Consider the following 57,671-nt stretch of genomic DNA (forward strand, 5'->3'; position numbering starts at 1 on the left):
GGTGTTGGGCCGGGGGGGGGGGGGGGGGGGGGGGGGGGGGGGGGGGTGGGGGGGGGGGGGGGCCGGGGGGGGGGGGGGGGGGGGGTTGGGGGTGGGGGGTGTTGTTCTTGTAGTCGAGGTCGGGGGTGTTGCGCAGGTTGGGGTTGGGCGTGGGCTTGAAGTCGAGGTCGGGCCCGTTCTTGAGGTAGTTGTTGTCGTAGCTCTTGACGATCTTCTTCGCGAAGTCGTCGAAGATGCTGGTGAGGAAACCGGCGGCGGCGCCGAACGCGGCGGACTTCAGGATGTCGTCCCAGTCGAAACCGTCGGGGCGGCGGCCGTCCGGGGCGAAGTTCATCATCGCGAGGCGCACCGCGAAGGTGGTGAACGCCTCGGCGAACGCCTCGGTCAGCGAGGGCGCGATGTGCAGCCGCTGGAGCAGATGGGTGAGCGTGGTGAGGATGACGAACCGGCTGCGCAGCTTGGCCATCATGATCTGGCTGGCCGAGGCACCGCCGGTGAAGAAGGACATCGCCAGGTAGAGAGCGATCTCGATGAGCAGCCGGATGACCTCGGCGATGACCTGCCACTTGGACTCCATGATGTCCATGGAGGTCTTGCGCCTGCCCTCGGCGATCTTGTCGAGCTGCTCGGCGAAGTCGCGCAGGTAGTTCTTGCCGCCGTCGTCGATGAGCATGCCCATCGCCTTGGCGTACGACTTGGACAGGTCGTCCGGCATGACCTCGGCGATGTCGTGGATCGACTTGTCGATCAGTGCGGACATCTTGTCCAGCTTGCGTCCCAGTCCGGAGTAGGGCCGGCGGCTCTCGTAGGCGAGGTCCTCGTCGGCGTCGATGAGCTTCTCTCCGGTGAGGATGAAGATCATCGCGTTGACCTCGGGCGATGCCTTGATGCTCATCGGGAGCCGTCCTGGGGGCCGTGCGGGCAGGAAACGGCCGCTCCCGGCGTGGTGCGGGAGCGGCCGGCGGTGCGGAGATCAGCGGCGGCCATGCCCGCCCGTGTCGCCGTCCAACCCGTTGGTCTCGATGAAGCTGTTGGCCCGCTCGACGTCCTCGATGTTGCGGTCGCGGGTGCCCTTCATCATGCGGACCTGGCTGCCCGTGGCGTCGGTGATGCCCACGACCGCGTCGCGGATGGACATCATCGTCTCCTTGGTCGTCTGCCGCTCCTTCTGCTCCTGTGGCCTGGCCTTCTCGGCGAACTCGCCCTCCGTGCCGGGCCAGGAGACGGTGGGCGCCAGCTCGTCGAGGAACTCCTCGGTGATGCCCTTGGCCAGGGTGCCGATCTCCTCCAGTTGCCTGGCCAGGGCCTCGATGCGGTTCGGGTCGACGTAGTAGCGCTGTCCCATGGTCAGTCCTCCCCGTCCTCGCCGAGCGCGTCCCGCCAGGCCGGGGTGGCCTGGCCGTCCCGCGTCGTGTGCGCGGTGTCTTCGGCATCGTCGCGCAGCACCTCGGGGCCGAAGATCCGCTCCCAGTCCAGCTCGAAGCCCTTCAGCTCGGGCACGTTGCTGCTGGGCTCGGCGAAGGGTGCCATCGCCTTCATCACATGCCGGTTCATCTTCAGGCGCGCCGCGTTCGCCGCCTCCAGGACACTGGCGGCCAGCTCCTGGGGCGACATGTCGCGGTACTTGTTCTCCAGGAACTCGATCCCGGACAGCTCGCCCTGCGGGCCCACGGTGGCGCGGACGGCACGGTCGGAGGAGAGCACCGCGAACGACGCCTGCCGCAGCTCGCGCTCGGTGCGCGCGACCGCCTCCTGGGCGGCCTGGAGTTCGGCCATGGCCTTCTCAAGGCGCTTCTCCAGCGGTTCCGTCACGCCCGCTCCTGCCTTCCGGATCGGTCTCGCTACGCCCGGCTGTGGTGGCCGGTCCTCAACTGTCCTGCTGATCTTGCCTGGTGAGGCCCCCGCTGCGGAAGCCGGGGGCGCGTGGTGTTCATCTCCGCGTGCACGTCCCACCGAGGCCAATACGGTGCTCACCGTCCGATGACGGCCGGCGTACCGCCCTCTTCGGTGCCCCACACGTCCGCGTCCTCCTCCAGGTAGTCGGCGGAGCTGCTGGTGGCCCTGCGGCCCGGCTCCGTCTCCTCCTCGGGGGATTCGCCGCCGGTGGTCGCCACCCGCGAGGCCGGCGCCAGGAAGGTGTCGTCGTCCTCCTGGCGGTTCCAGGGGCTGCGCCGCCGTCGGTTGCGGCGCTCGCTCTCCTCGGCCGCGTCGACCAGCACGGCACGCACCCGCTCGCCGTTGCCCTTGTCACCGCCCGCGCCCATGCCGCCCGCGCCGCCGCCCATCGGCATACCGGGGCTGCCGGGCGTGCCGGGTGCGCCGGGGGTACCGGCCGTGGCGGCGGGAGCGAGCGGGGTGCCCAGGTCGGAGGCGGCACCGTCCGAAAGGGGCTCGGCACCGAGTCCGCCTCCGCCGGAGAGGTCGGTCGAGAGGGAACCGTCCCCGGTCAGGCCGCCGCCGGAGGCCCCGCCGCCGAGGCCCAGGTCGGACAGCGACATGTCCCGGGTGGTGGTGCCGTCACCGCCACCGCCGCCACCGCCGATGCCGTCCAGCTTGCCGAGGTCGTCGAGGAGGCCCGAACTGTCCACGTCACCGCGCGAGTTGAGATCGTGCAGGTCGACCGTCTCGGTCCTGCCCTGCGGGTCGGTGACGGTGGCGATGCCGGTGTCCGGGTCGATGACCTGCTTGCTGCCGTCCGGGAACTCGGTGGTCAGCTGGCCGTTGTCGAGGCGGGTGACGGAGCCGTCCGGGTTGGTCACCGTCGCGCCGTGGGTGAGGTCGGTGGTCGTGGTGGTGCCGTCCGGGTTGGTGCTGGTGAGCAGCCCGCTGTCCGGGTCGAACTCGATGCTGCTGCCGTCCGGGAACTCGGTGGAGATGTCGCCGCCGGTGAGCTGGGTGCTGCCACCCGTCGGAGTCGGAAGGCCGGACCCGTCGCCGTTGAGGTTCCCGAGGTTGCCCAGGTCACCGATCGACTCGGTGGGCAGGTCGGCGTTGATGTCGCCGAGGTCTCCGAGCCTGTCCTGGCCGTTGAGGTTGCCCAGATTGCCGAGGTCCTGGGTGGTCGTGGTGCCGTCCGGGGCGGTGGTGGTGGTCTGCCCGGTGGTGGGGTCGACGGTCTGAACGGTGCCGTCGGGGAACGTGGTGGTCAGCTTGCCGTCGTCGCCGAGGGAGGTGACCGAGCCGTCCGGGTTGGTCACCCGGGTGCCGTCGCCCAGGTTCTGCGTGGTGACGCTGCCGTCCGGGTGGGTGGTGGTGAGGACCCCGCTGTCCGGGTCGAAGGAGGTGCTGCTGCCGTCCGGGAAGTCGGTGGTGAGCTTGCCGCCGTCGAGTTGGGTGGTGCTGCCGGTCGGGGACTTCAGGGAGCCACTGCCGCTGTTCAGGCCGCCGAGGCTGCCGAGGTTCTCGGTGATCGCGTCGTTGGCGGCGTTGGCGGCGTTGTTGTTCGTCCCGCCCGGTCCGCTGTTCAGCCCACCGAGGCTGCCCAGGTTCGAGGTGACCGGGGGCGGGTCGGTCGTGAAGAACTGCTGGCTCCTCGTGGGTTCGAGGTCGCCCAGGCTCTCGGTGGTCGTGGTCGGGTTCAGCAGTTGGTCGATGTTGCCGAGGTTCTGCTCGGTGACGGCGTTGGGATCGTTGAGACCGCCGAGGCTCTCCTGCACCGACTGAGCCTGCTCCTTGGCGATGCGCTGGGCCTCCTCCTGCTCACGCCGCTGCTCCTCGCGCAGCTCGTCCTGGTACTTCTTGTCCTCGTCCCGCTGCTGGTTCTGCTCGTTGCGCAGATCGTCCTGGAGATTCTTGTCCTCCTCGCGCTGGCGGTTCTGCTCCTCGCGCAGCTCGTCCTGGTACTTCTTGTCCTCCTCCCGCTGCCTTCGCTGCTCCTCGCGGAGTTCCTCCTGGTACTTGCGGTCCTCCTCGCGCTGCCGCTCCTGCTCCGCCCGCAGCTCGTCCTGGTACCTGCGGTTCTCCTCGTTCTGCCGGTTGATCTCCTCCCGCTCCTCGTCGGCCCTGCGCTCCTCGTACTCCTCCGAGGCGGTGCTGGTCGACTTGGGCTTGGGCACGTTGTCGGAGAAGTCGTCGCCCAGGTCGAGGAAGTGGTTGTTCAGGTTCGACTGCACCGTGGCGGCGGGCTTGCCCAGGAACTCGTCGACGCCCTGGTTCCAGATCTTGACGGCCTTGTCGCCGACCTTCTTCCAGTTGGCGATGTCGGTGAGGTCGCCGTACTCCGGGTGCACCTGGGTGAAGTCGCCGTGCGGGCTGTGACTGACGGTGGTCGTGTAGCGGGAGGTGTACGACTTGATGTCCGTCTTGGCGACGTTGTTCGCGTCGACCCACTGGGCGAGGTCGTCCAGCACGTAGCGCAGCACCTGGTGCGGGTCGTAGTACGGGGACTTGGCCCAGGCCAGCCACGCCTCCAGCAGCTTGGTCGCCGCGTCCTCCAGGTACTTGCGGCCCAGCGAGAGGGCCTTGGAGTACACGGTGCCGCCGGTTCCGGTCTCGTCGCCGGAGCCGGGGCTGGAGTCGAAGGTCTCGACGTAGTTGTCGTAGTTCTCGCGGATCTTCTTCAGCAGGCTGCGGAAGACCTCCGCGGCCTCGCCCTTCCAGCTGGCGTCGTCCCGGCCGAAACGGTCCTCCCAGTCCTTCAGCACCACCGCGTGGTCCCTGAAGAACTTGGCGGCGAAGTCGAAGGACTCGCCGGTGGTGTTGAAGGAGTTCAGGTCCACCACGTCGGCCCCGGGCACACCCAGGCTGCTGAACCGGGCGTCCTGGGTGTTGCCGCCCAGCAGGGCGAGGAGCGCCGCCCGCGGCCCGTTCATGTACCGGGCGAGCGGGATGGTGCTCATCTTGTCCTTGTTGTAGTCCGTGAACTCGTTGCCCTCACGGACCTGCGCGTCATGGACGTTGTCCGAGCCCGGACCGGCGAAGATGATGTTGTCGCCGTCCTTCACCCGGCCCTCGAAGACGATCCGGGCCTGCATGATGGACCGCTTCTTGCCGCTGTCGAAGAACCAGATGTCGTAGTCCTCGCCCTTGTTCGTCAGGAAGCCGGAGTCCTTGACGAGCAGGCTGAGGCTGCGCTCCTTGATGTCCATCCGGAAGAGCTTGCCGCCGTGTTCGGAACGGAGCGTGTCGAAGACGGTGTTGCGGTCCGGGACCGGATAGCCGGTGATGTGGGTGACCAGGGTGGCCCAGGTGTCGCCCGACGGATCGCCGGCGTTGTCGAACTTGTCGAGGTTCGCACCGGAGTTGGGATCGTACCGATCGGCCACCTGGCGCCCTTTCAGATTCTGTACGGCTGGTCAGGACTCGTCTTCGCCGGTGGTGCCGGCGGTCAGGGTGTCGACCTCGTCGAAGGTCTGCAGCAGTGTCTGCGCGTCGATCGCGTCGAGGTTCTTGTCCTTGGTCTTGTTGGCCTCTTCGATGGTCTCGGTGAGGGCCTCCTTCAACTCCTTGAAGAGGTCCATCTGATCGCCGAGCAGCTTGTCGATGGCCGTTGCCGCGGTGCGGATGTCCTCGATCAGCTTCGGACCCGAGACCAGGGGTTCGGTGACCATCCTGCCGATGCGCAGGAGTTGCTTGTCCTGAGCGAGGTTGTCCGGTGTGGTGTGCCCGTCGATGAGGTGGCCGAGCGGGCGGATGTGGGACCCGTCGCCCTGCTCCTTGTGCTTCTTCGCGGCGGTGTAGACGGGCTGTACCTCGTTGTCCCGGAAGTACTCCATCTGCTTGAGGTCGAAATGCTTGACGTCGGCCTTCTCACCGGCCATGGGACGCTCTCCTGCCGCTTGGTGCCGGACGGGGATAGGGGGCCCGGCGGGCGCCCGGGGGGTACGGACGACGGCCGGGCCGGCGCGCCCGCATGCCGCTGGGGCACACCGGGACGGTCCGGAGAGTGCCGTAAGTGGCGCCCGGCACGGCCTCCCCGGGACTTCTGGGGACTCTTCTGCGGCCAGGCCCTAGCGGGCCCGCACGCTCCCCCAGTTGTCGGCGCTCTTGCGCTCGTCGCGCGAGTGGTTGTCGTGGATGGTCTGGATCAGCTCGCCGTTGTCGCCGAGCAGCTTGGCCATGTTCTTGGTGGCCTGGTCCCACTCCGCCTGGACCTGGCGGTAGGTCTCCTGGTCCGAGCCCTCCCAGGAGTTGACGAGCGGCTTCAGCTCGTCCTCCAGGTTGTTGAGGGTCGTGATGATCTGCTGGGTCTGAGCCATCAGTTCCTCGATGGCGTTGCGGACCACGGGGTACTGCACGTCGATGATGCCGTCGGCCATGACGTCTCCTCTCGTACGGCCGGGCGCCTGGGCCCGGGAAGCTCAAGGGGTCCGGCCGCGCCGTGACGGGGCCGGTGCTGCGGATCGGTCAGAGCAGCGCTTCGAAGACGCCCTGGCTGGTCTTGCTGTTGAGGATCTCGGTCAGATCCTGGTTCTCCTTCGCCAGACGGTCGGCGGAGGTCACGTTCTCCTGGAGCGCGTCGACCATCTTGCTGATCTGGATGACGACCTTCTGCGCCTCGGCGTTCCAGCTGCGGAAGAGCTTCAGCAGGGCCTGGCCCTCGTCGCCGCCGACGCCCGAACGCGCCGCGATCTCACCCACGTTGTTCTGGATCTTCTCGACCTGGCTCCGGGCCGACTCCAGGGAGGAGACACCCCCCAAGCCCTTGGCATAGTCCGCTTTCCTTGCGGCACTGTCCGCCATGTCGCGCTCCCTTCCTACAGGCCTGTCTCGTCGTACGTTGCTCGCTGAGGCTAAAGAGAAGCCGGCGTTCCGCGCAACGTGATCAGGGAAGATTTGAGCTTCGGTCAGCTCACCTCAGAATTCTTGCGTGGCAAGGGAGTTGTGCCTGGGTTTCAGGGAAATGAACAAGCCTCACCGATCGGGCCGGACGTCCCGAGGTACATCGTCCACCCCGCGTCGCGATGCGGGCAGAAAGCGGGCACGCACAGTCGGAGAACGGGCATCGCGGAGCGACGGCATCCAGCATTGAGAGCGCTTCCCCCGGGATTCCGCGGGCACGGTCGGCCGAAATATCTGAGCTTTTTTTGAGGTCCTCCCCGTGCCCGACCCCAGGCGGGCGAGACAGACTTCACATATCCGGGACCGAGGTTGGCTCAATTTCCCTGCTGCCGCGCCCTTTTCCTCTTCATCGGCACCGAATGCACCCCTTGCAGCGATCAGCGCGCGCTGTCCGCCTTGTCCGGCCGGGCGCTCTCCTCGCCCTGCTCCCGGTCGTCGGCGGCATCGCACTGCGGAGCGGTCACCCTGGGCTCCGCGGCGCCCATGGCTGCGGCCGGGTCGAGGTCCGCGCCGGTCGGGAGGGCCGCGAGCAGCGGCGCCGGGACCGAGCCGATGTCCGCGGCCCCGTATCCGAGTGCGGCCAGCGAGTTCTTGCTGGAGACGCGGTACTTCACGCCGTTCTCCGCCACCAGATAGGTCGTGCCGGCGTGCGCGGCGCCGCTGGCGTGCAGGGCCCGGACCAGGACGCCCCTGCCGGGCCTGACCACCGTGGCGTCGGTGGGGACGCAGGCCTGCCGCATCGGTTGAGCGGTGCCCTCGGACACCGCCACCGGGGCGAGGCCGGCCAGCGGCGCCAGTACCGACCTGATCCGGACGCCGCCATTGTCGCCGTCCACCTGCGCGCAGAGCGCGGTGCCGCGCGGCGCGGACTGCGGGACGGGGGGCGCGTCCGGCAACTCCGCGGACGCGGTGGGGTCCTGGTCCGCGGCCCGGTGCTCGCGCAGCGCGTCGGCACCGACGGTGCGCACCTCGGGCGAGCGTCCCTCGTATGCGTCCTTCTGGGTGGCCGGGTCGCCCAGCACCAGGGCGGCGCCGAGCCGGGTCAGCGGCACCAGACCGTCCTTGGTCAGCAGGTGGTACGTGCTGTCGCCGCCGGGGACGCTGACCTTGAACAGCTGGCCGATCCGGCTGGCCTCACCGCCGAGCACGGGGCCTTCCGCACCACGCTCCGGCACCGCGGGCGGCTTCAGGACGGGACCGGGCGCCAGTGCGTCGAGGAAGGCCGCCGAGACCCGCATCGGCTGCTCGGAGCCGTAGCCGAGGGCGTTTCGGGCGTCGGATTCGCGGTCCAGCGGCAGCCTGCTGCCCCGCCACACCAGGTACTCGGTGTCGTCCGGCCCGCGCACCAGCACGGCGCGGTCGCCGTCGACACCGCGGGAGTCCAGCGGCGACCCGGCCACCACGGTCGTTGCCCCCGGCTCCTCCACGCCGGTCCTCGCCACGGCACCGGAGGTGTCCGGCAGCGCCCCGTCAGGACCGGTGACGCACATGTGCCAGGCGCCGGCGTCGAGTTGGCCGGGCTCGGGCACGGTGTCGGGGACGCCGGGGATACCGGCGGGGGCGCCCACCGGGACGTCGCGCAGGGAAGCGGTGCCGACGTCCACGGTCTCCAGGTCGGAGCCGCCGATCAGCCGCGCCGAGGCGTAGTTGCGCACGGGGTGCAGTACGCCGTCGGTGCCGGTCCACAGGTAGCGGGCGCCGGTGTCGCGGTTGACCACCAGGTGCTCACCGTCTCGCCAGGCGTCGTTGCCGCCGGGACGCAGCAGGCCGTACACGGTGGCGCCCGCGCCGATCAGGACGGTGACCAGCATGCCGAAGACCACGCCGCGTGTGGTGCGCCCGAGCGGGCTCTCGGGGGCGTCCGGGTCGGCCATCAGCAGGCCCGAACTGAGCCTGCCCATCATGAAACTGTGGGCGTGTACCTGGTCGCGTTTGGACTGCACGGCCTCTCCCTGTCGTTCTCTTTCAGCGGTGCGGGTGTGCTCAGCCGAACAGGCCGCGCAGCCAGCCGAAGAGTCCCGCCACCCACAGGCTCAGCGGCAGCAGCGCCACCGCGATGCCGGTGTGCGCGATCTCCGCGGCCCGGCCCCAGTACGGCAGCATCCGTCGGCCGGGTACCGTCCAGGCGGCGATCACCAGAACCGCCGCCGCGCCGAGCAGTACCGCGAAGACCACCAGGCGCCCGTCGCCGTCGCTGTCCACCGCCCAGGCGCGGGCGAGCAGCAGCAGCCCCCAGATGCCGGGCACCGCCAGGGTCAGCCGCTGCCCGATGTGCACCAGGCCGCGGGAGTGCAGGAGCAGCAGCAGGCTCAGCGCGACCGAGGTCACCACCTCGGGCAGGTCCGGGTGGTGGGTGAGGACGGCCAGGGCGGCCGCGGAGATGACGCCGCTGACGGCGAAGAGCGCGGTGACCCAGCGCCCGGCCAACTCGGTGCGCTCGGCGACCTCGTCGCCCGCGTAGGGCTCGATGCCCTCCTGGAGCTGGCTGGCGGAGGACGGCAGGGAGGGCATGCGCATCCCGGCCAGCTTGAAGGCGAACGGTGCCACGGTTCCGGCCGCGAGGACGATCACCGTAGCCACCAGCGCGACCGCGGCCTGCACGTCCAGGCCGGAGTACCCGATCAGGGCGCCGGCGATCGCGGTGGCCACCGAGACGACCGCGGTGGCCAGCAGGGCGGGGGCGCCGACCGCTGTGGCGGCCAGCGCGAGGACCGCCCCGCCGGCGCCCGCGGCACCCGCCGCGAGCAGGCGCGCACCGGCGACCTGCGCCGCGTCCGGGCCGGTCAGATCGCCGCCGGGCAGCACCCAGCCGGCCAGCGCCAGGCACGGCGCGACGAGCAGGCCGAGCGCGGTCGCGGAGAGACGGTCGCCGACCGCGCGGCTGGCGGTGCCCGCGCCCGCGAGCAGCAGGATGCCCGCCACGGCCGCGCAGGCGGCCTTCAAGGAGCCGGAGCCGGTGATTCCCGGCCGGAAGACCAGCACCAGGGCGGCCAGCACGGTCGCCACGGTGGTGCCGACCAGCAGCCCGCGGGCCGCCTCGGGATGCCAGGTGTGCAGCCGTCGGCCCGCGGTGTCGGCTATCCCGTCCACCAGGTCGTCGAGCCGCGCCTCGGGCAGCGCCTCGGTGTGCGCGCGCAGATAGAGCACGTCCCCGTCGGCGAGTCCGGCCCGCGCGAGGGTCGTCTCCTCGTCGAGCGGGGCGTCACCGAGCCGCTGCAGCACCCAGCCGGCATGGTCGAGTCCGGCCTCCTCGGCCTCCTCGCCGACATAGCGCAGCAGCGTGGGCAGCAGATCGGCGACCGGAACATCGGCGGGCACGGCCAGATCGACGGAGACGCTCGGCGCGCGTACTGTCAGGCGGCACAGCTCGGCCACCGCACTGTCGGTCATCAGCTGAACTCTCGTCTTCCTTGGAGGGTTTGCAGGAGGACTTCCCCCATGAGAGGGGCAGTGCGAAGAGTACGGAAGGTCCGCACGAGCCAGAACAGGGGGTTCGGACAGGGGAATTGTCTCCGCTCACCACGGCAACCACCCCTCCCGCGTGGACAGGTCGCGTTACGTGAATGCAGACTACTGCCTACGCTCGCCGGATCGTGCTGGGGACCGGACTCCTTGTCCGGTATGCAGCTGAATGGTGGGGGAGTTGAGAGTTCCCCGCTCTTGGCTCACAACATTCATCCGGCGTTCACCGCGTACCCGGGTCCCGGGAAAATGAGCGCGGTGCGGTCTTTCCCGTTACCGGGTGTGTACCGGTATTCGGCGCGGGCCGGAAAGCCCGTGAAACCGGAGGTTCTGTTCCTTGAGTGTGGTGCTGTTTCGCCGGCCGGCCCGCAGGCGCGGACCCGAGATGCCCGAAGGGCAATTGACCCTCCAGGAGCCACCGGTCCTGGCCGAGACGGTGCCCGACACCTCGGCGATCTGGACCTACCTGCCGATGGCGCTGATGTCGGTGTCGATGATGCTGATGTTCATGCGTCCGGGCGGCGGCAACGGCGTCTTCATGTACCTGGCGCTGGGCGTCATGGCGCTGTCGGCCGCCGCAATGCTGCTGGGTCAGCTGATGCGCCGCTCCAGCGAGCGCAAGCAGCGCCTGAAGGGCGAACGCCGCGACTATCTCCGCTATCTGGCGCAGACCCGCAAACGGGTCCGGGCCACCATCGTCGAGCAGCAGCGGGCGCTCGCCTGGCGCCACCCGGAGCCCTCGTCGCTGCGTTCGCTGGCCCGCACCTCACGGCTGTGGGAACGCCGCCCGGCCGACGAGGACTTCGGCGAGGTCCGGCTCGCGGTCGGCGAACAGCAGCTCGCGCTCACCCTGAACCCCGTCTCCACCCGCCCGGTGGAAGACCTCGAACCGCTCTGCGCGCATGCTCTGCGCCGCTTCGTCCGCGCCTACTCCACCATTCCCGAACAGCCCCTCGGGCTCTATCTGCGGTCCTCGGCGCGGGTCATGGTGCGGCCCGATGAGACGTCGGGCGAAGAGTCCGGCGCCACGTCGGAGGAGGGCGGCCCCGACGCCGTACGCGCCCTGGTGCGCGCCGCGCTCGGGCAGCTCGCGGTGTTCCACGCGCCCGAGGAGTTGTGGATCGCCCTGTGCGTCAGTGACGAGCGGCGGGCCGACTGGGAGTGGGTGAAGTGGCTGCCGCACGCGCTGCATCCGCACGAGGAGGACGGCGCCGGCCAGGTTCGCCGGATCACCGCCGACCTCACCGAGCTGGACGACCTGCTCGGCGCCGAGTTCGCCGAACGCCCCGGCTTCGACCCCGATGCCCGACCGGGGCGTGACGAGCCGTACACGGTCGTCGTCCTCGACGGCATCACCGTCCCCGAGGGCCACCGCTGGGAGGGCCACGGCTACCGCAACGCCGTGGTCCTGGACGTGTCCGGCGCGCTGCGCTGGCGGCCCGGCCGCAACACGCTGCGGTTGACCGTCGGACCGGACCTGGTGAACCTGGTGCGCACCGACCGCAGCCGCAAGGAGCGTTCGGTGCCGCTCGGCCGGCCGGACCGGCTCGGCCTGCTCGGCGCCGAGTCGCTGGCCCGGCTGCTCGCCTCCCGCCGGATCAGCCTGGGCAGCGACATCGCGCAGCCGCTGGACGCCGACGTGGAGCTGACCACCCTGCTCGGCATCCCCGACCTGCACCGGCACGACCCGAAGGCCCTCTTCGCCCGGAACACCGGCTCCGCGCGGCTGCGGGTGCCGATCGCGGTCGGCGTGGACGGCCGTCCGGTGGAGCTGGACATCAAGGAGTCGGCACAGGGCGGCATGGGCCCGCACGGCATGCTGATCGGAGCCACCGGCTCCGGCAAGAGCGAGCTCCTGCGCACCCTCGTCCTGGGCCTGGCGCTGACCAACTCCTCCGAGACCCTCAACTTCGTCCTGGTCGACTTCAAGGGCGGTGCCACCTTCCTCGGCCTGGAGGAGCTGCCGCACACGTCCGCCGTCATCACCAACCTCGCCGACGAGGTCGCCCTGGTGGAACGCATGCAGGACGCCCTGCACGGCGAACTCATCCGCCGCCAGGAACTGTTGCGCGCGGCCGGCAACTACACCTCCGCCCTGGAGTACGAGCGGGCCCGCGCCGGCGGGGCGGATCTCAGGCCGCTGCCCAGCCTGTTCGTGGTGGTCGACGAGTTCAGCGAACTCCTCGCGACGCACCGGGAGTTCATGGACCTGTTCGTGATGATCGGCCGCCTCGGCCGCTCCCTGGGTGTGCATCTGCTGCTGGCTTCGCAGCGCCTGGACGAGGGCCGTATGCACCAGTTGGAGAGCCACCTGTCCTACCGGGTCGGCCTGCGTACCTTCTCCGCCATGGAGAGCCGTGGCGTGCTCGGCGTGCCGGACGCCTACGAACTGCCTGCCCAGCCCGGCAGCGGCTACCTCAAGTCCGGTGTGGAGGCGCTGACCCGGTTCCGCGCCGCCTACTCCTCCGGGACGTACCGGCGCCGTACCGGCGCGGTGGTGCAGGCCCGGGTGGCCAGTCAGGTGGTGCCGTGGACCAGCGGCTGGGTCGTGCCGCGCACGCTTGAGGCCGCGCCCGAGCGGGAGCCCGAGACCGAGGAGACCGGCGACGAGGAGACCCTGCTGGACGTGGCCCTCGACCGGCTGCGCGACTCGGGTCCCGCCGCCCACCAGGTGTGGCTGCCGCCGCTGGACGAGCCGTCCCCGCTGGACGCCCTGCTGCCCGGTATCGCGCCCGACCCCGAGCGCGGCCTCACCGCCGCCGGCTGGTCCGGCAACGGCAAGCTGCGGGTTCCGGTCGGCCTGGTGGACAAGCCCTTCGAGCAGCGCCGCGACCCGCTGATCGTGGACCTCTCGGGGGCCGGCGGCCATGTCGCCATCGCGGGCGGCTCACAGAGCGGCAAGTCCACTCTCGCCCGCACCCTGATCGCCGGCCTCGCCCTCACCCACACGCCCGCCGAGATCCAGTTCTTCTGCCTCGACTTCGGCGGTGGCGGTCTCTCGCAGCTCGCCGGGCTCCCCCACGTCGGCGGTGTCGCCGCGCGCCTCAACCCCGAGCGGGTGCACCGGGCCGTCGCCGAGGTGATGACGCTCCTCGCGCGCCGCGAGCAGTTCTTCGTCGACCACACCCTCGACTCCATGCAGTCCTACCGCCGTCGCCGGGCCGCCGGGGAGTTCCCCGACGAGCCGTTCGGTGACGTCTTCATGGTGGTCGACGGCTGGTCCACGGTCCGTCAGGACTACGACGAACTGGTCCCGAAGTTCAACGAACTCGCCGCCCGCGGCCTCAACTACGGCATCCATCTGCTCATCACCACCACCCGCTGGGTGGAGCTGTCCGCGCAGGTCCGCGACCAGGCCGCGACCCGCCTGGAGTTGCGGATGGGTGACCCGATGGACTCGGAGATCGACACCCGCAAGGCCCGCTCGGTGCCGCGCAGCGGCGGCCGGGGCATCACCGCCGACAGCAAGATGCACTTCCTCGCCGGACTCCCCCGCCTGGACGGCAGCGGGTCCCTCGACGACCTCGGCGACGGTGTCGCCCACCTGGTCGGCGAAGTCTCCAAGCACTGGTCCGGGCCGGCCGCCCCGCAGGTCCGGATGCTGCCGCACCGGCTGCCGGTCGCCGAACTCCCCGCGCCCGAGCCCATCGAGGGCGGCGGCATGCGACTCCCGCTCGGTATCGACCAGGACGCCCTGGAGCCGGTGTGGCACGACTTCAGCCGCACCCCGCACCTGATCGTGGTCGGCGACACGGAGAGCGGCAAGACCAACCTGCTGCGCCGCATCACCGAGGGCATCACCGCCCGGTACGCCCCCAACGAGGCGAAGATCATCGCGGTGGACTACCGGCGCACGCTGGTGGACGCCATCCCGGAGGAGTACCGCATCGGGCATGTGATCTCCCTGGACAACCTGACGGAGACCATCGACGGCGCGGCTCGCGCGCTGAAGACCCGTGTCCCGGGTGCGGACATCGCCCCGGCCCGGATGCGCAAGTGCGACTGGTGGACGGGGCCGCGTCTGTTCATCCTGGTCGACGACTACGACATGGTCGCAGGCAACTCCTTCCAGAGCCCCTTCGAGCCGCTCTTCGAGCATCTGACCCTCGGCTACGAAATGGGCCTGCACCTGATCGTCGCCCGCAGCGCGATGGGCGCGGGCCGGGGCCTCAGCGACTCCCTCATCCGACGCATGGACGAGGCGAACAACCCTGCGATCCTGCTCTCCTGCCCGCCCACGGAAGGCCGCCTCTTCGGCAACGCCAAGCCCCTCAACCTCCCACCCGGCCGCGCCCAGCACATCGCCCGCCGCCGGTCACGGTTGATGCAGACGGCGCTGGTGGAGACGGGCCGCGGCCAGGAGGAGTGACACCACGACACGGTGAGATACGGCGGGGGCCATCTCGGGGTGGCCCCCGCCGTCGGCTTTGCGAGGGGCGGCGTGGGCGGGCAGGTGGGCAGCCGCGAATCCGGCGGCACCCGTCCCTGCCGGAGAGCCGACCGCAGGTGCATTCTGGGACCGGCCGCATGGGGCGGCTGTGCAGCCGGCGGGAGCCGCCACCGCCCGCGGGCCGACCCCGGGCACCTACCGGACCGGCGCCGCCTGACGGCCCAGCGCAGGCGCCTCCCAGACCAGCCGCACGCATCGCGTGCACAGCGGACACGAGCCGCCACTGCCCGAGGGCCGACCCCGGGCACCTACGGGACCGGCCGCATGCACCGGATGCGCAGCCGACACAAGCCCACGCCGCCCGAGGGGCTCTCTGAGACGGGTCGCCGGTGCCGAGTGCGCAGCCGTCGGCATCCGGTACAAGCGAGCCCCCGCCGGGCGCACAACCGTCAGCGCCCGCCCCCAGGCTCGGCTCAGTCCTCCTGCGTACCGCCCGCCCTCGCCGGGCGCCAGCCGCGGGCTCGGGCGCGGGGAAGGGTGAACGCGGCCCACAGGACCGTGAGTACGGCGGCGGAGCCGAGGATGACGAAGAGGGTGGCGCGGCCGGTCGCGCGGTCGGCGGCGGAGGTGTCACGGACGGACAGCGGTTCCGCGGCGCGCTCGGTGCCGGACGAGGTTCCCGAGTCGCCCAGGACCGTGGTGACGGCGGCGTAGGCGTCGAGCTGCGGGATGTCGGCGGGATAGGCCGTGGCGGTCAGACGGCCGGTGACGGCGTCGGCCGAGTCGTCCGGGTGGGCGGCGCGGACCATCGCGGCGGCCCCGGCCGCGTAGGCGGCGGCCACCGACGCGCCGGCGCCGAGGTAGTGGCCGTCGCCTCGCGGGCCGCCGGAGACCACCCCGGCGCCGGGGGCGGCCAGGTCGATGCCCGTGGTGGGCAGGGCGTTGTCCGGGCGGACGCCGCCGGGCAGCATGTCGGCGACCGAGAGTACGCCCGGTTCACCGGCCGGCCAGTACAGGCGGGACGGGATCTCGTCGGTGCCCCTTGACGGCGGGTCCGGGGTGGCTGCGGCGACCACGACGGCGCCCGCGCCGCGGGCCTCGATGACCGCCCGGGTCAGTGCCGCGTCCCGGCGTGGCAGGGCCACGGTGACGGCGATGACGTCGGCCCCTGCTTCGGTCGCCTCGCGCACTGCCTGCGCGACCAGCGAGGCGCTCGCCTCACCGCGGGTGTCGGCACCCCGCAGGGCCAGGATCCTGGCGCCCGGGGCGACTCCGGCGAGACGCGCGTTGTCCCCGCCGGTCCCGGCGATGAGCCCGGCCAGGAAGGTGCCGTGCCCGACGCAGTCGTCGGCGGCGGTACCACTGGCGGTGACCCGGCCGTCGAGGCCCGAGGCGTCAGGGTCGACGCCCGTGTCGATCAGGGCGACGGTGACCCCCTCACCGGTGCCGTGCCCGCGCAGCCGGTCCAGGTCGAGGCGCTGGCGTGACCAGTCCTGCTTCTCCGCCGTCTCCCGGGAGGCGGGGGTGCAGTCCGCGTCCGCGTCGAGCGCGGAGGGCATCGCGGGAAGCTCCTGGCCCTTTCCACCGTCGGCCGTATGGGCCGGCACCGCCGCGGGCAGCAGCAAGGCGGCGGCGAGGCCGGCGCCGGACAGCAGACGGGCGGCCCCACGGGCGTACGCGGTCACAGTCCGACCCCCTTGGGGGCCGCGGCGACGTCCTCGGGGATGAGGATGCGCAGGTCGTCCAGCGTGGGCGCGGCCAGCGAACTGAGCCGCCCCGCCTGGCGGGTGACCATCGACTCGACCACCTGCCGGGCCAGCCGCGCGTTGCCGAACGAGCGGTCCCGGGGCAGCGCGTCGAAGTACGCCTTGAGCACCGGGCCGGTGCCGGGTCCGCACTCATAGCCCATGCTCGCGGCCTGTGCGCGCACGATGGTGACCAGTTCCTCGGAGGAGTAGTCGGCGAAGGAGATCCGGCGCGGGAAGCGGGAGGACAGGCCGGGGTTGGAGGCGAGGAAGCGCTCCATCTCGTCGGTGTACCCGGCGACGATGACGACCACCTCGTCGCGGTGGTCCTCCATCAGCTTCAGCAGGGTGTCCACGGCCTCCTGGCCGAAGTCGGCACCGCTGCCCTGCGGGGTGAGCGTGTAGGCCTCGTCGATGAACAGCACACCACCTCTCGCCCGTTCGAAGACCTCGCGGGTGAGCTGGGCGGTGTGGCCGATGTAGCGGCCGACCAGGTCGGCGCGGGCCGCCTCCACCAACTGCCCCCGCTGCAGGATCCCGAGTTGCGTCAGGATCTCGCCGTAGAGGCGCGCGACGGTGGTCTTGCCGGTGCCGGGCGGACCGGTGAAGACCAGGTGGTGGCTGAGTGAGGGCACCGGCAGCCCGGCGGCGGCCCGGTGGCGGGCGGTGGTGATGAGGTTGACCAGGTCGGCGACGTCGCGCTTCACCTCGGCCAGGCCGATCATGTCGCCGAGGCGGGTCAGCGGGTCGTCGTCCGGTACGGCGGACTCGGTGGCCTTGGCTGCGGCGGTGGCGGAGACGTCCTCCGGGAGCAGCAGCTGCAGATCGTGCTCGCCGACCTGGGGCAGGGAGGCGAGACGGACCGCCTGCCGGTCCACCATCTCCTCGAACACCCCGCGCGCGGCACGGCCGTTGCCGAACCCGGCGTCCCTGGGCATCGCCTCGAAGTGCGCGGCCAGCGCCTCCGCGGTGCCCTCGCCCAGTTCGTACTGGTGCTGGGCGCACATGTTCTCCATGATGGCGACCAGTTCGGACACGGAGTAGTTCTCGAACTCGACGGTGCGGGAGAAGCGGGAGGCGAGGCCGGGGTTGGAGCCGAGGAAGGACTCCATCTCGCGGGAGTAGCCGGCCGCGACCACCACCACGTCGTCGCGGTGGTCCTCCATCAGCTTGAGCAGGGTGTCGACGGCCTCGCGGCCGAAGTCGGCGCCGCCGTGGCCGCTGTCCGCGGTGAGTGTGTACGCCTCGTCGATGAACAGCACGCCGCCGAGGGCCCGTTCGAAGGTCTCGGTGGTCTTGATCGCGGTGCCGCCGACGACCTGTGCGACCAGGTCGGCGCGGGAGACCTCGACGAGGTGCCCGCTGCGCAACGAGCCCAGTTCGGCCAGGATCGCCCCGTAGAGGCGGGCGACAGTGGTCTTACCGGTGCCGGGCGGACCGGCGAAGATCAGGTGCCGGCTCATCGGCGGGGCGGACATGCCGAGTTGCTCGCGGCGCTGGGCGAGCTGGGTCAGGTTGACCAGGGTGCGCACCTGCTGCTTGACGTTCTCCAGGCCGATCAGCGCGTTGAGCGCGCCGAGCGGGCCGTCCTCGCGGTCGGGCGGGGGCGCGTCCGCGGCGCCGGAGCCGGCCGGGTCGGTGTTCTCGGCGCTGCCGCTGCCCCAGGCGTCCCGCTTGCCGTTGCCGGTGCTCTTCAGGCCGTCCACGGCGAGCCGTTCGCCGGGCGTGGTCTGCACCAGGCCGCCGCCCTCGTTCTCCCGGGCGAGGCAGTTCACCAGCGAGACCGGCGCGGTGGACTCCACGCGGAAGCCGTCCTGGGCGCCGCCGGAGACCTCGCAGCCGCTGAGGGAGGCGAGCGCGCCCTCGCGGAGCAGGAAGCCGTGGCCCTGGGCGGCGTGCACCGTGGTGCGGTTGGCGGTCAGTTCGCCGCCCGCCTCGACCACGACGCCTTCCTCGCCGGATATCTCGATGCGGAAGTCGCGGACGGTGACGTTGCCTCCGTCGTCGACGACCAGGCCGTTGGTCGCGGTGTCGGAGACGCCGCCGCCAGCGAGGTAGAGGGTGCTGCCGGAGCCCGCGCGCACGCCCGCGCCCTTCGGCCGTACGATCTCGCAGTCCTCGGCGCGGCCGCGGGCGTCCTTGCCTGCCACGATGCCGTCGCCGCCGGGCTCCACCAGCCGGGACCGGCGCAACAGCGGGTTGGCGCCGCCGCGCACCGCGATCGCGGGCGAACCGCCGATCACCTCCAGGCGGTCCAGCTCGGGCGCCGAGTCCTCCTCCAGGAGCACTCCGGTGTGTTCGCAGTCCCGGACCGTCAGGCCGGTCAGCGCCGGGGACGCGGCCCCGGCGACCCGCAGCGCCGCGCCCTGTGCGCCGTCCACCCAGCAGTCCTCGAAGGTGCCGCGCGCCCGGTCGGTGACCAGCACGCCGTGGCCGCGGGTGCGCGAGACGCGGCAGCGGCGCAGCACCGGGTCGGTGCCCGCGGCCAGCGCGATCCCGTTGCCGGAGGCGCCCGTGACGCGGACGTCCTCCAGCGTCGTACGGCCCGAGCTGCTCAGATGCACTCCGGTGCTGGTGTCGTGCACCACGGTCCGGATCACCGTGAGGGAGCTGTTCTGCTCCAGGGCGATGGAGGGCTTGTCGGTGGAGGAGATGTCGCAGTCCTCGACACTGCCGGTGGACTCGCCGTTGGCGAGCAGGCCGTTGCCGCGGGCGGCGCGCACGGTGCAGCCGCGCAGGCGGGCCTCGCCCTGCTCGGCGAGGACCAGCCCGCTGGTGCCCAGGTGCTCAAGGGTGCAGGACTCCACGGTGGTGGGAGTGGTCGAGGTGACCACGATTCCCGCGCCCTGCGGGTTGCTCACCCGGCAGTCCCGCAGCGCGAGTGACCCGGTGCCTCCGGCCAGCATCGCGGTCCAGGCGGCGCCGACGATCTCGCAGCCGTCGAGCGCGGCCTGCCCGCGTCGCACGTCCACAGCCGGAAGCTCGGCGTCGCCCCCGCGCAGGGTCAGCTCGGAGAGCATCACGGCGTCGGCGCGCAGGGCGAGCACGCTGCCCGAACGTGGCCGGATCTCGACCGTGCCCCGGCCCTCGGCGGCGGTGAGGGTGACCCGGGTGTGGATCACCAGGTTCTCCGCGTACGTCCCTGGCCGGACGCTGATGAGCGCGCCGGTACGGGCAGCCGAGAGTGCCTCACCGATCGTCCGGTAGCGGTCCCGGTCCCCCGGACCGACCGTGAGTACCTGGCGCGACACGCACCAACCTCCTTGCTAGGGCGGCGTCTTCTGCGGGCGCCCCCGGTACGTCGGGTGCGCGTGATGTCGGCGAGCCGACGGTGCCATCATGCCCCGCTGTCGGGGCGGGCTGATGCCGGGAGTGACGGCTCTCGGCCTGAAGGCGTCCGGCGGGCGGTCAGCCGCTCCACTTCTGGTTGTCGGTGCCGGCGCAGGTCCACAGTTGCAGCCAGGCCCCGTTGTCCGTGTTGTTGTCCTTGATGTCGACGCACTTGCCTACGACGGTGTTGACCAGGTCGTGGCGCTCGTTCAGGACGAACTTCTGGGCGGCGTTGCCGCTGCACCGGGCGATCTGGATGGGGGTGCCGTCGCTGTAGTTCGCGTTGGCCACGTCCAGGCACAGGCCCTTGATGCGGATGGTGCCGTCGGAGGCGAACTGCCACTTCTGCGCCTCGCTGCCGTTGCACTCCCACACGAACAGCTTCTTGCCGTCGCCGAAGTCGGAGTACGGGACATCGATGCAGCGGCCGGAGAGATGGCTGCGCAGGGAGACCGGGGCACTGAACGTCACGCCCGAACCGGGGTTCGCGGGCTGGTCGTCGCCGCCGGACGCCTTGTCGCCCCCGGACTTCGCGGGCTGGTCCTGCTCACCCGAGTCCGCCTCGGACGTGTCCTTGCTGCCGGTGTCCTGCTTCGGCGTGTCCTTGCCCGAGCCCTGCGCCGCGCCACCCGCGGGGGCCTTCTGCACGGGCTTTTCGGGCTTGGCGGAGTTCTTCTCGCCGTCGGACGGGGCGCCGGTGTCGGGGTTGGTCACCACGAAGTCGCCCGGCGCCTCCTGCTCACCGCCGCCGAGGACGGTTCCTCCCGCCGGCGCCACTTTGGAGCTCTTGTCGTCGTCCCCGGTGAGGACGAGGAACGGCACCGACACGAGCAGCGCCCCCGCGACGGCCGCCCCGGCCAGCACCGCCTTGCCCGGCCGCCCCACATGACCGGGCTGCTGCTGGGGCCGGTCGATGGCGGTCGCGGTCATGGTCCGCACGAGTGCGGGGAGTCGGCTTTTGGCCGCCGCGGCGGCACCGGGGTCGGCTTCGGAGTCCGACTCGGACGCGGACGCGGCATCGGACGCGGACTGACTGCCGGTGGCTGGGCCGGATCCGGGACCGGTCTCGGCTTCCGGCTCGGTAGCGGTAGCGGTCCGGCCCTCCGTGACGGGTTCGGCCGTGGCGGCCGTCTCTTCGGCCCGAGCCCCGGTCTTCGCCTCGCTCGGCTCCGGCGCGGCCTCGGACTGGGGCTCCGCGACGGCGGCAGCGGTCGCGGCTGCCTCCTCGCCGCCGGAACCGGACTCCGCCTTCGGTGAGCTGGGGTTGGGCTGGACCGAACGCGTCACGGCGTCCTCCCTGTGGTGTGGGGCCAGGGTTCAGAAGAGCTGTGGGTCCGGTCCTCGGAGCGGGCAGCGGGTGCCTGCTCGGCTCCCGGCTCGCGCACGGGATCGAGGAGTCCGTCCGCCGGGACGAGCAAGGGGGCCGCGGCGCCGGCGTTGACCATCAGCAGGGTGTCCGAGCCGCGCAGTGAACGGGCCAACTCCCGTGCCGGAACGGTGTCATGCCGAAGTGCCCCGGACATGAACTCGTGTGCCGGGGAGGTGAACAACAGCACCACGGGCGCCCCGTCCAGCCCGGCAGCCGTGAGCGGCCCGCCGTCCGGTCCGCGCACCACGGTGATCTCCGCTTCGGCGAGAGCCTCGAATGCCTCGTCCACCGAGCCGTAGCCGGTGGCGGCCCGCTGCGCCGCCGCGTCCACCGGGTCAGTGGGCTCGGGCCAGCCGAGCACCCGAGCCGACGGCCGGTACGCGGGGTTGGGACGGTAGTCCCCGACCCCGCCGCTCTCGTCCGACTGCCACTCCCCCAGTACCGCCCACTCCGGCGGCGTCCGCTCCTGCGTCCACTCCGGGTCCACCACGCCGATCCAGTGGCCGGGTGCACGGCGGGCGGCGGCCCGTACGGCCTCGGGTATCTCGGGGATGTCGGTGGGCCCGGCGTCGTCGGCGCCGGATGAGTCGACGGCGGCCGGGCCGGAGCCGTCGGGCGCCGCGAGCCGGCTGTCAGGCCCGCCCTCTTGCCGTTGTCCGGGCCGCATCTCCACCTGAACTCTTCGCTCTGTACGAACACTCGGGTGTCGACGGCGTGCGCACGCGCCGACACTGATCAGATCGGGAAGCCATCAGAATGCCACAACAGTCAAGCCCGTTGCGGGCAGAGCAGGGTCCGAATCAGGTGTTCACGTGCCCGTTTGCTGACCGGGCGAGGGACTTTCCGGGCGCAGCATGGCGGGAGCGGACAAAGCGACGGGAGAGTTGGGGCGGGTGGTACGACTGATCACCCCCGGTACGGGCTAAGTTGGGCCACACGGGAAGACCACGCAGCTCGGAAGGGCGTCTGATCGGCCCGCGGCCGCCACCGCGGCGGGTCTTGTACGCCTCGACGACCGGGGCAGGGCCGTACCAGGTCCAACCCCGGCGCGGCGCTCGCCCAACGCCCGCCGGGCCTCCCGGCGTTCGTCCAGCCGGCCACTGTGCGGGTCAAGCCCGCCACCGACAGCTCCGCCACCGAGGAGGAGTACCGCATGTCCCCCCAGCACCCCACCACCGGCGCGAACGCGGAGGCGGCCGCCGCCCGCGCAGGGGAGGCCGGTTTACCGACCGATCCCTCCGCACCGGACGAAGCGGAGCCGAGCCGAACCCCGGCCCCCGAGGCGGAGTCCGGGACCACCGGTTCCACCTCCGGGTCCACTGCTTCGGCGTCCGGCGACTCCGGCTCGGACTCCGGGACCACGGAGGCGGATTCCGGCACCACCGGTGCCGAGGAGACCACGGTCACCCCGTCCCAGCCCACACCCGCAGCAGCAGCCGCAACCCCTGAGACGTCCGAGGAGCGCGTCGCCGTCGCGGCGGCCGTCGGTACGACGCCTCCGGGTGTCAGGACCGACACCGGCGTCGGCAGCGGACGACCCCGCAAGCCGATCCTGGCGGGGGCCGCGATCGCCGGCGCCGCGCTGATAGCCATACCCCTGTTCCTGGCGGGAAGCGCGAAGGACGACGGGCCTCCCGACTCAGCCAAGGGGCTGGCCGCGGAGGGCTCCGACACCGTCCTCAACCCGACCTCCGCCCCCGCCGCACTCGACGACTACGTGGCGTCGAAGCCCAGTCCGTCCCCGAAGAAGGCGAAGAAGAGCGGGCCGCCGAAGGTCACGGTCCCCGTGCCCGCGACGCCCGAGACGAAGCCCAGCCCGAGCCGCACAGCCGAGTCGAAGCCCAAGGCGAAGCCGGCACCCAAGCCCGCGGCGACCCCGAAGCCGAACTGGAGCACCGAGACCGTCTACGCGACGAGTGTCCTGGAGGTCAACCAGGCCTGGACCACCAACCGCATCCGGATGGTGATGCAGACCGACGGCAATCTCGTCGTCTACAACGAGGAGGGCAAGCCCATCTGGGCGTCCATGACATTCGGGCAGAACCACCGGGCGATCTTCCAGCAGGACGGCAACCTCGTCATCCACAACGGCGAGGACCAACCCATCTGGGCCTCCCAGACCTGGGGCCGTGAGGGCGCCCAGCTGGTCCTGCGAGCCGACGCCAAGGTGGTGATCGTGCACAACGGCGCGGTGGTCTGGTCGACCTGAGGCGCTTCGGCGGGACACATCGTCACGCCTTGTCCCTTTTCGCTTCCCTCGTCAACGCCTCCTGCAACACCGGTCATTGACACCTGACCGGTGTTGCAGGACCGGGGATTCAGCGACGGGGGAAGCACAAGAGCGGTGCAGAGCCGCCGGATTGGCCTATACCAACACCTTGACACGGCAATTCTGACGCCCCTTAAATCACGTAGTGAAATAAGCGTTCCTGTCATGCGCACGTCTAGGAGGAGCCATGTCTGACACCAACTCCCCCGCCGACACGGCCACCCCGTTGAGACACCCGTGAGACGGCTGGCCGTACGGATTCTGGCGGGGCTCGCGATCGTGCTGGGGCTCACGGCCGCCCCGGCCCCCGCCGCGCCCCGGGCGGCCGCCTTCAAGGTCGTCGCCTTCTACAGCGGCACTTGGGACGCCGCGCACATCGACTTCGCGAAGGAAGCCAACGAGTGGTTTCCGCGCACCGCCGCCCAGAACAACTTCACCTACACGGCGACGACCAACTGGGATCTGCTCGCGAACGGAGGCGTGAACGAGTACCAAGTCGTGCTCTTCCTGGACGACGCGCCGCACACCGCGGCCCAGCGGGCCGGATTCGAGCGGTTCGTGCGGGCCGGCGGCGGCTGGATGGGCTTCCACGTCTCGGCGTTCACCACCGACGCCGGATCGTGGCCCTGGTACTACAACACCTTCCTCGGCAGCGGCAACTTCCGCTCCAACACCTGGGGTCCGACGACCGCGGTCCTGCGCACCGAGGACCGCACCCACCCGTCCACCACCGGTCTGCCCGCGACGTTCACCTCGGCGGTCAGCGAGTGGTACAGCTGGTCCAACAACCTGCGCACCAACCCGAACATCAAGATCCTGGCCTCCGTCGACCCGTCGAGCTTCCCCCTGGGCACCGACCCCAACCAGTCCTGGTACAGCGGCTACTACCCGATCCTGTGGACCAACACCCAGTACCGGATGCTGTACGCGAACTTCGGCCACAACGCCATGGACTACTCCACCAACACCCGGCTGTCGTCCACGTTCGCCAGCGCCACCCAGAACCGCTTCCTCATCGAGGGTCTCAAGTGGCTCGGCGGCGCGAGCGGCCCCCCGACACCCACCGATCCGATATCGGAGACGGCCTGGTACACCCTGGCCAACACGGGGAACGGCAGCTGCGTCGACGCCAGAGCGGCGGCCACCGCCAACGGCACCGCGATCCAGCAGTACACCTGCAACCAGACCCTGGCCCAGCAGTTCCAGTTCCGCCCCACCGACAGCGGCTACGCACGCATGGCGATCCGGGGCAACCCCCAGCAGGTCGTCGATGTCACCGGCGTGTCCATCGCCGACGACGCGCCTGTGCAGCTGTGGGCCTACGGCGGTGGCGGCAACCAGCAGTGGCGGCCCGAGCGGGAGTCGTCGGGGAGCTACCGCTTCGCCGCCCGGCACAGCGGCAAGTGCCTGAGCACGACCGGCAGTTCGGCGAACAGCGTGCAGCTGGTGCAGCGCCCCTGCGACAACTCGGCCACACAGTCGTTCCGTCTGGCAGAACAGCCCTGACGGGGGCACCTGGGCATCACGCCCGGCGGCCCCTGGCATCGGGGCCGACCGCCAGGGAGAGGGCGAGGATGGCGCGGTCGTCGTCGGACTGTGTCGACCAGCGGTCCGCGTCGGCGCGCACGAACGACACGACCGTCTCCGGGTCTGGTGCGCGCTCCCCGGCGAATCGTTCGGCGAGCCGCTCCAGGACCGGGTAGAACACGCCGTCCGCGTCGCGTGCCTCGCTCACTCCGTCCGTGTGCAGGACGAGCACTTCGGAGGGTTCGAGGGGGTGGACGGTCGTGTCGTCTCCGTCCGGCGTCAGTCCGCCGAGGCCCAGGGGCAGTCCGGGTGCCGTGGCCAGGCGGCGGGCTCCGTTCGGGCCGACCGCCAGGGGCGCGGGGTGGCCGCGGTCGACGATGCGGACCTCGCCGCCGCCCGGCGGGAACTCCAGCACCAGCGCGGTCACAAACAGTTCGGGATCGCCGTCCTCGCCGGCCGGGCTGTTGCGGGCGATGCTGAGCTCGACGCCGGGCGGCCAGGGCGCTCAGGCTCTGCCACTCGTGGGCCGAGCCCCGGAAGCTGCCCAGCACCGCGGCGACCGTCTGTACCGCGCCCAAGCCCTTGCCGCGGACGTCGCCGATGATGGCCCGCACCCCGAAGGGTGTCTCGCACAGGTCGTACAGGTCCCCGCCGACGAGCGTGCCGCCTTACCCGGCCTCGTAGAACCCGGCGGCGTGCACCGGGCCGAGCCTGCTCTCGGCCCGGGACGCAGCAGGGTGCGCTGCATGGCCTCGGCCACGGAGTCGGCGCGGATGAGGTGTTGCCGGGTCCGCTCCCGCTGCGCCGCGAGCGCGACGCTGGCGATGCCGATGAGCGCGGCGGCGATGTACATGGCGATGTGGTGCTGTTCGTCGAGGTGGCCGGGGCGGCGGCCGGCCATCCACAACTGCAGCCCCAGGCACACGACCGTCGACAGCGCGGTGCCCAGCGGGCCGCGTGTCCCGGCGGCCAGTGCCGGGACCGCGACCAGCATGAAGCTGACCGGCTCGCGGCCCCTGACGATCAGTTCGGCGGCCACGTCGACGAGCACGGCGACCAGCGGCAGCCACCACACCCAACCGCGCGGAGTGGGGGCGCGTGGCTCGCCGCGGACGTTGCGGCCACCCCTCACGGCGCGCGCCCGACGTCCGGGCCCGCGGGGCCCGACCCGGAGCCTTTGGTCCCGAGGGCCGTCGTGCCGCGTGGTGGTCGTCGGATCGCCTCGGGCAGTCCGGCCTCGATACGCGTGAGCTGGGCGGTGAGGCTGCGCAGCCACATGTCGAGGTCGACGAGCACGGGCAACGGTGGCCCGGCCGGCTCCCCGGGTGGCGGTACCGTGCCGGAGGTGCGGGGGCGTCTGCCGGCGCACAGGGCGGCGAGCCCGTCGGTGGTCTGTGCGAGCGCGCGGGCGCGGGCCCGCGCCCCGTCGGCGGCTTCCTGCGGCAGGGCGGTGGCGGGCAGGTCGAAGCGGGGCAGCCACTGGGCGCCGAGCAGGATGTGATGTGCGGTGATGAGGACGGCGTGCCAGTCGGCGCGCACGTGCGCGTCACTTGCGGGTTCGCTGCGGAACTGGGCGTAGGCCGACTCGGCCAGGCGCAGCCGGTGCAGTGCGGGGAGCGTGGCCGGTGCCGGAACCGAGCCCGGCGGCACGGCGGCGAGCATGGCGACGGTGCCCCTGATCAGCGGGCCGCACTCGTGCAAGAGCCCCGCCATGGTTCTGCGCACCTCCGCGCGGGCGCCGGCCGGCCAGGCGAGCATCCCGCACAGCAGGCCGATGGCGCTGCCGGTGACCACGTCGACGATCCGCGCCTCGGCGAGCCGCCAGGAGGCCGGCGCGATCTGGGCGAACGCTGTCGCCACCACCAGCGTGAACAGTCCCTGGGCACAGGCGAGACCCAGCAGCGGCCCGAGGGAGAAGGCGATCAGCATGGCCGGTGCCAGGATCGCGGCGTACGCCTCGGTGTGCTGCCCCAGGCCGATGAGGAGGGCGCCTGCCGCGACGGCGCCCAGGAGGTTGCCGATGACGGCCTGGCGGATGGCCGACCAGGTCTCCAGCACGCTGGTCCGGCTCAGGGTGAGCACCGCGAGCAGCACCCAGAAGCCGTGCGTCAGGTCGAGCGAGCCGGCCACCAGCCGCGCGGCGGCCAACGCCACCGCGATCCGCAGCGCGTTGTGGAACTGCACCGAGCGCGGCGTCATGTTGCCGGTGATCCGGCGGAGCCACAGCTCGGGCGTGGCGGCGTGCGTGTACCAGAACAGCTCTCTGGGTTCGATGGGCGGGGTGCGTCTGCCGTCGAGGCCGACCCGGACGGAGATCTCCAGGGCGCGCACCGATTCGGCGACCGCGAGCAGGGCCGCCTGTCGGCGCAGCACATCGGCCGGGGGTACCTTGTCGGGCGGTCCCGCCGCCTGCCGCACGCGCATCCGCTGGAAGTCGTCGATGGCCTCGTCCATGCGCTGCGGGCCGGGAGCGGCCCGGCCGGTGCGCAGGGCGGCGACGGTCTCGTCGAGGAGGAGCACGACCCGCGGCAGCAGCGACCCGAGCGCGGTGTCCGTGCCGTCCCGGCTGCTCCCGGTGCCGTCGCGGACGAGGTCGCGCAGTGCGCCGATCTCGGTCAGATGCGCCAGTTGCTCCAGCAGCCGACGGGCGGCGGACCCCGCCTGGGCGAGGCCGCGGACGGCACGCCCGGGGCCCGCCGGGCGCTGTGCGGGCGGGATCCCGGACAGCCGAAGCCGTGCGCCGGCTTGTCTCAGTTCCTGGGGTGAGAGGCCGCTGATCCCGGTGATGGTGTCGCGGGCCGTCGCCAGAGCCTGAGCGAGGCTGGTCCGGTACGTCGGGTCGGGTGGGGAGGGCAGCACGAACAGCTCGGCCAGCACCAGCGCCACCACTCCGAAGGTGAGCCCGGCCAGCCGCAGCCCCAGTGTGTCGGGCTCGTACGGCGGGAAGCAGGCCAGGATGTAGAAGAGCTGGAGTCCGGGCGCCGCCCCGGCAGGGCGCGGGCCCGCGATCGCCGCGAAGGCGACGAGGAAGCCCACGACGAGCATGCCGAGCACAGCCGCCCAGGTCTGCACCGCCAGCACGGTCCCCAGCGCCACCAGCCCCAGACCCACGGGCAGCGCTTTCAGCATGACCTCGGCGCGCTGCCGTCCGGACCCGGGGATCGGGGACAGCAGGCCGAGTGAGATCGGCGCGAACAGGGCGTACAGGGCCAGGACCGGTTCGTCGAGCCCGTACACGAAGAGGTAGAAGCCCACGGACGCGGCGAGGGTCACCCGCGCCGACCGGTGCAGGATCCGGTGCCACTCCGGCCCGCCCCTCACGGCTCGCGCCCGCCGCGTGACGGCCGTGAGCCGGCCCGGCCCCGGAGCCGTGGGCCGGCCGAGCCGAGGGTCCCCACCGCGCCGGGCGGCGGGATGCTTCCGGTGCTCGCCAGCCGGTGGCCTACGACCACTACGACGGCGGAGGCCGCCAGGATCACCACCCCTCCGAAGCGCAGGATGGCGTCGTACGCGGCCTCGGGTGTTCGCTCCGGCAGCATCGCCGTGATCGCGGCAGCGGCAGCGGCGAGCGCGACGCCGCCCAGCGTGACCAGGAACGTCAGGAGCACGCCCGAGGCCTCACCGGCCCGTTCGGGTGCCACGACCTGCTGGGTGGCCACGCTCGCGAAGGTCCAACCGAGCCCCAGGCCCAGTCCGCACCACGCGAACACCGGAACGTACAGCCACCAGGCCGTCACCAGGCTGAGCGCGATCATCCCGCTCCCGGCGAGGGCCCCGGCCAGCGCCATCACCGTGACCGGCCGCATCCGTCCGGAAAGCCTGGCGCCGAGCGGCCCGCTGAGTGCGACCAGCGCGGCGGGCGCGAGAAACACCACGCCCGCTTCCAGCGGGGACAGCCCCCGCACTTGCTGGAGGTACAGCGTCGACACGAAGACGGTGACCGCGTAGCCCATGTTGGTGACGGTTCCGGTGCCGGTCACCAGGACGTAGGGCGTGTTGCGGAAGAGCCCGAGGTCGATGAGGGGGTGCCGGGCACGCAGCTCCCGCCGTACGAAGAGCGCGCCCGCCGCGGCGGTCAGGGCCAGCAGGGTGAGCGTGCGGGCGTGGTCCCAGCCCCAGGCGCTGCCTCGTTCCACGGCCAGGGTGAGCGCCGCCAGCGCGATCACAACGGTCGCGCAGCCGGTCAGGTCGAGCTGGCGTGGGACCGTCGGATCGCGGGAGTCGGGCACGTACACGTACGCGACGATCAGTGCCAGCAGGCTCAGCGGTGCCAGGAGCCAGAAGATCCAGCGCCAGCCGGGCCCTTCGGTGAAGCCGCCGCCGACGAACGGGCCCAGCGCCGTGCCCACGTTGGCGATCCCGAACACCGCTCCCAGCGCACGGGCTCGGGTGGCGTCCGGAAAGGCGTTGGTGATCACGGAGACCGACACGGGGAACACGAAGCCGGCCCCGACACCCTGCACGACCCGCGCCCCGACGAGCTCCCACAGCCCAGGAGCGAGTGCGCACCCGACCGACCCGGCCGCGAACAGGGCCGTACCGGCAAGCAGTGCGCCCCTGCGTCCGAAGACGTCGCCGACGCGGCCGCCCACGATGAAGCAGCAGCCGACGGCGAGCATGTAGGCCGACAGGGTCCACTGGGCGGCCGACGCGGAGACGCCGAACTGGTCGGCGATCCCGGGGACGGCGAGGTTCAGCGCGAAGAAGTCGAGCTGGATGCAGAACAGGGCGACCGCCACCGCGATGAACGCTCCCGTCCGCGCCGCCGGCGAAGACACAGCGCCCATGTGCACGTTCCTCTCGGACCGACACCGCTACGGCGACGAACCACGCCGACGCGCGGCCGGCCGGACCTGCCCTCCCCTGCCCAATTGTCGGCCGCCCCCGCAACGCCCGCAGCCCGACGACCGCGAGTCGCGGCGGCGCCCATGGCTTCCAACCAGGGATACGTCCACCGGCCTTCGGGCGAATTCCGGGTGGGCTCCGCGATCCGGGGGCGGGCCGGTGGTACGGGCATGGGGATGTCCACGCCCCCCCCGATCCGCCCGCCCCGCCCGTCGGTCGCCCGAGCGGCGCGGAGTCGCGCGTGCCGGGCCGGCTGCGGAACGCCGCCGCGTACGCGTGGCGGATCATCGCCGTCGCCATCGTCGTCCGCGGCGCGTTCTCCGTGCTCGGGGAGTTCCACCGGATCGCCGTCGCCGTCTTCCTGGGCCTGGTCCTCACCTCGCTGCTGCGCCCCGTGGCCGACCTACTGGCCCGGTTCGTGCCCCGTCCGATCGCGGTCGCCACCGCGATCATCGGCGGCAACGTCGTCGTCCTCGGGGCGCCGGCCCTGGTCGGTGAGATCGTGGCGGGGCAGCGAAGAGGGCTGCAGAGGGAATTCGTGACGGGTATCGACCGGATCGAACGCCAGTTGGAGGAGCCCCCGTTCCGGCTCCCGCGGACACGCTCAGCGACCTCCAGTCCCGGATCGGCAAGTTCCTGTCCAGCCACCGCTCCACCATCATCAGCGAGGCGGTCAGCGGCGCGAGCCGACTCCTCGAAGTTCTGACCGTTCTCGCCCTGGCCCTGTTCTGCGCGGTGTTCTTCACCCACTCCGGCGACCGGCAGTGGCAGTGGATCTGCGACCAGTTCCCCGCGACGGCACGCCGTCACCTCGACGTCGCCGGCGCGGCCGCCCGGCGCACCTTCACCGGCTACACGCGCGGCATCCTGCTCGTCGCGGCGACCAACGCCTTCCTCGTCTGCATCGCACTGCTGATCCTCGGCGTCCCCCTCGCCGTGCCGCTGGCACTGCTGGAGTTCGCGGCCGCGTTCATCCGGCTGATCGGCTCACCGCACACCCTGGCCGTCGCCGCGGTGGTCGCGCTGGCGACGAAGGGGCCGGTGACCGCTCTGATCGTCGTGGCGCTGATCGTGATCATCGGGCAGATCGAGGGCCATCCGCTCCACCCGATCGTCATGAGCTGGGACGTGCGCCTCCATCCGGTCGTCGTGGCCCTGACCGTCGTCGGCGGCGCCATCGCCGCCGGGTTCATCGGTGCCGTCGTGGCCGTCCCCTTCGTAGCCGTCTTCTGCTCGGTCCATCAGGCACTGCGCGGCCTTGCGGACGGCGCCCCGGAGGAGGCCGCAAAGGCCGGTCCCCAGCCGGCCGGGCCCGCCGTCAGTCCAGCAGCACACCCGGGTTGAGGACGCCGTGCGGGTCGAGGGCGTTCTTGGTGGCGCGCAGGGCCAGGGCGAAGGGGGCCGGGCACTGGAGGTCGTATCCGGGGCGGTGGTCGCGGCCGACGGCGTGGTGGTGCGTGATGGAGGCGCGGTGCCGGTGCAGAACGTCGCTCGCTGCGGCCTTGATGTCGTCCCAGACAGCGACCTCGTCACCTGGGCGGCCTGCGACGGCCACGGTGAAGTAGGGGGCGGCGCCGTCGGGATAGACGTGGGTCAGGCGGCAGTTGACGGTGGCCTCGTGTCCGGTGGCCTTGAGGGCGGCGCCGCCGACCTCGGTGCGGACGCTTTCGATGAGGGCGGGGATCCGGTCCCAGGTGGCGGCGGTCTCGAAGGTGTCGACGACGGCGCCCATACGGGCCAGGCCGTCGCGCAGGTACGGCATCCGCAGGAACGCCGAGCGCCAGGCGCTCACGGCCGCGTCGGTCGGGGTGTCGCGGTCCGCGGACGGTGTCTTGCCGCGGCCGCCGTGGGCGCGGGCCAGGTCCAGGGCGGCCGCGAGGCGGTCGTCGACGGGGTTGGTGGCGGACTCGAAGCCCAGGACGAGGACGGAGGAGCCGTCGTGGGAGGCACCGGAGAGCAGTGCCTCGCCGGGGTCGAGGAGGCGACAGTTGGCCGGGGCGAGGTCGGACTGGGCGATGGCCCGTACGGCGTCCAGCGCCCGGTGGAAGTCGGTGAAGGCCACGGACGCGGAGGCCTTGTGCCGGGGGCGTTCCTGAAGCCGCATCCACGCCTCGGTGATGACGCCGAGCGTGCCCTCGCTGCCGAGGAACAGCCGGTCGGGGGACGGTCCGGCGCCGGATGCGGGCAGGCGCCAGGACGTGCCGGCCGCGGCGGGCGTGACGACGCGCAGCGACTGCACGAAGTCGTCGATGTGGGTGTGGACGGTGGCGTAGTGGCCGCCGGCCCGGGTGGCCAGCCAGCCGCCGAGGGTGGAGAACTCGAAGCTCTGCGGGAAGTGGCGCAGCGTCAGGCCGTGCGGCCGCAGCTGTTCTTCCAGTACGGGGCCGAGCGCCCCGGCCTGGATGAGCGCGGAGCGGCCGACCGTGTCGATCTCCAGGACCCTGTCCATCGCGGTCAGGTCGAGCGACAGGACGGCCCGGTGGGTGTCGCCGCGGTACTCCACGCCGCCGACCACCGAGGAGCCGCCGCCGAAGGGGATGACGGCGACGCCGTGCTCGCCGGCCCAGTCCAGCAGGTCGGCCACCTCCTGGTCGTCGGTCGGGCGGGCGACGAGGTCGGGGATCCGGCCGGGCCGGCCGCGCAGGGCGCGGATGACGTCGCGGTAGGCCTTGCCCATGGCGTGGGCGGCGCGCGCTTCGGGATCGGTGGTGACCAGGTGTGCCAGCGCGGACGGGGGCGCGATGCCGGGACGGCCGATGGGGAGGTCGGCGACCCGCGGTATCGGCAAGGGGCGGACCAGGGTGCCCGGGAGCAGGGTGCCCATCGCGACGCACTCGGCGTCGTCGGGGTGGGCCTCGGTGTAGCCCCAGCCCCACCAGGAGCGGGTGCGGGAGGTGCCAGGGTCGGTCGGGGGCGCGGTGGCAGGCATGAGTGTGCTCCCAGCGGGGATCCAAGGAATTTACCCAACGGTAAATTACCGTAGGGTAAGATCGCATTCATGACAACGCACCCCTCCAAGGCCGGCACCAAGGGCGTGCCGAGGGCCGCGCGCGAACGGCAGGTTCTGACCGCGGCGACCGAGGAGTTCGGCCGGCATGGCTACGAGGCGACCACCATGGCCGCCATCGCCGCGCGCGTGGGTGTCACGAAGCCTCTGCTGCACCAGTACTTCGGCAGCAAGCAGGACCTCTACCTCGCCTGCCTCGACCCCATCGGAGACCGGCTGCTGGGCGCCGTCCGCGCCGCGATGGCCGAACCGGCCGCCGCGGCACCGCCCACCTCCCTCCGCGTGCTGGGCGCCCTGTTCACCGCCCTGGACGAGCAGCGCGAAGCCTGGTTCGTCCTCTACGACGCCACGTTGCCGCCCGGCAGCGACGCCCTCCACCGTGCGGCGTACTACCGCGGCGCCATCGACGACCTCGCCGCGACCGGCACCGCCGGCCTCCTGCAAGAGGCCGGAGCCGACGACCCGCTCGACGCCGACGCCCTCAAGTACGCCTGGCGCGGCCTGTGCACCGCCCTGGTCCGCTGGTGGATCAGCCACCCCGACCAGTCCCCCGAGGCCATGACACGGCGCTGCGCACGGATCTTCGCCGCCGCCCGCTCCTTCGTTCCCGCCGACAGCGACCAGGCGTAGTCGGCGGGAACCGAGCCCCCGGGCGGGGTTGACGGCCCCAGGGTTCACGAACTCCGGGACGCCAGGTACTCCTCGACGCCGGGCGCGGTGTGCGCGTCCTCCACGTTCACCGCGGCGCCGACCGCCTTCGCATCCGGCTTGTGCACGTTCTCACAGGCCTGCTCCAGGTCGGCGCCCATCAACTGGGCGGCGTTGTAGCCGGGGAGCACGCCCGCGTCGACCAGGGAGTCCGGGTACTTCTTCTAGTAGGAGGCGACCATCTTGCGAACGCCGGGCAGGTCGGAGCTGAGCGCCGGGGCGGCGCTGACGACGTTCAGCATGGCGGCGAGCGCGGGCGCCGCCGGTGTCTTCATCAACTGCGGGGCGTAGCCGGGGGCGCTGCTGACGACGGGCACCTTGAGTCCTCGGGAGGCCGCGACCCCGACCAGCGAGGCGGTCTGGGCCGGTCCGGCGCTGATCAGGATCGCCTTCACGCCCTCCTTGCGCAGCGCCGAGACCTGTGGTGAAGCCGTACAGGCCCCACGCCTGTCCGCGCGACCAGCACAACGTGGGGCTGTATCCCTGCACCGTGCCCGGGCCGATCGGGGCGCCGGTGGCCGGGTCGAAGTCGTAGACGTGCGGGGTGGATCCGTCCGGGCGCGGGAAGACCCGCTGTGCGGTAGAAGAGGAACCCGAGGTCGTGGGTGCCGGTGTCGTACTGGCGCGGGGCCAGCTTCTCCGCCGAGGCCAGGGCCCGCGTGCGGAAGGTGTCGTCCTTGCTGTAGAGCCATGCCATCCGGAGCGTGCCGGGCCCGAAGCCGCCGACCCAGTCGCCGTTCCGCGAGTAGATCCACTTCTCGAACTTCGTGCCGACGGGGAAGGCGGTCACGGTCGGTGCGACGGCGTGGAGCTTCTCGACGGCGTAGTCGGTCGCCGAGCGGAGCTTGCGCAGAGTCGGTGCCGGTGTGGGGCCCTCGGTGACGTCCGCGGTGGTGGCGGTGGCGGGTGCCGTGGAAGTGCCCAGCGCTGCGGCACCGGCCGCCGTGGCCAGCACGGTACGTCGGGAAACGCTCATACCCGTCCCTCCAACTGGACAACGGGAGAAAGGAGTTGACCGAGCCTTGCACGACGGACGCGATGCTGCACACCCACGTGTGCGATGTTCAGGAATATGAACCGACAGAACAGCCGGTGACCCCCGCCCGCCACGGGCAGGCGATCCCGGCGAAGCCGCCGTCGGTCACGACGTCCACGTCCAGCACGTCCCCGCCGCGCAGCACTTGCCGCCTGCGGACCAGCCCGTCCGTGCCGTCCTCGACCGTCTCGACCAGCCAGCGTCCGGGGCCGACGGTCAGCGGCACCTCGGCCGTGTGGGCGGCGCCCGCGTACACCCCGCCCAGGAACCACCGGTCGCCGCTGCGCCGGGCGAGCACCGCTTCCCGGCCGGGCTGACCGGCGAGGAGCCGGGTGTCGTCCCAGGCGGCGGGGATCTCGGGCGCAGGCCGACGCGATGGAAGGCGCCGGGGGTGAAGTCCATGGAACCGATGACGTTGCGGGTGAAGGGCAGGGTGGTGAGGTGGGCGGCGGTGTTGGTGCGCTTCTCCTCGCCTGCGACGCCCTCCAGGGTCATGACGTGGGGCCAGGTGCGCTGGATGCCCTTGGGGACGGTCGAGCCGTGGAAGTCGACCATGAGGTGGTGGGCGGCGGTGTCCGCGAGGACGGTGTCGTACCACTGGAGCATGGGCTGCGCCTCGGAGTCCATGAAGTCGATCTTGACGCCCTTGACGCCCCAGCGTTCCAGGGTGGGCAGCCACCAGGCGCGTTCCTCGGGGGTGTCGAGTTCGCGCTGGTGGATCCAGACGACGATGCCGACGCCCTTGGCGCGGGCGTAGTCGACGAGTTCCGGAATCCAGCTGTCGGTCTGCCAGTCCGGGTCGGTGGTGTCCCACTCGCCGGCCTTGAAGTACCAGCCCGCGTCGACGGCTTCGTACGGCCAGTTCCGCTCGGCGGCGTAGTCGACGTAGGCCTTCTGCGCCGCGAGGCTCTGCCCCGCCGGTCGGCCGCCGGCGAGCCAGGTCCACAGCACCGGGCCGGGCCGGATCCAGGAGGTGTCGGCGACCTGGGAAGCGGGGGCGAGGTCGTCGGTGAAGGTGGAGCGGGTGACGGTGGCGAGGTCGCCGATGACCATGGCCCGCCAGGGCGTGCGCAAGGGGCCGTCGGTGCGGACCCGGGTGTCGGCGAGCCTGATGCGGTAGGTGCCGGTGCCCTGGTCGTGGGCGAGGCGGGCGCCGGAGTAGGTGCCGGTGAGGTCGGACTCGGCGAGCAGGGTGTAGCCGCCGTCGGTCGCGAACAGCGCCTGGTCGGAGTACTCCCCGGTGGGGGCCGTGGCCGCGGTGTACTGGGCGAACTGGCCCTCGTTGTCGGTCCGGTAGGTGCCGAGCCATGCGTTCGCGTCCGGCGGCAGGGCGAAGGCGGAGGTCTCACCGAGGACGTCACCGTGCCCGGCGGGCAGGACGTAGCGGTAGGCGACGCCGTCGTCGGAGGCGCGGACGACGAGGTCGAGCCGGGTACCCGTGGAGGTGGCGAAGGACAGCCGGGTCTCCTTCATGTGCACCCGGCGGGCCAGCCGTTTGCCGGACCTGGTGCGGTAACGCTTGTCCACGGTCCGGTCCTTGCCGTGCAGGAAGCGCAAGTCCTTGGACAGGTCGGCCTGTTGGGTGACGATGCCGACGGGCGACGGCTCGATGACCGTACGGCCGTCGCGGGACACCGCGAGGCTCAGCGTGCCCGTGGTGTCGTCCAGGGTGACCTGGGCGCTGGGCGCGTGGGCTCCCGTGGACAGGACCCAGGTCTGTTCGTGCTGTTCAGCCCGTACGGGCACGCTGGTGAGGAGTGCGCTCACCAGTCCTGCGCAGAGCCCGGCGACCACCGTTCTGGTCGGGACAGCCATGACAACCCTCCGAGGTGTGTGGCCTTACGGCAGTCCCCAGGCCGGGCCCGGTTCGCTGACGGTGACGGGCGCGACGGTCAGGTCGGGGCGGGCTCCGGAGTGGACGAGCACCTCGCGGCCCTTGGGCAGGTCGACGGCGAGGATGCCGTCGCCCAGGTCCCGGGTGCGGGCCGGGGTTCCGTCGTCGAGAAGGACGGTGAGCCGCCCTTCGAGGCCGTGGCGGAGCTTGAGCGGTTCGCCGGCCAGGCTCCTGATCCGGATGAACCGGGTCTCCCCCGCCTTGCGGACGGCGCTGACGAGGAAGGCGCCCTGGGTGCGGAAGTCGTGCAGCGTGACGTCCGCCCAGTCGGTCGGGACGGCCGGGAAGACGCGGATCACTCCGCCCCAGCTCTGGCAGAACATGTCGTGCAGGGACTGCGAGGCCGACAGCGGCGTCTCGATGACCGGACCGGCCTCGGTGTAGTGGGTGTTGGCCTGGCAGGGGTAGCGGGTGGTGGGGTCGAAGAACTTCCGCAGATAGCCGATCGCGGTGTCGCCGTCGCCGGTCATGGCGTAGATGGAGGCGGCACCGGTGTAGCTGTAGCCGCGGTGGGCGCCGGTGAGCGCGTGCCAGTGCTCGACCGACTTCCTGATCAGCTCGCGGTTCTCCGGCTGGTCCCAGTTGACGAGGTACAGCGGGTAGACCATCAGCAGGTGCGAGTAGTGCCGGTGGGACTGGGCGTACGGGGTGTCGGCGCCGATCATGAAGCCGTTGGCGTCGACCGGGTACGGGGTGAGCCTGGCGAGCGTCTCCTGCCATCGCGGCTTCAACTCGTCGTCCAGGCCGAGCAGTTCGGCGGACTCGATGAGCGTCCGGCAGCCCCAGCGGATCAGCGCCAGGTCGTAGTTGGTGTCCCGCGGCGGCACGACGGGGTACTCGGGCGAGAGAGTGCTCGGCAGGTGCAGCTTGCCGTCGGCCCCCGGGGTGAGGAAGTGCAGGTAGTAGTTGATCGCCCGGCGCAGCACCGGGTAGACCGTGTCGCGCAGCAGCGCCTTGTCCATGGAGTGGCGGTACGACAGCCACACGTTGTGCAGCGCCCAGGTGAGGTCGCCGGTCTCGGCGCCCGAACCCGGCTGCCCCACGCCGCGGTTGGCGAACATGTCGGAGCTCCGGCCGACTCCGGAGCTGTCGGCACGGTAGGCGGCGGGCACGTTGGCGATGAGCTGTTCCTGGCTCTGGCGCAGGGTGGTGGCGAGGGAGTCGAGCTCCAGGTGGTTGGAGCCGTGGATGAGCCAGTACTCCAGTTGCACGTTGAGGTTCCACCAGACCGCGGGCCAGGGTGTGGGCTCCAGCCACGGCCCGGAGGTGGCCATGACGGGGCCGCCCGCGCGGCTGGCGGAGGCGACCTTGTAGAGCTGGATCCAGTGGAAGCTCTGCAGCCGCTGGTCGGGGAACGACACGAAGCTCTTCCGGTAGAACGCGTGCCACCAGCCGGTGTGCCGTCGTCTGAGAGTGGCGTACGACGTAGCGCGGCGGAGGTTGCGCAGCGAGTCGGCCTCGGCGGCGGTGTCGGAGGGGAAGCTGTGCCCGACGCTGAGCAGCAGGTCGTCGCCTGTTCGGCGGTAGGCCGTGGCGGTCCGGCCGCCGCCGGTGAGGGGTTGGAGCACCTGCTCGGTGCCGTCGGTGGTGGTCCGTGTCGTCCAGGCCGGGTTGGCGGTGTAGCCGGCGGGCGGGGGTTCCTGGATCTTCCGGGGGCTGATGGCCTCCTCGGGGTGGAACGTCCAGACCACCCGTTCGTCGCCGTCGGCTGTCGCACGGACGGCCAGGACCTCGTCGTGGATGAGGGCGGCGAGCGTGAGCGTCCCGGCGGTGGTGGTGATGGTGCCGGTGAGCTCGGCGTTCCAGAGGCTCAGCCGCCAGTCGACGGCGGTGATCGTCCCGACCGGTTCGAGCGTGAGGTGCCCGACCGGGAGGCGGCAGGTGCCCCAGCCGCTGCCGAACTCGGGGCGGTGGTCCTGAACACGGCCGTGCTGGACGGTGAAGCGGATCTGCCGGCCGCCCGGCTCCTGGTAGACCATGCTGCCGAGCAGCCCGTCGCCGAGGAACGGGCCCTCGTACCAGCGAGTGGGAAGCCTGGTCCAGAGCAGGTCCTGGCCGCGCAGGAACTCGCTCCAGGCGGTGTCGCTGGTCATGGTGTCGCGGAGTTTCCATGGGCCTCTTCCGACGTCGGCCGTCGAGCCGTCGGCGGTGGACGGGGCCGCCGGCAAGAGCTCTTCGGCATGGGCCGCCGCGGGCAGGGCCGCTGCCGCTACGCCGCCCAGGGCGGTGCCGAGTGCGGCTCTGCGGGGGATCGGCGAGCGTTTCTCCGGCTGCGAGGTCATCGTTGCCCTCCAGACCTGACGGATCGTCGATACATCGGGTGTATCCGCGGAACGTAGGCGCCTTGCGTGCACCTGTCAATGGGCACGGTCAGCAGCGTAAGTGGCCCAATAATGGGCTAAGTTGGAGCCCACGCCAGGTCAGCGATGCTCGCTCGACGGCAACCCATCCGATGTATTGAATGGATCGGATGGATCGGATGGATCGGATGGATCGGATGGATCGGATGGCCTGGATGGGTTGGATGGATTGGGGGCGCATCGCTCTACCCACTCCCGCTCCGAGAGGGGAGCAGCGCCGCCGTCTCCCGTGCTGCGGGCAAGGGGCCGTGGTCTCCCGTGACTTGGAGGGCGGAGGCGGCGGTGAGGTGGCCCAGCCGGAGCGCACGGGTCGTGGACGCGCCCCGGAGCAGGCCCGTGAGGGCCACCGATCAGCTCAACCGCTGCTCAATGACGGCGCCCGCCTCGGCCGTCCGGCAGCGGCAGCCTCCCCGCTGGCCGCACGACGCTATGGGCCCACGCCGGGATCGCCGGCCTCCCGACCCCGGCCTCCGCACGCGCGAGGAGGTCGTCTGGCCGACGACCGGCAACACGACACTGCGGATCAACTCGACGCCGCAGGAGACGAGCTCGAAGATCACGACGCTGCTGCACGACACCACATACCGCACGGCGCCGGCCCGGCAGAACACCGGTTACGACCAACCCCCGCCCCGCGGCTTCCTCATCAGCAACGAGATACCGACGGCACCGCGGCCAGCTATGTACCCCCCCTTGACGGGGCGGGCGGCCGACCGCGGTGCGCGGCCTCCCGCGGGACCTTCAGCCGCCGGACGAAGAACTCGGGCTGACCACGGCATTCGACCCCTGGGGTGTGCATTTCGCGATCTTCTCCGTCAGTGTGGCGCAGGCCCGCGCCTCGGACGGGTCCGTGGCCGGGGCCATCGGGCTGTAGGCGTCGACACCGAACTTCACCCGGCCGGTCAGCGCTCGTCCGTCCACGGCGTCGACGTGCACCTGATCCCCCACCTTCGCCGCCAGGATGCGTCCCCAGGCGGTCTGGCAGCGCGAGCTGTAGCGCAGCTCGATCAGCGTGCCGGCCAGCCACACGGAGGCCGCTGTCCGCGCGTCCTGTCCGCAGCCCATCAGCTGAGGATCCTTCCCCTCGCACGCCTCTTTCCGGCAGCCGACCGGCGCTTCCGACCGATCGGCCGCCAGGAGCGAGGGGCTCGCCGCCGTCGCCCCGGCCTGTCCGGTTCCGCTTCCCGGAGTCCGAGGCTCCTGCTGCTGCAGGACGACGGCCACGAGGACGGCGAGGCCCGTGAGGAGAGTGGTCGCTGCCGCGCAGACGGCTACGACACCCCGTCGCGCACGTCGGTCTGAGGAGAGGGGCTGGTTGTCACCAGCCCTCTCGTCGCCGTCGCCGTCTCCGTCGGCGCCGGTCGTCACGGGTTCGTCGTCAGCCGCCGCAGTCGCCCGAGAGCTGTCCTGCCGGCGCGGTCGGCCTCGCGTCTCGGCCTGTGTCGCACGCTGCCACAGCGCGAGCAGGGGTGCGACGTGCTCGGGGCCCGCGATCTCCGCCAACGCGGTGACGGCCTGGCGGGGTGGCAGCTTCTTGCCGTTGAAGTAGCGTTCCCAGGCGGACTTGCTGTAAGCCGTCTTCGAGGCGAGAGCGGCGAGCGTCAGTTCGGTGACATCCTTGAGGCCGCGCAGTTCTCGAACGAGATGAGCCATCTCCGGTTCGAGATCCTCCGGGAGCGCTCTCCAACGCGTCATGTCCCCATCCTTCCCACGGTGGCTGGCATCCCACCAGGTCGCGGAGGGGGCGTCCCCGAATTTCCCAGCTTTGGCGGGATGCCCTCCTCACCCGCCGGGGGACCACGACCATGAGTGTCACCGGACCGGTCCGGCCGGTCCGTGTTCGAACGCAGCTCACCGAACCCGGCATCGGATCCGGGACGGCCGAGGGGGCATGCCTTGAGGGAGAAGGGCCTGTCATGCCCGAGACGAACATGGCCGAAAAGTGGCGGGCACATCACGGCGCGGGCCTGCTCCTACCAGTACGACGACGAGTCCGACCTGGAGATCGACAACCAGCACGGCGTCCGTCGCACCGCTCGCCACCGAAACCGCGTTCAGGCGAAACGAGGAACCATGCCAGTCACCATCCAGCCACGCAGTACCTGGGCCGTGTACGTGAAGGACGAGGCGGAGCGGGCCAAGGCAGCCGCTCCGCCGGAAGCCGGGAGCCCGTGGGAGCCATACAAGGGCGGCGTGTTCATCCACTACAGAGGATCGTTCTTCTCCTTCGATCCCGACTCGGAGGAAGACTGCAAGAAGGACATCGCGGGCGTCTTCGAGGAAGATCTGGACGACGGCGAGAAGGACATCCAGTACAACTTCCTGATCTGCCCGCACGGCGTCGTCTACGAGGGCCGCGGCCTGGAACGGGGTGAGGCGAACGGAGGTGACGCCCCGGCGAGCGGCGACGTCCCCAAGGGCCACATCTGGGTCGACGGCTACGGCGCTGTCGGGCGGAACACCGCCTTCTACTCGATCTGCGCCCTGCTCGCCGAACCGGACTATCCCACCGACGAGATGCTGCGGTCGTACCGGGACCTCATCGCCTATCTGCGCAGCGAGGTCCCGAGCGACAGACGGGCCGGGCCGAACATCTTCCCGCACTCCAAGGGATACGACACCCAGTGCCCCGGCAATCTCACCATGTACGCGCAGCAGGGCTCGACGATCGACCCGTCCGTTCCGTGGAAGGGCCGCGGGGACATCTACGTCTACGCGGCCCAGAAGTGGGTGAACGCCGCCTACGCAGGGGTCGCTTCCGGGTACGTGAGATGTCCGGAGACCGGATACACGGGCTGGTCGACCGTTCTGTCCCTGACCCAGGGACTGCAACACGAACTCGGTATATCGCCCACCGTGCAGAGCTATGGACCGGGCACCTTCACCGCCGTGAAGAACCGCAACACGCTGCCCGGCCAGGAGTTCAACGCCAACATCGTCCGCATCTACAACAGCGCGCTGTGGTGCAAGGGCTACTGGACGTCGACCAAGCTCGGCATATGGAACAGCGACTCCGAGGACGCGCTCGCCCAGCTCTACGGTGACATCGGCCTGTCGTACACGAACCTGTCGCAGAAGTACGCCATGTGGCCCCACGTCTCCAAGGCGTTGCTGCGCATGGACCAGTTCCGTCTCGTGCGCGGCGGCGACATCAACATACGTGCCGTCCAGCACCGCCTCAACTCGCGCTATGTCGCGGGCATCGGCATACCCGCCATGGGGCTCGTCCCCTGCGACGGCATCTACTCCCGGGATGTCCAGCAGGGGTTCATGATGGCCATCCAGTACGAGATCGGCATCGCCCTCGCCTCCATCAACGGGTACTTCGGTCCGGGCACCCAGGCCGGGCTGAAGGGCAAGGGCTCCGCCGCGCTCACCGGCGACCTGCGTTATCTGTTCCGCGCCGCCTGCTACTTCAACTCGCCGACGATCCTGTCGAACGGCGCGCCGCTGATGTACAACCCGGACGACATCGGAACGGACGCCGAGACCAGTACGCACCTGACGTGGCTGCGGTCGTTCCAGGCGTTCTCGCAGATCCCGGTCACCGCCACCAACGACTACACGACCTGGGCCCAGCTCCTGGTGTCCTCCGGTGACACCTCGCGCCCCGCCACGGGCTGCGACTGCATCACCGAAATCACACCGGCACGCGCCCAAGCACTCAAGGCCGCGGGCTACCGGATCGTCGGCCGCTACCTCGACGAACACCTCCCCCCGAGCGATCCCTACTACCTCGGCAAGGCCCTCAAGCCCGGCGAGCCGCAGGTCATCTACGACGCCGGACTCAGACTCTTCCCGATCTTCCAGTACAACGGCACCCAACTCGGCAACTTCACCTACGACAAGGGGTACGACCAGGGCGCGAAGGCCCACGCCAAGGCCGTCGAGCACGGCATCGGGGCGGGCGCCTGCATCTACTTCGCCGTCGACTACGACGCCATGGATTCCGAGATCGACAGCAACGTTCTGCCGTACTTCAAAGGCGTCAGGGACGCCCTCGCCGCGCTGGGCAACCGCTACGACTACGGCGTCTACGGCTCCCGCAATGTCTGCATCCGCGTCTCGCACGAGGCCGATGCCCGCTGGTCGTTCGTGTCCGGGATGTCCTGGGGCTTCTCGGGAAACCTGGGCTATCCCCTGCCGGCGAACTGGTCGCTCAACCAGATACGGGAGTACGAGTTCCAGTCCGGCTGGGGCCTGGACCACAACGTCTGGCGCGACGGCGGCGACCCGGGGGTGTCCAGTGTCTCCTGACCCGCGCAACGGCCAACCCCGAGGAAGAGAAGCGAGGAAACCATCCATGATCACCAGACGTACCTTCATGGGAGCCGCCGCGGGCACCGGCCTGCTCGTCCTCGCGGACGGCGTCCTCGTCCCCGGATCGGCCGCGGCGGCACCGAGCGACCGTCGGTGGAGCCGCGACCGCTCCGCCAACGGCTGGCGCATCGACCTCGCCGCCATGGGCACCCACCGGATCCAGGGCACCACCGCCAAGGTCGCCCTGCACACCGCCGCGGCCGCGGTGCTGCTGCACGTCGCGCGCCGCTGGCACTACGAGATCGCCCCGCTGGACACGGGCGAAGGCGGCGGCGTCACCGGTCACACCACCAGCCGCGTCATCGGCGCCGACTTCGAGTCGAACCATCTGTCCGGCACGGCCATCGCTCTCCACCCCACCGCCTACCCCCTTGGCGGCAGCGAGCCACTGTGGCCCCACCAGGAAGCCGTCGTCCGCGACATCCTCGCGGACTGTGAAGGCACCGTGACCTGGGGCGCGGACCTCACCCCGGTCAAGGCCTCGCACTTCCACATCAACGCCGGGCCCGGCAGCCGCGCCCTGGCGAAGGTCGCCACCCGGCTGGACACCAGCCGGCACAGCGAGTTCCGGACCCAGACCGCCGGATCGGTCGCGGACCCGGCCACACTCGCCCGCCTCGCCAAGTCCCGCCGCGTTCAGCGCATCCGGACCCGCTGACCGCCGAGCGAGGGCGCGTGCGGTCATGGGCACGCACCCTCGCTCTGACACCCAGGCGGACCAAACCGCACCGCAGCCCCGCACGAGATCAACAAGAGCGATCGGCGCGCGGCCGGAACCCTGTCCATATTGATTCCTGATTTCAAGAAACATGGGTTCGTCGTCGGTGGCTCCCGTCCCCCTGGCCGCACGCAATGCAACGATGCGCTGGACACCGGAACAGGACCGGAACCAGACAGGAGCACCACTCGATGACCCACCTCGCGGACCCCGAGCGCTACAACGGCACGATGCGCTACCGGCGCACCGGACGCTCAGGACTCGACCTCCCCCTTCTGTCCCTGGGTTACTGGCACAACTTCGGTGACGACCGCCCCTTCGAGAGCCAGCGCGAGATCGCCCTGCGCGCCTTCGACCTGGGCATCACCCACCACGACCTCGCCAACAACTACGGTCCGCCGTACGGCTCCGCGGAGATCAACTTCGGCCGTCTGATGAAGCAGGACCTCGCGCCGTACCGGGACGAACTGGTGGTCTCCACCAAGGCCGGCTGGGACATGTGGCCCGGCCCGTACGGCCAGGGCGGGGGTTCGCGCAAGTACGTGCTGGCCTCGCTCGACCAGTCGTTGCGGCGGACGGGACTGGAGTACGTGGACATCTTCTACTCCCACCGGCTCGACACCAGCACCCCGCTGGAGGAGACGATGGGCGCGCTCGACACCGCGGTGCGCCAGGGCAAGGCGCTGTACGTCGGCATCTCGTCCTACGACACGGCGCGCTCCCGGGAGGCGGCCGCCATCCTCCGGGAGCTGGGCACGCCGCTGCTCATCCACCAGCCGTCGTACAGCATGCTCAACCGCTGGATCGAGACCGACGGCCTGCTTGACGCCGCCGAGCAGGAGGGATTCGGGGTCATCGGGTTCACCGCGCTGGCCCAGGGGCTGCTGACCGGGCGTTATCTCGACGGCATCCCGGCGGACTCGCGGGCCACGCAGGGCAAGTCGTTCGACGAGGGCTGGCTGTCGGACGACATGCTGCGCCGGCTGCGTGCGCTCAACGACATCGCGGCCGGGCGCGGGCAGAGCCTCGCCCAGCTGGCGCTCGCCTGGGCCCTGCGCGATCCGCGGGTGACCTCGCTGGTCATCGGCGCCTCGCGTCCCGAGCAACTGGAGCAGAACGTGGCCGCGTTGGAGAACCTCGACTTCAGCGACGAGGAGCTGGCCGAGATCGACAAATACGCCACCGACGGCGGCGTCGACCTGTGGCAGGACGCCCGGACCGGCAACCTCGGCTGAGCCGCGGGGGCCGGGGCGCCCTCGAACCGCTGCCGAGGACGGGCGGCCCGCACCGGTCGCCCGGCTTCCCCGTCCCACCCGTCAACGGCCGCTTTTGGTATGGACCTGACACGGCGCCGTCGCTAAGCTCTGCCCGACCCGAATGAGAGCGCTCTCAGCTTGCGGTTGTTCCACCCCACCTTGCTGGAACGACGAAGGGCAACTCCCGTGAGACGCACCAGACTCAAGTACGCAGGTCTCGCCGTACTCCTCGTGCTCGGCGGCTGGACCGCGGGCGGCACCGGGCCGGCCTCGGCGAACGACTCCGCCCCGGCGGCCGATGCCGTCGAACCCGCCTCCGCCGGACTGCTGCAGGCCATGCAGCGCGACCTCGGCCTGACGAAGCAGCAGGCGAAGGCGCGACTGGCCGCGGAACGCACCGCCATGAACCTCGCCCCGAAGGCGCGCAAGGCCGCCGGGGCGGTCTACGGCGGCTCGTGGTTCGACTCGAAGAGCGGGCGGCTGACCGTGGCCGTCACGCCGGACGCGCCGGAGGCGACCGTACGGAAGGTCCGGGCCACCGGAGCGGCGGTGCGCACCGTCGCGCACAGTGCGCGCGAACTCGACGCGGCCAAGGCCCGGATCGACCGGATGAACGCGCCTTCGGGTGTGAGCAGCTGGCACGTCGATCCGGCGGGCAGCACGGTCGTCGTGAACGTCGTACGCGACAAGCAGACTGACAACGATGTCCGCCGATTCGTCTCCCGCGCCCGGGCGGCCGGGCCGGTCACCGTCGATACGGTCGCCGCGGCCCCGAGCACGTTCGCGGCGGGAACGGTCGGCGGCGACCCGTACTACACGGGCAACGTCCGCTGCTCCATAGGCTTCTCGGTGCACGGCGGCTTCGTCACCGCCGGGCACTGCGGCCAGCCGGGGGGCACTGTCAGGGGCTGGGACGGCAGCCACATCGGTACGTTCCAGGGGTCCTCGTTCCCGGACAACGACTACGCCTGGGTGAGTGTCGGCAGCGGCTGGTGGACAGTACCCGTGGTCCTCGGCTGGGGCACGGTCCCGGACCGGCTCGTGCGCGGCTCGGCCGAGGCACCCGTCGGCAGCTCCATATGCCGCTCCGGCTCCACGACACACTGGCACTGCGGGAACGTGCTGGCCAAGAACGAGACGGTGAACTACAGCCAGGGCGCCGTGCACCAGATGAGCAAGACCAGCGTCTGCGCCGAGCCCGGCGACTCGGGCGGCTCCTTCATCAGCGGTGAACAGGCGCAGGGCGTCACCTCGGGCGGCTGGGGCAACTGCTCCGGTGGCGGGGAGACCTGGTTCCAGCCGGTCAACGAGATACTCAACCGCTACGGGCTGACCCTGCACACGGCCTGACGCGAGGGGGGAGGGGCGGTCCTGGCGGTGGCTGACCGGATCGCTCCTGCCCCGGCCGGGTGTCCGTCGCCGGCACCACCGCACCACCGAGGCGCCGGGGACACGGGCCCTGAGGCGGTGCAGCCGGTGAGCGTGCGGCAGGATGAGGGCCATGAGCGTAGTCAAGATCAACGTACTGACCGTCCCCGCCGAGCAGCGCGAGACGCTGGAGAAGCGGTTCGCCTCGCGGGCGCACGCCGTGGAGAACTCGGACGGGTTCGAGTGGTTCGAGCTCCTGCGTCCGGTGGAGGGCACCGACAGCTACCTCGTCTACACGCGCTGGCGTGACGAGGAGTCCTTCCAGGCCTGGATGGAGGGCCCGATGAAGTCGGCCCACCAGGGCGGCGGCACGGAGGGCGGCGAGCGTCCGAAGCCGGCGGCCAGCGGGTCCACGCTGTGGTCCTTCGAGGTCGTGCAGCAGGCGGCGCCGACGAAGTAGCAGCAGTGGCCGGAGCCGGCCCGGGGGTGCCTGCGGTACCCCCGGACCGGCCTGGATCCGACGGTCCCTCCCCTCTGTGGCGTGTCATTGACCACAAATGCCACTAAACATTAATAAATTGGACGTGGGATGTTCTAACAAAAGGCACAATGAAGGGCTTTGCCTATGCCGTCGGGGCTTCGCACACGTCCGAGATTCGCCCTCGCCACAGCCGTCGCCATAGTGACCGCAGCGGCCCTCGCCGGCCCCGCCCACGCCCAACCCGCCAAGGCCGTACCCCTGTTCGAGCAGCGGGTCATCTTCAAGGCCTCCCAGGATCCGGGTTACTCCTGCTTCCGGATCCCGGCGGTCGTGCGGACCACCCAGGGCACGCTCCTCGCCTTCGCCGAGGGCCGTCGGAACAACTGCGGTGACGCGGGGGACATCGACATCGTGCTGAAGCGCTCGACCGACGGCGGCCGCACCTGGGGACCCCTCCGGGTCGTCAGTGACGGTGGCGGCAACACCCACGGCAACCCGGCCCCGGTCGTGGACCAGCTGACCGGCCGCATCCTGCTCCCGCAGACACACAACCCGGCGAGTACGAACGGCAACAGCTGTTCCATCCCGTGCAACCGCACCCCCCACCTCCAGTACAGCGACAACGACGGCCGCACCTGGACCCGGCCGCGCAACCTGAGTGCCCAGATCAAACCCCCGAACTGGAACTCCTGGTACGCCACCGGCCCCGTCCACGGGATCCAGCTCACCCGCGGCGCCCACCCCGGCCGGCTGGTCTTCGGCGTCAACACCGAGACCTGGAACGGCAGCAGGGTCACCGCCAACCACGCGGCCCTCATCGTCAGCGACGACGGCGGCACCACCTGGCGAAGGGGCGCCACCGACACCTGGCCCATCGCCACCAACGGCACCTTCCGCCAGAAGCCGTCCGAGGTCACCCTCACCGAGCGCACCGACGGCGCCATCCTGGTCAGCGGCCGCGAGCAGGACGGCACCGATCTGGGCCACCGCACCCAGGCCTTCAGTCTCGACGGCGGCGACAGCTTCGTCAGCCGGTTCCGCGCCGCGCCGGACCTCTACACTCCGCAGGTCCAGGGCTCGACCCTGCAGCTGGGCGGCCGCCTGCTGCTGTCCTGTCCCGGCGATCCGGACCGCCGCCGGACGATGATGATCCGCTCCTCCTACGACGGCGGCAACACCTGGGAGAGCGTGGACCGCGGCACCGTCGTGTCCGAGGACTGGGCGGGTTACTCCGACCTGGTGCACATCGGCGGCGACGTGGTGGGGCTGATGTATGAGGGCGGTGCCGTCGACGCCCGCGACGAGATCCGCTTCGCCCGGTTCAACGAGGAGTGGCTCACACCGCGCCGCGGCCCCGACCCGACCACGGCCGACCTCGCCCCGTCCGCGTCGCGCGCGAGGGTACTCGGCGGCGCCTCGCCCACGGCCGGCGTGTTCGGTAACGCCCTGGCCTTCGACGGCGTCGACGACGCGGTGCGCCTGCCGTACCGCTCCCAACTCAAGCTCGGCACCGAGAGCTTCACCGCTTCCCTCTGGTTTCGCTACACCCGTCGGACGGGTGAGCAGCCGATGCTGTGGATGGGCGGCATCGGCGGCGGCCAGCCGCAGTTCTGGCTGCGTGGCGAACCGGCGAGCAACCGGGTGCGCGCCTTGATGACGGTGCGCAGCGGCGCGACGACCGTGCGGTCGGCTTCCGTGAGCACCACCGCCGCGCACAACGACGGACGGTGGCACCACCTCGCGCTGCGCCGCGGTGGCGGACGGCTCACCCTGTTCATCGACGGCAGGTCGATCAGCACGGCCGGCGTGTCCGGATCCGTCAGCCGCAACTCGCCGTTCGGCGTGCACATCGGGCAGCGCATGGACGGCCGGGCGTTCTTCACCGGCGCCATCGACGAGGTCCGTGTCTGGAACCGGGCCCTGACCGACGCCGAGCTCACCCGCGTACGCCAGACGAACACCGGCCCCTCCTCGAACACCACGCTGTGGCTGCCGATGAACCAGGTGACCGCGGGCGGCTGACGTCCGCACTCACCTGGGGCGAGGCCCGCGGCGCGTTCGGGACACCGCTGCCAGCACGAAGGTGACGCTGATCAGCAGGGACCAGGCGCCGATCTTCTCCACGCCCACAGGCTGCCAGCCGTGGAGCTGGTAGGGGTAGCGCCAGGCGCCCAGGTAGGTGGCGACGTTCTCGGCGACCCAGAGGAAGAAGCCGATCAGGACGAAGGACAGCGCCAGCGGCATCCGACGGGGGACGCCATGGACCGTGAAGCGGACCGTGGTGCCCAGGGTGACGGCCAGGAGCAGGGCGGCCAGCGGCCAGCGCGCGTCGGGCAGCCAGTGGTGGCTGAAGAAGTTGACGTAGATCGCCGCGGCCACGAGCGCTGTCGCGCGGGGGCGGTAGCGGACCAGTTCCAGATCGAAGAGGTGCCAGGCGCGGCAGACGTAGCTGCCCACCGCCGCGTAGAGGAACCCTCCGTACAGCGGGACGCCCGCGAACTTCAGCACGGCCGGTTCCGGGTAGCTCCATGAACCGAGGGACACCTTCACCAGCTCGAAGGCGAGGCCTATGACGTGGCAGAGGGTGATGACGGCGACGTCCCGGCCGTTCTCCCAGCCGCGCAGCCAGAACAGGAGGGTGAGCAGCACACCGTAGGCGACGAGCAGGTCGTAGCGGGCCACGGGGAGGCCGGGCAGCAGGGTGGACGCTGCCACGCCGGACATCAGCGCGATGGCGAAGGCGCAGGACCGGGTCTGCGTCCAGGCGAAGTCGAGCAGCTGGCGGACCGAGGAGGCCAGGGGGCCTGTGGTGATGGTGGTGAGCATGATGTCCTGAAGGACGAGCTCCCGGCCTGCTCGGTTGCCGCCGGTTCCCGGGCGTCAGTACCAGTTGGTGTTCGTCAGGGCGTGCCCGTCGCACGCCAGCAGGGCCCGTGAGACACGGCCGCTGAGGTTGCTGCCGATCTTGGTGTAGGCGTAGTTGATGCCCGAGTCGACGGTCTCCGAGACCCAGCCGTCGGCGCGGCCCGCCCCGGAGTTCGAGCGCTCCAGTACCGCGGCGCAGTTGGCGCGGGAGTTCTCGATCCGGGCGAAGGAGCCGCACTTGTCGGAGTAGAAGTACTTCAGGGCCATGCCCTCGAAGGTCTTCGTCGGCCCGACCTGGCGGAAGGTCCCGGAGCAGCCGCCGACGGTGGGGTACTGGCCCTCGAAGCCGTAGGCGCCGTAGTTGCCGCCCGAGAACGATGCGGCGTGCGCGCTGAGCGGGGTGAGCGCCAGCATCGCGGCGGCGCCTGAAGTGGCCAGCAGGGTCTGGAGCGATCGGCGGCGCATGCGAGCCTCTTTCCGGGTCGGTGGTGTCACGGTCGTACCGGCGGTGGCCGCCCTCCTCGGGACTCGCACCGCTTCGTCTTCAGGACCGTAGGGCGCGGCGCCCCGCGTGCGGTACCTGAGAAGTCTCAGGGTGCCTGTGACCTCGGGTTTCCCTAGAGTTCCGGGCATTGACCCACAGGAACAGGGGGAACCCGCCATGTCCACTCGTGTCTTCGCCCGGGCCGCACTCGTCGGTGCCGGTGCGCTCGCCCTTCTCGGGCCGCTCACCGCGGCGACCGCCGTCGCGGCCCCCGCCGCGGACCGGGGCGGTGCCCGCATCATGGCGGCGCCGTACGCCGTAGTGCCGTACGAGACGGTCAACGTCCGCTCCGGTCCGGCGCGCGCCTTCCCCACGGTCGGCAAGGTCGAGGCGAACCAGCCGCGCGGCGCGTACTGCTGGGAGCGCGGCGAGACCGTCAGCGACTACGGCATCACCAACAACGTGTGGGTCAAGCTCGCCGAGGGGTATGTGAGTGCGGTCTACCTCAAGGGCAACGAGTACGGCGATCTGCCCGCCTCGGCGAGCTGCTGACCGCCGGGGGGAGGACCGGCGCCGGGGAAAACCCTTTGCGGCCGTCCTCCCCTCCCCCGGACCCTGAGCCCCATGGCCTACGTCCTGCGCTCCGCCGACCGCGCCGACGCGGCCGTCATCACCGCACTGCTCAACGCCGTCGACCGGATCGAGATCGGGCGGCCCGAGACCGACGTGCAGACCGTCGAGGCCGATCTGAAGAACCCGGACATCGCTCTGGAGCACGACTCCTGGCTGGCCTACGACGGCGACCGGCTGGTGGCCTACGGACTGCTGTGGGACGAGTCCGGGGGTGAGCGCATCGACGTCGACCACTATGTGCTGCCCGAGCACCAGTGGGCCGGTGAGCTGGTGCTGGACGCGATGGCGGCCCGGGCGGCGGCCAAGGCCCGGGAGAACGGCGCGGCGAGGGCGGTGGTGCATCTGCACCTGAACGCCCGGCCCACGCTCGACACGCGGCTGATCGAGCGGCGGGGCTGGTACGTCGTACGCCGCTATCACGTGCTGCAACGCCTCCTGGACGCGGCCGAGGACCCGACTCCGACGGTTCCGTCCGGCGTATGGCTGCGGTCGTGTGCCGACGAGACGGACCGTGCGCGAGTGCATGCGCTGTATCAGGCGAGCTTCGCCGCGCACTTCGACTTCCAGCCGCGTACCTACGAGCAGTGGCTGCGGGATGTCGACGCCGAGACGCTCGACTGGTCGCTGGTGTGGGTCGTCGGCACCGAGGAGTCGGGGGACGTCGGGTTCCTCCTCGCCCGGGACGACCGGGAGGCCATGGGCTGGATCCGGAGCATCGGGGTGCTGCGGGAGGCCCGTGGCCGGGGTCTCGGGGGCCTGCTGCTGCGGCACGCGTTCGCCGCGTTCGCCGCGCGCGGGCGGGAGACGGTGGGGCTCGGCGTGGACACCGCCAACGCCACGGGGGCTCCCGCCCTCTACGCACGGCACGGGCTGACCGTCCACTACGCCGTGGACACCTGGGAGACGGTGCTGACCTGACCGCCGGGGTCGACATTCGCCTGCACGGGTGAACCCCAGGGCGGTGAGGAGTGCGTCCGGGGCGACGAGGCCGGTCGTGCCCGTGGTGGCGGTGAGGACGCCGAACACGGCCATGGTCCAGCCGGATGCCGAGCGGGGCCGGCGTTGCACCAAGTCCTCCCTGATGTAAGGGAGTTGGGGTTCCCGAGCCATTGCGTGCCGTGCGGGTCCGGTGTGGAGGAGGCCGGGCCCCGCGGCCGGTGGGCGAGGGCGTCCGGGGCCGGCTCGGAAGGCACTCGGCGGGCCGGAAAACACTTGGACTGCGCTGTCGTCGTCGCGGGACACTTCCGCACTCGAACCAAACTCACACGGCCGTTGCGGCGCTGCCTCCTGCCCTCGGGCAGGTCTGGCGTGCTGCCGCAGGAGAAACACAGGGTTGGGATGAGTACGCCTCCATCGCGCAGGGTTCTGCCGGGCAAACGCTCGGTACTTCTCGCACTTCGCTACTACGGACGGGAGTTGGCCCGGCTGCGCCGGCTGACGGTACCCACGATGCTGCTCTCGGCGGTGGGCAACATCGGAATCAACTACATCGCACCGCTGATGGTCGCCAAGCTGGTCGGTGACCTCGCCGACGACAAGGACATCACCCTCGCCTCGACACTGCCGTACGTCCTCGGGTTCGTCGGTGTCCTGCTGTTCGCCGAGGCGCTGTGGCGGATCGCGCTGCACTGCCTGAACCGCCTCGACGCCCTCGGCATCGAGCATCTGTACGTCATCGGGATGGACGAACTGTTCGCCAAGGACGCCGCGTTCTTCCACGACAACTTCGCCGGATCGCTGACCAAGCGCGTCCTGAGCTTCGCCACCCGCTTCGAGCAGTTCGTCGACACGCTGACCTTCCAGATCGTGGGCAGTTTCGTGCCGCTGGTGTTCGGGGCAGTGGTGCTGTGGCGCTACGAACCGCTGCTCGTGGTCGGGCTGCTCACCATGATCCTCGTGACGGCGGTGTGCGTGGTGCCCCTCATCCGGCGCCGCCAGGCCCTCGTCGACGAGCGTGAGGAGGCGATCGCCCGGGTGTCGGGCCATGTCGCCGACAGCCTCATGAACATGGACACGGTACGGGCGTTCGCCGCCGAGGGACGCGAGGCCGCCGAGCACCGCACCCGCGTCGCGGACTCGCGGCGGCTCATGCTCAGATCGTGGGACTACGGCAATCTGCGCATCGACACCCTGGTCGCGCCGATGTCGGTGCTGACCAACGCGCTGGGGCTGCTGCTCGCGGTCACGCTCGGCGGGGGCGCGCACGGCGTGGAGGCGACCGTGGTCGCCTTCACCTACTACTCCAACGCGACGCGGATCATGTTCGAGTTCAACCAGATCTACCGCCGGCTGGAGAACTCGATGACGGAGGCCGCCCAGTTCACCGAACTGCTGCTGACGCCGCCCACCGTGCTCGATCCGCCGACGCCGGAGCCGTTGCCGCCGGGGGCCGCCCATGTCCGCTTCGAGCAGGTGGCCTTCGCCCACTCCGGTGGCCGGCCGCTGTTCGAGGGCCTCGACCTGGATGTGCCGGCCGGGTCGCGGATCGGCCTCGTGGGGCGGTCCGGCGGCGGCAAGACCACCCTCACCCGGCTGCTGCTGCGGATGACGGACATCGACTCGGGCCGGATCCTGGTCGGCGGTCGGGACATCAGCCGGCTGCGCCAGGCCGATCTGCGCAGTCTGATGGCCTATGTGCCGCAGGACCCGGCGATGTTCCACCGCACGCTGCGCGACAACATCGCGTTCGCCAGGCCGGACGCCACCGACGCCGAGATCCGGCGCGCGGCCGAGGCGGCGCACGTCACGGAGTTCGCGGACGCGCTGCCGCACGGCTTCGACACCATGGTGGGCGAGCGCGGCATCAAGCTGTCCGGCGGTCAGCGTCAGCGGGTCGCCCTCGCCCGGGCGATCCTGCGGGACGCGCCGATCCTGCTGCTCGACGAGGCGACCAGCGCGCTGGACTCGGAGAGCGAGATCCTCGTGCAGGAGGCACTGTGGCGGCTGATGGACGGGCGGACGGCGCTGGTGGTGGCGCACCGGCTGAGCACGGTGGCCACCATGGACCGGCTGGTCGTCCTGGACCGCGGACGGATCGTGGAGCAGGGCAGCCATGACGAACTGCTCGCGGCGGAGGGCGCGTACGCGAAGCTGTGGCAGCACCAGTCGGGTGGCTTCCTCAACGACAGCCCTGCTGGGGCCGAGGTGACCTGAACCTCGGGCGGGCCGGCGGCGGAGGCATTCCGTCGCCGGGCCGCCCGTGGGGGACGGTCGTTACCGGTGTGCCGCGCGGCGGCGGCGTACGAGCAGGACGGCGCCCGTGCCGATGCCGACGGCCGCTGCCGCCGCGCCCGCGACGGGCAGGGTGGAGCCGGAACCGGTGCTCGCCAGGTCGCCGGAGACGGTGGTCGAACCCGTGGAACCGGTCGTCGAGTCGCCGGTCGTGGAGGTCCCGCCGGTCGCGGAACCGCCGCCGGAGGAGTCGCCGGTGGAGCCGGAGCCGCCCGTGGTGCCCGCACCGCCGGTGGAGCCGGAGCCACCGGTGGAGCCCGTCGAGCCGCTGCCGCCGGTCGAGCCGCCGCCGGTGACATCAAGCGTGATGTCGGCCTTGTCGTTGGCCTTGTTGTCGTCGAACGGCCGGGACTTCGCTTCGAGTGCCACCGAGCCCTTGGCTCCCTGCACCGCCTTGTCGATCTTCAGCTTGAAGGTGTAGGTCTCGCCCTCGCCCTCGTTGACCCAGGCCTGGCTGATGCCGCACTCGTAGGTTCCCGAGGACTGTTTGTCGCAGTAGCCGTTGCCCTTGGTCACCGACGTGCCCGCGGGCATCTTGATCAGCACGTGGGTCAGCGGAATACCGACCGTCCCGTTGTAGACCCAACCCGGCCCGGCATTGGTGAACTTGAGCTTCAGATCCACGGTGTCTCCGACACGGCCCTTCAGCCGGTCGCCCGTCACCAGGAAGTCGGCGGTGTTCGCGGCGGTCACCTTCACCGTCTGCGCGTCCCAGTCCTCGTGCTCCGCGGAGCCGGGGGCAGCCGGGGTGGCGTCGGGCCGCTCGACCAGTTTCAGCGCGGGGCCGGTTCCCTGGACGGGGCCCGAAGAGGCCTCGTCCCCGGGGGCGTTGTCGTTGGCGGTCACCGCGACCCGGACGGTGTCGTACAGCGCGCTGTCCAGCGCGTCGACCCGCATATCGCTTTCGGCCGCGTAGACGACGCCGGGCTTCACGGTCTGGTCGAACTTGCAGACCGCCTGTGTGCTGACCGGGATCTCGTCGAATCCCCAGATCTTCCAGGCGGTGCAGTTGGAGGGCAGGTCGGTGTGGTTCAGCCCGTGGCTGACCGTGTAGGACAGCCACACCTTGTCGAGGGCCTCGGTGCCCGTGTTGGTGAAGGTCGCGGGCACCTCGAAGGTGCTGCCGGGCTTCACCCCCTCGAACGGGGCCATCTCGCCCAGCACCAGTCCGGGGGCGGTGTCCGCGGCGACGGCGGGCGTGGCGCCCAGCGAGATCAGGGCGACCGCGCCGATCGCGCCGGCGGTCTGTCGGAACAGGCGGTGGCCGGGAGCGGTGTGGGGCATGAGGTCCTCTGGTTAAGCGACGGTGACGGATGGATGAGCTGTGGGGGAACGCGAGTTCCCGTACAGCAGACGTCCGCCGTGGCCCAAGGGTTGTACGGGGCGCCGTCCTTTTCCGAATGTCCGTCAGTTCCGCCGGTTGGGGCCCGTCATGGGGAGAGTCCGGCCTGGGCGCAGGCGGGCCGGAGCTTGTGGGTGCAGATCTGGTCGATCGTGTAGACGCCGTGGTCGACGAGTGTCCGCCTGATGTCGCCGACCGTCACCGTTCTCGGAGTGAGCAGTACGGCCGGGATGTCCTTGTTGGTGGCGCTGTCCACCGTCGTCGTGGCCGCGTCCCGGACGTCCTCGCCACGCCCCAGGGCGACGGCCATGTTGGCGACCGCGGCGGCCTGCTCCGTGAACGGCTTGTACACCGTCATGTACTGCTCGCCCTTGACGATGCGCTGCACGGCGTCGAGATCGGCGTCCTGGCCGGTGACGGGCGGAAGCCGGCGGACACCGGCCGACTTGAGTGCGGAGATGGCTCCCTCGGCGATGGAGTCGTTGGCCGCCAGGACGCCGCCGATCCGGTCCGAGCCCAGGGCCGCGATCGCGGCGGACATGTTGGCGTGGGCGTTGTCGCTGCTCCAGGCCGCGGTGTCGTACGACCTGGCGATCTTCAGCTTGCCCGTGATGACGGACAGCGCGCCCCTGCGGAACCACGCCGCGTTGGCGCTGGTCGGGTCGCCGTTCATCATGACGATGTTCCCGCCGCCCCCCATGGCCCTCAGCAGTGCCTCGCCCTGGAGTCTGCCGATCTGCGCGCCGTCGAAGCTCACGAAGCCCGAGATCGGCCCTTCGGCCAGCCGGTCGTAGGCGACGACCGAGGCGCCCGCCTGGCGTGCCTCCTGGATGGAGGAGCGCATCGCCTTGCTGTCGGCGGGATTGAGGATCAGGACGCTCACCCCCTTGGTGATCATGGAGATCATCTGCTGCCGTTGCCTGACCACGTCGCCGTCGGCGTTGGCGTACCGCACCGTGCAGCGGGGGCACAGCTCCTTCAGCCGCCGCTCTATCAGCGGCTTGTCCCACTTCTCCCAGCGAGGGGTCACCCGGTTCGGGAAGAGCAGGCCGATGGTGAAACTGTCCTTGTCCGCCGCGTCGTCCTCCCCGCAGGCGGCCAGGGTCATCGTCATGAGTCCGGCGACGATGGCCGCCGCGACCTGCCGGGTGCGGTTACGGGTCCGGGTCCGGGTCCTCATGGCAGGCCCCCTCGTTGCCTTCGGGGCTCCGCGTCCGCGGCGGCCGGTTCTGGTCGGGGCACGCGGATCTCGCTCCACACCTGCTTGCCGCCGGCCACCGGGACCGAGCCGAAGGAGTCCGACATCGCCTCGACCAGGAGCAGGCCCCGGCCGCCGGTCGACTCCCAGTCGACGATCACCGGTTTGGCGGGGGCCCGCGGCGAGGCGTCGCTCACGCTGACGCGTACCCGGTCCCCGCGCAGGATCAGGTCGAGGCGGACCGGTCCCTGGGTGTGCACCAGGGCGTTGGTGACGAGTTCGGAGACGACGAGCAGCACTCCGTCGGCCGCTGCCTCGACCTTCCATCCGCGCAGGGTGCGCGCGGTGAAGCGGCGGGCGTGCATGACGGCGTCGGGCAGCCGCCACACCACCCAGCCGGCCCGGATCGGCCGGGCCGTCATGCCGTCGTAGCGCAGCAGCAACAAGGCGACGTCGTCCTCGCGGCGGCCCTCGTCGCCGAGCAGGGCGTCGGCCATCCGCCCGGTGTCGGCCGGGTCGGCCGCGGCGAGCGCGACGCGGGTCCGGTCCATGCCCTCGTCCAGGGGCAGGTCGGCGGCTTCGACGAGGCCGTCGGTGACGAGGGCGAGCACCGTGCCGGGGGTCAGCGCGACCGCGGTCATGGGGAACTCCGCCTCGGCGAGCACGCCCAGCGGGAGCCCTCCTTCGACCTCGACCTCCTCGGTGGTGCCGTCGGGGTGGCGGACCAGCGGGGCGAGGTGCCCGGCCCGGACGAAGAGGGCGTTGCCCTCCTCCATGTCCAGTTCGACATAGCAGCAGGTGGCGAAGAGGTCGGTCTCCATGCCGACGAGCAGCCGGTTGGCGTGGGAGACGACCACGTCGGGCGGGTGGCCCTCCACGGCGTACGCCCTGACCGCGGTGCGCATCTGGCCCATGATCGTCGCGGCTCCGGCACTGTGTCCCTGTACGTCTCCGATGACCAGGGCCACCCGGTCCTCGGAGATGACGATGACGTCGTACCAGTCGCCGCCGACCTGGAGTCCGCGCCGGGCGGGCAGATAGCGGGCGACGGCC

General features: G+C 71.2%; 38 protein-coding genes and 6 pseudogenes (1 of these 44 cut by a window edge). 15 read left to right on the top strand and 29 right to left on the bottom strand.

Going from position 1 to position 57,671, the window contains the following annotated elements; genetic code table 11:
* From ACFWYS_RS14860 to eccD, 9 genes and pseudogenes are all read right to left on the bottom strand, one after another.
* Positions 1-895: pseudogene (locus ACFWYS_RS14860) on the bottom strand (hypothetical protein); the annotation flags it as partial.
* Positions 896-973: 78 nt separating this feature from the next.
* Positions 974-1,345 carry a hypothetical protein gene (locus tag ACFWYS_RS14865; RefSeq protein WP_384767582.1) on the bottom strand — a complete coding sequence of 124 codons (372 nt, stop codon included), beginning with the start codon at positions 1,343-1,345 and terminating at the stop codon, positions 974-976.
* Between the two features lie 2 nt (positions 1,346-1,347).
* The gene (locus tag ACFWYS_RS14870; RefSeq protein ID WP_384767585.1) at positions 1,348-1,812 is read right to left on the bottom strand and encodes a YbaB/EbfC family nucleoid-associated protein; all 465 of its coding nucleotides are present in this window, start codon (positions 1,810-1,812) and stop codon (positions 1,348-1,350) included.
* A 158-nt stretch (positions 1,813-1,970) separates the two neighbouring features.
* Positions 1,971-5,264: an AAWKG family protein gene (locus ACFWYS_RS14875; RefSeq protein WP_384767588.1), complete on the bottom strand. Its 3,294-nt coding sequence runs from the start codon at positions 5,262-5,264 to the stop codon at positions 1,971-1,973.
* Positions 5,265-5,294: 30 nt separating this feature from the next.
* The gene (locus ACFWYS_RS14880; protein WP_384767591.1) at positions 5,295-5,759 is read right to left on the bottom strand and encodes a type VII secretion system-associated protein; all 465 of its coding nucleotides are present in this window, start codon (positions 5,757-5,759) and stop codon (positions 5,295-5,297) included.
* 189 nt (positions 5,760-5,948) lie between these two features.
* Positions 5,949-6,257, bottom strand: a complete 309-nt coding sequence (locus ACFWYS_RS14885) for a WXG100 family type VII secretion target (RefSeq protein ID WP_126397276.1) — start codon at positions 6,255-6,257, stop codon at positions 5,949-5,951.
* An 88-nt stretch (positions 6,258-6,345) separates the two neighbouring features.
* Positions 6,346-6,681, bottom strand: a complete 336-nt coding sequence (locus ACFWYS_RS14890) for a hypothetical protein (protein ID WP_384767595.1) — start codon at positions 6,679-6,681, stop codon at positions 6,346-6,348.
* Between the two features lie 476 nt (positions 6,682-7,157).
* Positions 7,158-8,723 (bottom strand): type VII secretion protein EccB, encoded by a 1,566-nt coding sequence (gene eccB, locus ACFWYS_RS14895; RefSeq protein ID WP_384767598.1) that lies wholly within the window; start codon positions 8,721-8,723, stop codon positions 7,158-7,160.
* 40 nt (positions 8,724-8,763) lie between these two features.
* Complete coding sequence (gene eccD, locus ACFWYS_RS14900) at positions 8,764-10,170, bottom strand: type VII secretion integral membrane protein EccD (RefSeq protein WP_384767601.1); 1,407 nt, start codon at positions 10,168-10,170, stop codon at positions 8,764-8,766.
* A gap of 457 nt (positions 10,171-10,627) precedes the next feature.
* On the opposite strand from eccD, the gene eccCa reads away from it, so the two are divergent.
* A complete protein-coding gene (gene eccCa, locus ACFWYS_RS14905; protein WP_384767603.1) occupies positions 10,628-14,611 on the top strand; it encodes a type VII secretion protein EccCa in 3,984 nt (1,327 codons plus the stop codon).
* 494 nt (positions 14,612-15,105) lie between these two features.
* Here the strand turns inward: eccCa and ACFWYS_RS14910 are convergent, their stop codons facing one another.
* From ACFWYS_RS14910 to ACFWYS_RS14925, 4 genes are all read right to left on the bottom strand, one after another.
* The gene (locus ACFWYS_RS14910) at positions 15,106-16,317 is read right to left on the bottom strand and encodes a S8 family serine peptidase (RefSeq protein ID WP_384767606.1); all 1,212 of its coding nucleotides are present in this window, start codon (positions 16,315-16,317) and stop codon (positions 15,106-15,108) included.
* The gene (locus ACFWYS_RS14915; RefSeq protein WP_384767608.1) at positions 16,314-19,628 is read right to left on the bottom strand and encodes a right-handed parallel beta-helix repeat-containing protein; all 3,315 of its coding nucleotides are present in this window, start codon (positions 19,626-19,628) and stop codon (positions 16,314-16,316) included. Before ACFWYS_RS14915 ends, ACFWYS_RS14910 begins: the two co-directional genes overlap by 4 nt.
* 157 nt (positions 19,629-19,785) lie before the next feature.
* Entirely contained in the window at positions 19,786-20,994 is a 1,209-nt protein-coding gene (locus ACFWYS_RS14920) for a ricin-type beta-trefoil lectin domain protein (RefSeq protein WP_384767610.1), read from the bottom strand.
* Positions 20,991-21,743, bottom strand: a complete 753-nt coding sequence (locus tag ACFWYS_RS14925; protein WP_384767613.1) for a type VII secretion system-associated protein — start codon at positions 21,741-21,743, stop codon at positions 20,991-20,993. Before ACFWYS_RS14925 ends, ACFWYS_RS14920 begins: the two co-directional genes overlap by 4 nt.
* Before the next feature lie 486 nt (positions 21,744-22,229).
* On the opposite strand from ACFWYS_RS14925, the gene ACFWYS_RS14930 reads away from it, so the two are divergent.
* Complete coding sequence (locus ACFWYS_RS14930; RefSeq protein WP_384767616.1) at positions 22,230-23,285, top strand: mannose-binding protein; 1,056 nt, start codon at positions 22,230-22,232, stop codon at positions 23,283-23,285.
* 297 nt (positions 23,286-23,582) lie between these two features.
* Positions 23,583-24,851 (top strand): ThuA domain-containing protein, encoded by a 1,269-nt coding sequence (locus tag ACFWYS_RS14935; RefSeq protein WP_384767619.1) that lies wholly within the window; start codon positions 23,583-23,585, stop codon positions 24,849-24,851.
* Positions 24,852-24,867: 16 nt separating this feature from the next.
* Here the strand turns inward: ACFWYS_RS14935 and ACFWYS_RS14940 are convergent, their stop codons facing one another.
* Genes ACFWYS_RS14940 through ACFWYS_RS14955 form a run of 4 tightly spaced genes read right to left on the bottom strand, consistent with a single transcriptional unit; the run spans position 24,868 to position 29,659 of the window.
* Positions 24,868-25,347: a SpoIIE family protein phosphatase gene (locus ACFWYS_RS14940; RefSeq protein ID WP_384767944.1), complete on the bottom strand. Its 480-nt coding sequence runs from the start codon at positions 25,345-25,347 to the stop codon at positions 24,868-24,870.
* Positions 25,348-25,377: 30 nt separating this feature from the next.
* Positions 25,378-26,004 carry a hypothetical protein gene (locus ACFWYS_RS14945; protein WP_384767622.1) on the bottom strand — a complete coding sequence of 209 codons (627 nt, stop codon included), beginning with the start codon at positions 26,002-26,004 and terminating at the stop codon, positions 25,378-25,380.
* Complete coding sequence (locus ACFWYS_RS14950; protein WP_384767625.1) at positions 26,001-28,193, bottom strand: FUSC family protein; 2,193 nt, start codon at positions 28,191-28,193, stop codon at positions 26,001-26,003. Before ACFWYS_RS14950 ends, ACFWYS_RS14945 begins: the two co-directional genes overlap by 4 nt.
* Positions 28,190-29,659 carry an MFS transporter gene (locus ACFWYS_RS14955; protein ID WP_384767628.1) on the bottom strand — a complete coding sequence of 490 codons (1,470 nt, stop codon included), beginning with the start codon at positions 29,657-29,659 and terminating at the stop codon, positions 28,190-28,192. The genes ACFWYS_RS14950 and ACFWYS_RS14955 overlap by 4 nt, the downstream gene beginning before the upstream one ends.
* A gap of 228 nt (positions 29,660-29,887) precedes the next feature.
* Between ACFWYS_RS14955 and ACFWYS_RS14960 the strand changes: the two are divergent.
* A pseudogene (locus tag ACFWYS_RS14960) lies at positions 29,888-31,061 on the top strand (AI-2E family transporter).
* Here the strand turns inward: ACFWYS_RS14960 and ACFWYS_RS14965 are convergent.
* Positions 31,036-32,646 (bottom strand): FAD-binding oxidoreductase, encoded by a 1,611-nt coding sequence (locus tag ACFWYS_RS14965; RefSeq protein ID WP_384767632.1) that lies wholly within the window; start codon positions 32,644-32,646, stop codon positions 31,036-31,038. The pseudogene ACFWYS_RS14960 and the gene ACFWYS_RS14965 overlap by 26 nt on opposite strands.
* 69 nt (positions 32,647-32,715) lie before the next feature.
* Between ACFWYS_RS14965 and ACFWYS_RS14970 the strand changes: the two genes are divergently transcribed.
* Positions 32,716-33,354 carry a TetR/AcrR family transcriptional regulator gene (locus tag ACFWYS_RS14970; protein ID WP_384767635.1) on the top strand — a complete coding sequence of 213 codons (639 nt, stop codon included), beginning with the start codon at positions 32,716-32,718 and terminating at the stop codon, positions 33,352-33,354.
* 44 nt (positions 33,355-33,398) lie between these two features.
* Here ACFWYS_RS14970 and ACFWYS_RS14975 read toward each other — a convergent pair.
* The 5 genes and pseudogenes from ACFWYS_RS14975 to ACFWYS_RS14995 all read right to left on the bottom strand — a co-directional run.
* A pseudogene (locus ACFWYS_RS14975) lies at positions 33,399-33,860 on the bottom strand (ABC transporter substrate-binding protein); the annotation flags it as partial.
* Positions 33,824-34,408 (bottom strand): hypothetical protein, encoded by a 585-nt coding sequence (locus tag ACFWYS_RS14980; RefSeq protein WP_384767952.1) that lies wholly within the window; start codon positions 34,406-34,408, stop codon positions 33,824-33,826. The gene ACFWYS_RS14980 and the pseudogene ACFWYS_RS14975, both read right to left, overlap by 37 nt.
* A gap of 88 nt (positions 34,409-34,496) precedes the next feature.
* A pseudogene (locus ACFWYS_RS14985) lies at positions 34,497-36,283 on the bottom strand (glycoside hydrolase family 97 catalytic domain-containing protein).
* Between the two features lie 24 nt (positions 36,284-36,307).
* Positions 36,308-38,644 (bottom strand): Tat pathway signal sequence domain protein, encoded by a 2,337-nt coding sequence (locus tag ACFWYS_RS14990; RefSeq protein WP_384767638.1) that lies wholly within the window; start codon positions 38,642-38,644, stop codon positions 36,308-36,310.
* A 138-nt stretch (positions 38,645-38,782) separates the two neighbouring features.
* A pseudogene (locus ACFWYS_RS14995) lies at positions 38,783-39,063 on the bottom strand (hypothetical protein); the annotation flags it as partial.
* A gap of 136 nt (positions 39,064-39,199) precedes the next feature.
* Between ACFWYS_RS14995 and ACFWYS_RS15000 the strand changes: the two are divergent.
* Positions 39,200-39,415 (top strand): annotated as a pseudogene (locus ACFWYS_RS15000) (rhamnogalacturonan lyase); the annotation flags it as partial.
* Positions 39,416-39,463: 48 nt separating this feature from the next.
* Here ACFWYS_RS15000 and ACFWYS_RS15005 read toward each other — a convergent pair.
* On the bottom strand, positions 39,464-40,417 hold the full coding sequence (locus ACFWYS_RS15005; RefSeq protein WP_384767641.1) for a DUF2690 domain-containing protein: 954 nt from the start codon (positions 40,415-40,417) through the stop codon (positions 39,464-39,466).
* Positions 40,418-40,795: 378 nt separating this feature from the next.
* Between ACFWYS_RS15005 and ACFWYS_RS15010 the strand changes: the two genes are divergently transcribed.
* The 6 genes from ACFWYS_RS15010 (at position 40,796) to ACFWYS_RS15035 (ending at position 48,887) form a co-directional block, all read left to right on the top strand.
* Positions 40,796-42,979 carry a glycoside hydrolase domain-containing protein gene (locus ACFWYS_RS15010; protein ID WP_384767644.1) on the top strand — a complete coding sequence of 728 codons (2,184 nt, stop codon included), beginning with the start codon at positions 40,796-40,798 and terminating at the stop codon, positions 42,977-42,979.
* Positions 42,980-43,025: 46 nt separating this feature from the next.
* Entirely contained in the window at positions 43,026-43,700 is a 675-nt protein-coding gene (locus ACFWYS_RS15015; RefSeq protein WP_384767647.1) for a hypothetical protein, read from the top strand.
* A gap of 251 nt (positions 43,701-43,951) precedes the next feature.
* The gene (mgrA, locus tag ACFWYS_RS15020; protein ID WP_384767649.1) at positions 43,952-44,995 is read left to right on the top strand and encodes an L-glyceraldehyde 3-phosphate reductase; all 1,044 of its coding nucleotides are present in this window, start codon (positions 43,952-43,954) and stop codon (positions 44,993-44,995) included.
* A gap of 207 nt (positions 44,996-45,202) precedes the next feature.
* Positions 45,203-46,366 (top strand): trypsin-like serine protease, encoded by a 1,164-nt coding sequence (locus ACFWYS_RS15025; RefSeq protein WP_384767652.1) that lies wholly within the window; start codon positions 45,203-45,205, stop codon positions 46,364-46,366.
* Between the two features lie 151 nt (positions 46,367-46,517).
* Positions 46,518-46,844, top strand: coding sequence for an antibiotic biosynthesis monooxygenase family protein (locus ACFWYS_RS15030; RefSeq protein WP_384767655.1), 327 nt, complete (start codon positions 46,518-46,520; stop codon positions 46,842-46,844).
* 165 nt (positions 46,845-47,009) lie between these two features.
* The gene (locus ACFWYS_RS15035; protein ID WP_384767658.1) at positions 47,010-48,887 is read left to right on the top strand and encodes a LamG-like jellyroll fold domain-containing protein; all 1,878 of its coding nucleotides are present in this window, start codon (positions 47,010-47,012) and stop codon (positions 48,885-48,887) included.
* A 9-nt stretch (positions 48,888-48,896) separates the two neighbouring features.
* Here the strand turns inward: ACFWYS_RS15035 and ACFWYS_RS15040 are convergent, their stop codons facing one another.
* Entirely contained in the window at positions 48,897-49,691 is a 795-nt protein-coding gene (locus ACFWYS_RS15040) for a DUF817 domain-containing protein (protein WP_384767660.1), read from the bottom strand.
* Between the two features lie 54 nt (positions 49,692-49,745).
* Positions 49,746-50,195 (bottom strand): hypothetical protein, encoded by a 450-nt coding sequence (locus tag ACFWYS_RS15045; RefSeq protein ID WP_384767663.1) that lies wholly within the window; start codon positions 50,193-50,195, stop codon positions 49,746-49,748.
* A 196-nt stretch (positions 50,196-50,391) separates the two neighbouring features.
* Between ACFWYS_RS15045 and ACFWYS_RS15050 the strand changes: the two genes are divergently transcribed.
* From ACFWYS_RS15050 to ACFWYS_RS15060, 3 genes are all read left to right on the top strand, one after another.
* A complete protein-coding gene (locus tag ACFWYS_RS15050) occupies positions 50,392-50,766 on the top strand; it encodes an SH3 domain-containing protein (protein WP_384767666.1) in 375 nt (124 codons plus the stop codon).
* 72 nt (positions 50,767-50,838) lie between these two features.
* Positions 50,839-51,765 (top strand): GNAT family N-acetyltransferase, encoded by a 927-nt coding sequence (locus ACFWYS_RS15055; RefSeq protein WP_384767669.1) that lies wholly within the window; start codon positions 50,839-50,841, stop codon positions 51,763-51,765.
* A gap of 420 nt (positions 51,766-52,185) precedes the next feature.
* Complete coding sequence (locus tag ACFWYS_RS15060; protein ID WP_384767672.1) at positions 52,186-54,000, top strand: ABC transporter ATP-binding protein; 1,815 nt, start codon at positions 52,186-52,188, stop codon at positions 53,998-54,000.
* A gap of 60 nt (positions 54,001-54,060) precedes the next feature.
* On the opposite strand, the gene ACFWYS_RS15065 is transcribed toward ACFWYS_RS15060, so the two are convergent.
* From ACFWYS_RS15065 to ACFWYS_RS15075, 3 genes are all read right to left on the bottom strand, one after another.
* Entirely contained in the window at positions 54,061-55,362 is a 1,302-nt protein-coding gene (locus tag ACFWYS_RS15065) for a hypothetical protein (RefSeq protein WP_384767675.1), read from the bottom strand.
* A 146-nt stretch (positions 55,363-55,508) separates the two neighbouring features.
* Positions 55,509-56,600 carry a sugar ABC transporter substrate-binding protein gene (locus ACFWYS_RS15070; protein WP_384767678.1) on the bottom strand — a complete coding sequence of 364 codons (1,092 nt, stop codon included), beginning with the start codon at positions 56,598-56,600 and terminating at the stop codon, positions 55,509-55,511.
* Positions 56,597-57,671, bottom strand: the 3' end of a protein-coding gene (locus ACFWYS_RS15075) for a SpoIIE family protein phosphatase (RefSeq protein WP_384767681.1). 1,586 nt of this gene lie beyond the right edge of the window; only the last 1,075 of its 2,661 coding nucleotides appear in the window; its start codon lies beyond the right edge, outside the window; it ends in the stop codon at positions 56,597-56,599. Before ACFWYS_RS15075 ends, ACFWYS_RS15070 begins: the two co-directional genes overlap by 4 nt.

The organism is Streptomyces sp. NPDC059010 (assembly GCF_042740355.1).
Classification (GTDB): Bacteria; Actinomycetota; Actinomycetes; order Streptomycetales; family Streptomycetaceae; genus Streptomyces.

What these genes read in the sequence shown, in the direction of transcription:
- ACFWYS_RS15045 (WP_384767663.1), bottom strand. Translation starts at nt 50,195, where the DNA reads ATGCGCCGCCGATCGCTCCAGACCCTGCTGGCCACTTCAGGCGCCGCC.
- ACFWYS_RS15010 (WP_384767644.1), top strand. Translation starts at nt 40,796, where the DNA reads ATGCCAGTCACCATCCAGCCACGCAGTACCTGGGCCGTGTACGTGAAG.
- ACFWYS_RS14990 (WP_384767638.1), bottom strand. Translation starts at nt 38,644, where the DNA reads ATGACCTCGCAGCCGGAGAAACGCTCGCCGATCCCCCGCAGAGCCGCA.
- ACFWYS_RS14970 (WP_384767635.1), top strand. Translation starts at nt 32,716, where the DNA reads ATGACAACGCACCCCTCCAAGGCCGGCACCAAGGGCGTGCCGAGGGCC.
- ACFWYS_RS15065 (WP_384767675.1), bottom strand. Translation starts at nt 55,362, where the DNA reads ATGCCCCACACCGCTCCCGGCCACCGCCTGTTCCGACAGACCGCCGGC.
- ACFWYS_RS14865 (WP_384767582.1), bottom strand. Translation starts at nt 1,345, where the DNA reads ATGGGACAGCGCTACTACGTCGACCCGAACCGCATCGAGGCCCTGGCC.
- ACFWYS_RS14885 (WP_126397276.1), bottom strand. Translation starts at nt 6,257, where the DNA reads ATGGCCGACGGCATCATCGACGTGCAGTACCCCGTGGTCCGCAACGCC.
- eccCa (WP_384767603.1), top strand. Translation starts at nt 10,628, where the DNA reads ATGCCCGAAGGGCAATTGACCCTCCAGGAGCCACCGGTCCTGGCCGAG.
- ACFWYS_RS15015 (WP_384767647.1), top strand. Translation starts at nt 43,026, where the DNA reads ATGATCACCAGACGTACCTTCATGGGAGCCGCCGCGGGCACCGGCCTG.
- mgrA (WP_384767649.1), top strand. Translation starts at nt 43,952, where the DNA reads ATGACCCACCTCGCGGACCCCGAGCGCTACAACGGCACGATGCGCTAC.
- ACFWYS_RS14980 (WP_384767952.1), bottom strand. Translation starts at nt 34,408, where the DNA reads ATGAGCGTTTCCCGACGTACCGTGCTGGCCACGGCGGCCGGTGCCGCA.
- ACFWYS_RS15040 (WP_384767660.1), bottom strand. Translation starts at nt 49,691, where the DNA reads ATGCTCACCACCATCACCACAGGCCCCCTGGCCTCCTCGGTCCGCCAG.
- ACFWYS_RS14965 (WP_384767632.1), bottom strand. Translation starts at nt 32,646, where the DNA reads ATGCCTGCCACCGCGCCCCCGACCGACCCTGGCACCTCCCGCACCCGC.
- ACFWYS_RS15050 (WP_384767666.1), top strand. Translation starts at nt 50,392, where the DNA reads ATGTCCACTCGTGTCTTCGCCCGGGCCGCACTCGTCGGTGCCGGTGCG.
- ACFWYS_RS14955 (WP_384767628.1), bottom strand. Translation starts at nt 29,659, where the DNA reads ATGGGCGCTGTGTCTTCGCCGGCGGCGCGGACGGGAGCGTTCATCGCG.
- ACFWYS_RS14930 (WP_384767616.1), top strand. Translation starts at nt 22,230, where the DNA reads ATGTCCCCCCAGCACCCCACCACCGGCGCGAACGCGGAGGCGGCCGCC.
- ACFWYS_RS15035 (WP_384767658.1), top strand. Translation starts at nt 47,010, where the DNA reads ATGCCGTCGGGGCTTCGCACACGTCCGAGATTCGCCCTCGCCACAGCC.
- ACFWYS_RS14890 (WP_384767595.1), bottom strand. Translation starts at nt 6,681, where the DNA reads ATGGCGGACAGTGCCGCAAGGAAAGCGGACTATGCCAAGGGCTTGGGG.
- ACFWYS_RS15055 (WP_384767669.1), top strand. Translation starts at nt 50,839, where the DNA reads ATGGCCTACGTCCTGCGCTCCGCCGACCGCGCCGACGCGGCCGTCATC.
- ACFWYS_RS15070 (WP_384767678.1), bottom strand. Translation starts at nt 56,600, where the DNA reads ATGAGGACCCGGACCCGGACCCGTAACCGCACCCGGCAGGTCGCGGCG.
- eccD (WP_384767601.1), bottom strand. Translation starts at nt 10,170, where the DNA reads ATGACCGACAGTGCGGTGGCCGAGCTGTGCCGCCTGACAGTACGCGCG.
- ACFWYS_RS15030 (WP_384767655.1), top strand. Translation starts at nt 46,518, where the DNA reads ATGAGCGTAGTCAAGATCAACGTACTGACCGTCCCCGCCGAGCAGCGC.
- ACFWYS_RS14925 (WP_384767613.1), bottom strand. Translation starts at nt 21,743, where the DNA reads ATGCGGCCCGGACAACGGCAAGAGGGCGGGCCTGACAGCCGGCTCGCG.
- ACFWYS_RS15005 (WP_384767641.1), bottom strand. Translation starts at nt 40,417, where the DNA reads ATGACGCGTTGGAGAGCGCTCCCGGAGGATCTCGAACCGGAGATGGCT.
- ACFWYS_RS15060 (WP_384767672.1), top strand. Translation starts at nt 52,186, where the DNA reads ATGAGTACGCCTCCATCGCGCAGGGTTCTGCCGGGCAAACGCTCGGTA.
- ACFWYS_RS14880 (WP_384767591.1), bottom strand. Translation starts at nt 5,759, where the DNA reads ATGGCCGGTGAGAAGGCCGACGTCAAGCATTTCGACCTCAAGCAGATG.